The sequence below is a fragment of the Amorphus sp. MBR-141 genome, assembly GCF_053628695.1.
The window spans coordinates 1-46,821 of record NZ_JBRJGW010000028.1 but is presented as its reverse complement, the minus strand read 5'-3'; the positions used below and the strand labels follow the sequence as shown (position 1 = coordinate 46,821).

Below are 46,821 nucleotides of genomic sequence, written 5' to 3'. Positions count from 1 at the left end.
GCGGGCTGGGCGAGCGCGGCGAAGCTGCCGGCCACCGTCGGCGCCTGGACGAACACGAAGCTCTGGCCGAGGCTCGGGGTGAAGGTGTTGGTGGCCGCCCCCGCGATGCCGCGCAGCACCGGCGCCAGCGTGCCGCCGGCGGTGAACACCGAGCCGGCCCCCTGCACCAGGATGCGGTCGAAGTTGCCGGCGCCGTTGCCGGTGCCCGGCCCGTCGACCTCGATGGCCGTGGTGGCGGTCGACGTCAGCGTCACGTCGCCGGTGACGGTGAGCGTGCCGGGCGAATTGCCCGGCGCGAGCAGGCCGGCGACGGTGATGTTGGACACCACCGCCCCGGTGCCGGCGAGCGTGCCGCCCTGGTTGACGGCCAGGGTGGGCGTCACCAGCGAGCCGTCGACCGACAGCGTGCCGTCGTCGACGGCGGAGCTTTGCTGGAAGCTGGCGTCGCTGAGGACGGAGAGCGTGCCGGAACCGACCTTGTCGAGGCCGCCCTGGCTGGTGAAGTCGACGATCCAGGTGGTGTCGGAGCCGCCCGCGCCGACCGTGTAGGTGCCCGTCCCGGTCATGCCGACGGGCCCGACGGCGAGCGCCCGGTCGAGGCGCACCAGGCCCCAGCCGTAGACCGCATCGACGCCCGGCGCGCCCAGGTCCTGGGCCGTCAGGAACAGGATCTCGACGATCTCCGACGGGCTGAACGTCGGATAGGCCTCGATCAGAACCGCGATCGCCCCCGCAACGTTCGGCGCCGCCATCGACGTGCCGCTCATGTACTTGTAGCTGTTCTCAGGCACCGTCGAGTAGATGCCCCGGTCGCCAGGCAGGCCCGTCTCCGGAAAGTAGGGGGCCGGCTGGTCGCCGCCCGGCGCCGAGACGCACCATTCCCGGGCGACGCCGCACATCTGGGAATAGCTGGCGAGCTGGTTGTAGGCGTCGAGCGCGACCACCACGACGATGCGGCCGCGGGCGATGCCGTCGGACGCCTCCGCAGCCGCGAGCGCGGCTGCCGAGGTGAAACTGAGATCGAGACCGCTGCCGTGGTCGTCGTAGACGAGCGCCCCGACGGAATTGGTGGCGCTCTGGTTGGCCGGCTGAACGAACGGATAGAGACCGCCGCCGCTCGGGTTTTCCGAGTAGATCGGGCTTTCGAGGCGGGAATTTCCGGCGGCCATGACGATGATCTGGCCGGCGTCGAGGTTCCTGCGCATCGCCTGCGCCTCGGTCAGGTACGTCGACTGCGTCTCCGCGCTGCCCAGGTCCCAGGTGGTCGAGCCGTCGGCGGTATTGGGGCCGAAGCTCCCGTTGATCACCCGGACGTCCCGGAACTGGGAGAGATAGTTGAAAGCCTTCACCCAGGCGTAGTCGCTTCCCCCGATCGGGCTGCAGTCCTCATAGGGACCGCAACGCTCCAGGTCGAACGCCGATACAATGCCCTCGTCACCGACGACGTTGCCGCCCTGGGTGATCGCCTTGACCGCCAGAATGGTCGCGCCGGGTGCCACGCCCTGCATGCCGAAGCCGTTCTGACCGGCGCCGATGATGCCCGACACGTGGCTGCCGTGTTCGCCCTGGTCCAGCGAATCGGTGGGCGACTGGGTGAAGGCGTTGTCGATCTCCTCTTCCGTGGAGATCGGACACGTGGACGGGTCGCGGTTCTGGCAGACGACGGCGTTGTCCAACCAGTAGAGGAAGCTGGTGGAGCGCGGGTCGATCCGCCCTGCGAACTCGGGATGCACCGATCCGTCCGGGCGCATGTCGATGCCGGTGTCGATGACGCCGACGACCACGCCCTTGCCCGTCAGGCCCTTCGCGAGTGCGGCGTCGACGTGCATCGCCTCGAGGCTGTAGTTGCGCTGGTACTCCGTCAGCGACGCCAGCGGGATGGCCGCATTGCCCCCGGGATAGGGCGTCGGGTTCGCCTGCGGCAGGCCGCCGCTTCCGGCGGCTGCCGCCGGTTCGATGCCGGACAGCGAGGAGGCCGGATAGGCGGCCGCAAGGGACCGGCCGGCGGAGACCGCCCGGCCGATCGCCGCCGCGAGGTCCGGCCGCAGACCGACGGCTTCCGCGGCGACCGCGTCCGCCCGATCGGGCGTCAGCCGAACGTTCTCGACGACGCTGGCGATCAGCGAGCGGTCGCCGAAGTCGGCAGCCTGGGAGAGGGCATTGCGGAGGGGGCTGGCTGCAGGTTCCGGCACGGGTGGTGATGACTGGGCGAGCGCCGCCGGGGTCCCCGAAAGCAGTCCAGCCGCCAGCCAAACGGCCGCAACCCCGTGCGCAAGAACGCCGCTCCGCATCGCCACCCACCCTGCATCGGACACCAGCCGATCACCACACGGCAATCGGCCAAGTCTCTGTTATCGGATCCGAAATTGCGTCAGAGCGACGCCTGGTGCGAATACGTGAGTCCACCCGCCGGCGACAATGTCCTTTGACACGATTCGGTCGGTCGCAGACGAAGAAGGAAGGCACCGTCTCCCAAATGCAACAGTCGGCGGCACGACACCCGGGCAGGCGGATCTGTGCTCTAGGCCAGCGGACCTGACGGAACCCGCTCGCTTCGTCGAGCGTGGTCGGCCGCGCCCGTCCCTCGATGTTGCCCGGCTTCGGCACGGGGCCGCGCGGCTCCGACAGGATCGATGGGAGCCCCCTGGAGACGTCAGCCCCGAAGCTTGGCGTGCCGCTTCACGAGCTCCTCGCTGAGCTCGAGCACGGCGCGTGACATCGGGCGATCGGACCGTCGCACGAGCCCGCGCGATACCGTGTAGTCCTCGACCGGTCCGCCGGAGAGCACGCCGCTGGTCACATCCTCCTCGAGGGCGGACCGGGAGGCGACGAAGCAACCGACCCGCGCCAGGATCAGATCGCGGATCACCTGCCAGGCGTTGGTCTCCAGCACGATGTTGGGGGTCAGTCCGGCCAGGCCCATTCGCCGCTCGAGTTCGATACGGACCCCGTGAGGCCGGCGCGAGATCATCAGGGGCAGCCGCACCACCTCCTTGAGGCTGAAGGGCGTTCCAGCCGGACACGTCTCCGGAGGGGTGAACAGCCACATGGGCTCCTCGAACAGCCGGTGAATGACGAGATCGGGGTGCGGCGGCGGGGTCGTCACGATCGACAGGTCCAGGCCGTGCCCCAGAACCGCCTTGAGGAGGGAATCGCTCGACGCTTCCTCCAGCACGACCGAAACGCTCGAATACTTCGCAAGGAAATCGATCAGCGGGCTGAGCACCGTGGACCGCGCGAGCGACGGTGGACAGCCGAGCCGGACGGTGCCCGTGGGCGTTTCCGCGCGCGACAGCAGCTCCAGCTTGGTTTCCTCGATGGTGCGGAGCAGGAAGCGCGCGCGTTCCAACAGGAGCAGGCCGGCCTCCGTCAACTCCACCCCACGGCCGTGGCGCAGGAGCAGCGCCGACCCGATCTCGTGTTCCAGATTGCGGATCTGCCGGCTGAGCGCCGGCTGGGCGACGCCAAGCCTGACCGCCGCCGCGGTGAAGCTGCCGGTCTCCGCGATCTCGGCGAAATATTCGAGCTGGGCGATCTTCAGCGGACCCGTCCTTCTGCCGTCACCGTTGGTCGCCCCGACAAGGTATATCAGAACAGCATCGATTGGATGCTCAAATCATATTTGTCGCATGGCTCATTGCGGCATGACACTCGTGTGACCTGGAGGGCCCCGTCGCGCGAGCGCATCGGGCCGATGGGGGACCGAGGCCAGAGGGGAATGCGTGCGGCAGGCAAGCCGCACCGGAGCAACGGCCAAGCGTCCAAGTGCGGAAGCCAAACTGGGAGAGTTCCATGAAGCGATTGGCAATCTTGGCCGCCCTGTGCGCGGCGTGCGTCGGCGGCGCACCACTGGCCGCGTCGGCACAGGAAACGACGCTGAAGGCCGCCTATTTCATTCCGGCGGGCGACTCGCTCTTCCGCAAGGCCTTCGAGGACTTCGTCGCGGCGGTGAACGAAAAGGGCGCGGGCCTCGTCAAGATCGACGGCATCGTCGGTCCCGAGGCGCTTCCGCCGGCGCAGCTGGGCAGCGCCATGCGCAGCGGCATTGTCGACATCATCGGCGTTCCGCCGAGCTATCTGTCCAGCCTCGTTCCGGGCATCGAGGGGCTCAGCCAGCCGTCCATCGACCTTGCCGAGATGCGCACCAACGGCACGTGGGACGCGCTCACGAAGGCCCTCGCCGAGCGCGCCAATGCCTATCCGCTGGCACACTTCGGCGACGTCTCCTTCCACATCTTCTCCAACAAGCCGATCGAGTCCGTCGACGACCTGAAGGGCATGCGCGTTCGCACCACCAACACCTACCGCGCGTTCCTCGAGGCGGCCGGAGCGATCCCGGTCTCAACGTCCCGCGGCGAGATCTACACCTCCCTCGAGCGCGGGGTGGTCGACGCCTACATCAACATCCCCTCCGAAGTGAAGCCGAACGGCTGGCAGGAGGTCACCAAGTACCGGATCGATCCGGGCTTCTATGCCTCCACCGTGCTGATCGCCATCAACCTCGACACCTGGAACAAGCTCTCCGACGCGCAGAAGGCGTTCATGGAGGACATGGGCGCCTACACGGAGTCCGAGATCGCCCAGTCCCTGGTCGACGGCGATGCGGCGGCGGCCGACGACCTCGCCAGCGAAGGCATGGAGGTGATCACCCTCGACGAGGCGGAGGGCGACAAGCTGCGCACCCTCGCCTACGAGGCGTCGTGGGACAACATCGTGGAGCAGGCGCCGGAGTTCGGCGCCGAGCTGCGCGAGCTGATCTACAAGCCGTAGCGCGCGCCGGACCGGCGGCCAGTCCCGCCGGTCCCCCACCCCCTCCCCAACCTCGCGAAGGATGCGCGGATGTCCCGTGGCTATCACCGTCTCCTCGACGTGCTCGAATACATCCCGGGCCTGCTGATCGGCATCATCGCGCTGGCGATCGGCCTCGACGTCCTTCTGAGGAACCTGGGCTTCGTCGGCCTGAAGGGGATGATCGAGCTGATCGAGTACGCGCTGTTCGCGCTGACCTTCATCGGCATCACGCCGGCGCTGCGGCGCGGCGCCCACGTGTCCGTCGACATCCTCCTGATGAAGCTGCGCGGACCATCCCGCCGCATCCTGCTGCTCGTGACCCGCACGCTGAGCGTGCTCATCGCCGCAATGGTCTGCCTCGCCGCCTGGGTCGCGCTGCGCGACGCGATGTCGTCCGGGGCGATGATCTACAAGAACTTCATCTTCCCGGAGTGGGTCCTGTTTGCCGTGATCCTGGGGGGAATGCTGCTCTTCACCATCGAATGCCTGCGCCAGCTTGCCCGGCGGGACGCTGAAGACGCGGACGACGCTCCCCACGAAACCATCTCGGTTTGAGGCCCGCCCGATGAGCTGGGAAGCCGCCTTTCTCCTTCTGATGGCCGCCGTGATGGTCCCCATGTTTCTGGGGGTCCCCGTCGCGCTCGCCTTCTTCGGCGCGAACGTCATCGGGGCGCTCATCTTCTTCGGCGGAGAGGCTGGCCTCGCCCAGCTCGCCCGGAATTCCTACGAAGGGCTGATCAACTTCTCGCTGTCACCGATTCCGATGTTCGTCCTGATGGGCGAGATCATGTTCCAGACGGGCGTTGCGTTTCGGGCCATCGACGCGATCGACCGGCTGATCTTCCGGGTGCCGGGCCGCCTGTCGCTCGTCGCCGTGTCCTGCGGCACGGTGTTCGCGGCCCTGTCGGGATCGTCGATGGCCAACACTGCGCTGCTCGGCGGCACGCTGATCCCCGAAATGAGCCGGCGCGGCTATCATCCGGGGATGTCGCTCGGCCCGATCCTCGGGTCCGGCGGGCTGGCCATGCTGATCCCGCCGTCGTCGATGGCGGTGCTGCTGGGCAGCATGTCCGGCATCTCGATCACCGGCATCCTGCTCGGCGGCATCCTGCCGGCACTGATCATCGCCGGCCTCTACGTGACCTACATCATCGTGCGCTGCAGCCTCAATCCGGCGCTCGCACCGGTCTACGACGCGCCGCCGATGACCGCCTGGGAGCGCGTCCGGCCGTTCCTGGTCTACGTGCTGCCGCTGATGTCGCTCTTCGTACTGGTGGTGGGCAGCATCCTGACCGGGTTCGCGACGCCGACGGAATCCGCGGCACTCGGCGCGATCGGCGCCGTCATCGCCGCGGCCTGCTACCGCTGCCTCAGCTGGAAGGCGCTCAACAAGGCGCTCGTCCAGACCGGAAAGATCACCGTCACGATCTTCTTCATCATCGCCGCCTCGCTGACCTTCTCGCAGATCCTCGCCTTTTCCGGCGCCACCGGCGGCATGCTCTCGCTGCTGAACTCCTTCGAGCTCACCCCGCTCGTGGTGGTGCTTGGCATGCTGATCGTCGTCCTGATCCTCGGCTGCCTGATGGATCCGCTCTCGATCATCCTGATCACCCTGCCCTTCTTCATCCCCCTTGTCCGCCAGGTGGGTGTCGAACCGGTCTGGTTCGGCGTCCTGATGCTGGTCGCACTCGAGGTCGGGCAGACGACGCCTCCCTTTGGCCTGCTCCTGTTCACCATGAAGAGTGTCGCGCCGCCGAGCACGACGATGCGCCAGATCTACATGGCGGCGGCGCCCTTCACCCTCATGCAGATGATCGCGATCGCGCTGATCGTGGCGTTTCCGCTGCTGGGAACGTGGCTGCCGAACCTCTCCCGATGACCGATCCCGAGACCTCCTTTTCAGCGGTGGAGCCATCTGCCGCCGCCCCTGCGGAGAGCAACATGCGCGTGCCGAACGACATCGAGCGCCCCTTGCCGACCGATGCCGACAGCCACTGGGGAAGCGACGCGATCGCGGCCCTGCTGCGCGACCTCGGCCTGAAGTACGTGGCGTTCAATCCGGGGGCGAGCTTCCGCGGCCTGCACGACAGCCTCGTCAACTTCAACGGAAACCGCGACCCGCAGATGCTGCTTTGTCTGCACGAGGAGACCGCGGTGGCGCTCGCCCAGGGATACGCGAAGGTCACCGGCGAACCGATGGTCGCCATCCTGCACTCCAATGTCGGCCTGCTGCATGGCTCGATGGGCATCTTCAACGCCTGGGTCGACCGGATGCCGATGCTGGTGCTCGGCGCGACCGGACCGGTCGATGCGGCGAAGCGGCGACCCTGGATCGACTGGATCCACACCGCCCAGGACCAGGGCGCCATGGTCCGCCCGTTCGTGAAATGGGACGATCAGCCGGCATCCGTACCGGCGACGCTGGAGGCCGTCCTGCGCGCCAACCTCCTCGCCCGGACGGCGCCCCACGGACCGACCTATGTCTGCATGGACGCCACGGTCCAGGAAGAGGCGCTTTCCGCCCTTCCCGCCATGCCGGACGTGAAGCGGTTCATGCCGCCGGCCCCGGCGCGCCCCGGCCGGGAGGCCGTGGCAGCGGCCGCCCACCTCCTGAAGTCCGCCCGTGCGCCCGTGATCCTCGCCGGCCGCGTCACGCGCTCCGGCGGCGGATGGCGGCGCCGGGTCGCGCTTGCCGAGACGCTTGGCGCCCGTGTGATCAGCGATCTGAAGACCGCGACGAGCTTTCCGACCGACCACCCGCTCCACGCCGGCGCGCCCGGCTATTTCCTCGATCCCGATGCCCGGGCGGCCGTGCGCGACGCCGACGTGATCCTGAGCCTGGACTGGATCGATCTGGCAGGCACGCTGAAGACGGTGTTCGGCAGCGACGGACCTTTGGGCGCACGCATCGTCCAGGCATCCATCGACCACACGCTCCATGGCGGCTGGAGCAAGGACCACCAGGCACTGCCGCCCGTCGATGTCCATCTGGCGAGCGATGCCGATGCCGCCGTTGCCGATCTCTGCGACTCACTTGGCATCGTCACGCCGGCCGAGACGGCGATCGAAGATCTCCCGACGGCGCCGATCCAGACCGACGTCGATCCGGCCGAACGCATGGATGTGCCGGGCCTCGCCGCCGCATTGGGGCGCGGCCTGGAAGGAGAGACGGTAACATTCGCCAAGCTGCCGCTTGGATGGGACGGCGCGCTCTGGCATTTCCGCCACCCGCTCGACTATCTCGGCGGCGACGGAGGCGGCGGTCTCGGGTCGGGCCCCGGCATCGCCGTGGGGGCCGCACTCGCGCTCAGAGGCTCGGGACGCCTGCCTGTGGCGGTCCTCGGCGACGGCGATTTCCTGATGGCCTCCTCCGCCCTTTGGACCGCCGCGCACTACGAGATTCCCCTCCTCGTCGTGGTCTGCAACAACGCCGCCTTCTACAACGACGAGGTGCATCAGGAGCGCATGGCGCGCGAACGCGGGCGCCCCGTCGAGAACAAGTGGATCGGTCAGCGGATCGCAAATCCCGAGGTCGACATCACCGGCCTCTCACGGTCTTACGGGGCCGATGCGATCGGGCCGGTCTTTACCGGCGATGACCTTGCCGATGCGGTCGCGCAAGGGATTCGCGTCGTCCGGCAGGGGCGCGTCTGCGTCATCGAGGCCCGCGTTCTTCCGGGCTACTCGAAGGCGATGGCGACCAGCCTCAACCGTAAGCCCTCCTGAGCGACGCGCCCCGCGTCACCGCTCCAACACGATCTTGCGAGGCAACCGCCAATGCCCACCGCCGACCGACCGGACGATCTGCTCGCCGACCTCGCCCGCGCGTCCCGCATCCTGGAGATGGAGGGCCACGGCGACATGACGCTCGGCCACCTCTCCCTGCGCGATCCGCACGGCCGCGGCCTCTGGCTGAAGCGCAACGCCGCCGGTCTCGGCGAAATACAGGGTCCCGACGATTTCATCCTGATCGACTTTGCCGGCAATCAGCTTGCGGGTGACGGGGGGCGCCATTCCGAATGGGTCATCCACAGCGAGCTTCTGCGGGCGAGACCGGACGTGCAGGTCGCCGCCCACACCCATCCGTTCCATGCCTGCGTCTTTTCGGCCTCGCCGGATCCGCTCCTGCCGTTCACCCTCGACGCGGACTACTTCGCCGAACTGCCCCGGCACGAAGGCACGGCAGCGCTCATCAACACCCCGGAGCTCGGTGCCGACCTCGCGGCGGCCCTCGGCCCCACCGCCTTCGCGATCATGATGGCCAACCATGGGGTGACCTTCTGCGGCACGTCGATCCCGCACGCCACGATGATCGGCGTGTTCCTGGAACGGGCCTGCCGGGCGCACGTGGTCGGCAGCGGATCGGGCATGACCTGCGCGTTCCCCGACGCGGCCGAACGCGCGCTCCGGCACCGCCAGATCATGCAGCCGACCCACATCGCGCATTCCTGGAACTACTACGTCCGCAAGCTCCAGGATCGGAGGGCAGACGCCGGGATGCCATAGAGGCCGGCTCTCATCCGAGAGCGAGGAAGGCGGCCCCGCGGGCGACGTCGACCCGGGGTCCGGCCCAGGCATCCGGCGAAGCCGAAGTGGCGCGGCCGGCGGCCTGAACGACCGGAGCTGGCACAACCGCCTCCCCGCCTCCGCGGTCCTTCACGTGCTCTGCGGCCCGATGTGGCGCGTTCCTGACCCTCATTCGAACGCCGGCAGAAGCCTCTGGCGGGAGCGCTCGATGTGCTCCCGCATCGCTTCCTGCGCCGCGTCGCCGTTCCGATTGGCGAACGCCTCCAGCAGCTTTTCGTGCTCGTCGAGGGCTTCTTCGGTGACGCTGCTGTGAAACATCAGACGGAAGATGTGAAAGTGGGTGTGCTGCCCGGCGAGGGTGTGCCGGATCAGCTCGTTGCCCGCGAACTCCATGATCTTGTCGTGGAACACCGCGTCGTCGCGGGCGAAGGCCGAATAGCGCATGCGATCGTCGCCGAAGCGCCGCCGCGACATGACCCCCGCCACCCCCTGCAGGAACGTCAGCTTCTCGTCGTCCATCCGCAGCGCGGCGCTGCGGGCGGCGTCGGTCTCCAGCAGCAGGCGGAGCTCGTAGAGCTCGTCGAAGTGACGCCGGGAGATCTGCGGGGCCGCGCTGTAGCCGACGAGGTGCGTCTTGACGACAAGCCCCTCCCGCTCCAGGCGGCTGAGCGCTTCGCGGATCGGGGTCTGCGATACGTTGAGCTCGCGGGCGAGGGCGTCGACGGTGATGCGCGCGCCGGGAGCAATCCTCAGTCCGAGGAGCTGCCCGTACAGAACCTCGTAGACCTCGTGCGCCAGCGCCTGCGGGCGGCTGATTCCGCTGGCGCCCTCCAGCTCCGGGGATTTCCGGTCGTGCGGTGTCGGCGTCGACATGCGGGCCCTCTTGACTTGCCTCGGTGATAGCCGGAGGCTGTGGTCAGTACAATCAAATATCCTATCGGATTTTATATCAGCCTTGCTCATCCCTGGGAACGATGCCGCATCGGGCATGGAGACGGAGCGCTCCCGGGGGCGTCGGCCGACCGCAACCGCTTCGACCCGGATCCCGAGCTGCCCTGACCCGCCTCGGGTGCACCAGCTCCAATGCATGAGGGCTGCATTCATGACACTCTTTGCCGTCGCGCGACTGCCGCGCGAGATCCTGTTCGGCAGCGGCCAGAGGTCCGTGATAGGGCGTGTGGCCGCTCGATATGGCTCCCGGGCTCTCGTCTGCACGGACCAGCGCTTTGCGGCGACGGCGACGTTCGCCGAGATCCTCGCGAGCCTGGAAAGCGCCTCGCTGACGGTCGACGTCTTCGATGACGTCGAGCCCGACGTCCCCTACGACGCGGTTGGGCCGTTCGTCGATCGCGTGCGGTCCTTCGGTGCCGATCTCGTCATCGGAATCGGCGGCGGCAGCTGTCTCGACATGGCCAAGTGCGCGGCGCTTCTGCTCCGCCACGGCGGGACGCTTCGCGACTACTACGGCGAGTTCAAGGTTCCGGGCCCGACGCTGCCCGTCATTGCGCTGCCGACGACTGCGGGCACGGGCTCGGAGGTCACTCCCGTCGCCGTCGTCTCCGACTCCAGCCGCACGCTGAAGGTCGGCATCTCCAGCCCTCATTTGGTGCCGGTCGTCGCCATCTGCGATCCCGATCTGACCTCCACGTGCCCGCCGTCGCTCACCGCGATCGCCGGCGCCGACGCGCTCACCCACGCGATCGAAGCCTTCACCGCCGTCCGGCGTACGCCCCATGCGGATCTCGCCCAGGACCACGTCTTCGTCGGCAAGAACGATCTGAGCGACCACTTCGCGCTGCAGGCCATCGGCCTGCTTGGGGGTCACCTTGGCAGGGCATGCGCGGACGGCGGCGACGCGGTGGCCCGAGCGAGCGTCATGATGGGCGCGCTGCTGGCGGGCTGCGCCTTCGGGACCGCAGGGACCGCGGCGGCCCATGCCATCCAGTATCCGGTCGGGGCGCTGACCGGGACGCCCCACGGCCTCGGGGTCGCAACCCTGCTCCCCTACGTCATGACCTACAACCGCCCGGCCGCCACGGCCGAGTTCGCGGCCATCGCAGACGCCCTCGGCGTCGGCACGGCCGGCTGGGCGCCGGAGGCGAAGGCCGACGCGGCCATCGCCGAGGTCGCCCGCCTGTTTGCCGGCATCGGGATTGCGCCGACGCTGGAAGCTCTCGGGCTTGAGCGCGACCGGCTGGACTGGACGGCGGAGCAGGCCATCGGGATCGACCGCCTGATCAAGAACAACCCCCGCCCCCTGGATGCAAGCGCCATGAAGCGGCTCGTCCGCGCGGCATACGAGGGCGACCTCGCCGCAGCGGCCTGATCCCCGGAGGCCGTCCGGATCGGACCGGACCCGCGGACGCCGTGCCGGCCGTCGATCACATGGGCGCCGCAAGCGACAGCTGGGCTGCCGCCGACGGCAGGCCGGCACCTGCTCCGGGTCTTCCGCGCTGACGAGCCGGCCCGTCAGGCTGGCGCGAAGCCGGCCGGGTCGATCGCGGCAAACTCCTCGATGAACAGTTGCGCACTGGGGGGAAGCGTCCGGTCGCGATGGGTCACGAGATAATAGGGCTCGCTGCGGGTCTTCAGCGTGATGGGCAGGATCGTGATCATCCCGAAGGCGGCGAAGAACTCCGCCGCGTCGGTCGACAGCAGGGCGATGGTCGACCGGTTTCGCTGGATGACCGACATGACGGCGAAGGCGGAGGTCGTCTCGACGACGTTCATGGGAAACTGGATGCCGGCGTCGTCGAATTCGCGTTCGAGGTATCGGCGCATCGGCATGTTCGCGGCGCAGACGATCCACGGGCAGTCCGAGAAATCGGCCAGTTCGAGATCGTTCGCCCCCGCCAGCGGATGCGCCACGTTCGCGATCACCGCCAGTTCCTCCTGCCTCACGTTCACCGCGTTGTAGGCATCGCGCCGGTGGCTGATGCTCGTGCGGCAGATCGCGGCGTCGAGGCGCCCGTCGTCGAGCATGTGCAGAAGGCCCTCGCTGGTGCCTTCGATGATCTGGACCGAGAGCGCCGGCTGCTTGACCAGAAGCCGCGACAGGACCTCCGTCGTCAACGGCACGGCCCCCATGATGGTGCCGACGGCGAGCCGGCCGCCATAGCCGTTCAGGATGCCGTTCATCTCCTCCCGGAGATGCGCGAGGTCGGTGTAGATCAGCCGGGCATAGCGGATGACGCAATGCCCGACCTCGTTGGGCTCGAGCCCGCGGTTGGTGCGGACGAACAGCGTTTCCCCCAGCGCCGCTTCGATCTCCTGCAGGGCCTTCGTCGCGCCAGGCTGGCTCAGCGCAACCTGCTCGGCCGCCTTCAGGATGGAGCCATGGTCATCGATCGCGACGAGCAGCCGGAAATGTTTCACCCGCAGCCGCGAGACCATTGAGTTCAGCGATGGGAGCATTGCTATAACCAGCCTTTATAGTGCTATCGGGAAGGTTCATTAGCCATCGCCGGCGCCGGCAGCTTAGTCTGCAGGACGATCAGCCGAAGCGTAAGAAGAATCTCATTTGCTGTCGACGCCTGCGGCATATTCTGCAACGACGCTAGCAAATAAGGCTATATCAAAAGAGAAGGCTCAGAAAAGGGCCGCCTTTGAGGAAACGTTTCCGAAGCTGAGGGGTCGCCGGAATGCGGACGGGAGTATTTCGTCTATTGGAGCACCTTCTGGTGCTCGGAATGTCCGTGATGAGCCTGATGGTTCTGTTGAACGTCGTCCTGCGTTACGGCTTCAATTCGGGCATCCCGTTCTCGGTGGAAGTCTCCCGGCTGATCTTCGTGTGGGTGGTCTTCATCGGCAGCGTCATCGCGCTCAAGGATGGCGCCCATCTCGGCGTCAGCTGGTTCATCGAGGCCTTCCCGAAGCCGGTGCGCCTGGTCTGCCTCTGGGTCAGCCACGCGCTGATGCTCTGGTGCTGCTGGCTCCTGTGGCAGGGCAGCTGGATCCAGACGGTCGTCAATCTGAACAACTACGCGCCGATCTCCGGCATTTCGGTCGGCACGATGTACGCCGCCGGACTGTTCGCGTCGGTGTTCTTCGCGCTCATCCTCCTGCGCAATCTCTGGCGCTCGCTTCGGCCGGAGCGCCTTGAGGCCGCGCCATCCGACGGCGCATCGCCCCGAGGGGGCGCCGAGCGATGACGGCACTGGTTTTCCTCGGCTCGCTGCTCGGGGCGATCGGCATCGGCATGCCGATCGCGTTCGCACTCATGGTGTGCGCCGTCGCCATGATGCTGCAGATGGGCAACCTCAACGCCCAGATCCTCGCCCAGAAGCTGGTCGACGGTGCCGACAGCTATCCGCTGATGGCGATTCCGTTCTTCCTGCTCGCCGGCGAACTGATGAACGTGGGCGGCCTCTCCCGGCGCATCGTGAACGCGGCGATGAGCCTGTTCGGTCACTTCCGCGGCGGGCTCGGCTACGTGGTGATCGGCACCGGCGTCCTGCTTGCGAGCCTGTCCGGCTCGGCGATCGCCGACACCGCGACGCTGGCCGTCATGCTGCTGCCGCTGATGCGCGAGGCGGGCTACAACGTCGGCCGATCCTGCGGCCTGATGGCCGCCACGGGGATCATCGCGCCGATCATTCCGCCGTCGGTCGGCTTCATTCTCCTCGGCGTCACGGCCAACCTGTCGATCACCCGCCTGTTCATGGCCGGCATCGTCCCCGGGCTTCTGATGGCCGCCGCGCTGATCGCCGCCTGGTGGTGGGTGTCCGGCCGCGACGGAACCCAGCCCATGCCGCGCCGCTCGGGGCGCGAGGTCTGGCAGTCCGTCCGGGCGGCCTCGTGGGCGCTGGTGATGCCCGTGATCATCGTCGGCGGCCTCAAGTTCGGCGTCTTCACGCCGACCGAAGCCGGCATCATCGCCGCCGCCTATGCGCTGCTGATCAGCCTGGTCGTCTACCGCGAGATGGACCTCGGCGATCTCTACGCGGCGATCCTCAATGCGGCGAAGACGACCTCCGTCATCATGCTCCTCGTCGCCGCGTCGATGGTGTCGGCGTGGCTGATCACCATCGCCAACATTCCGGGTCAGGTCGTGGGCCTGCTGCGGCCGTTCGCAGACACGCCGACGCTGCTGATGCTGCTGATCGTCTGCGTCGTGCTGGTGATCGGCATGGTGCTCGATTTCACCCCCGCCATTCTCATCCTGATCCCCGTGCTGATGCCCGTCGTGAAGACCGCCGGGATCGACCCCGTCTACTTCGGTGTCGTCTTCATCATGGCGTCGGCGATCGGGATGATCACGCCTCCCGTCGGCGTGGTGCTCAATGCGGTCTGCGGGGTCGGCAAGGTCCCGATGGAGGTGGCCGTAAGGGGGCTGGTTCCCTTCCTCATCGCGGAGGTCGCGATCCTGCTCCTGCTCATCGTCTTCCCGGCCATCGTCACCGTTCCCACCGGAATTCTGACGGGACGCCACTGACCACAATCAAAAAAAGGGAGAAATGCAATGAAACGCCTGAGGATCACCACGCTCGCAGCCGGCCTGGCCTTCGCCGCCACCACGATGGCCGCCCAGGCCGAAGTTCGGCTCGGCTACGTCCCGATCGAATCCCACCTGGTCGGCCAGGCGGTCCAGCGCTTCGCCGAGCTCGTCGGCGAGAAGAGCGACGGCCGGCTCAAGATCGACACCTATTCGAGCGGCACGCTTGGCAACGAGCCGCAGCTGCAGTCGTCCCTGCAGGGCGGCTTCGTGCAGCTGATGGTCGGCCCGACCTCGAACCTGGTCGGGGCCGTGCCGGCGTTCGGCATCTTCGACCTGCCCTTCTTCTACGCCGACTTCGACGCCGTCGACGCGGTGATGGACGGCCCGGTCGGCGACGAGCTGTTCAAGCGCCTCGAAGACATCGGCATCGTCGGCCTCGCCTACTGGGACAACGGCTTCCGCCACATGACCAACGCCGTCCGGCCGATCGAGACGGTGGAGGACATCAAGGGCCTCAAGATCCGCGTCATCCCGAATCCGCTGTTCATCGAGACGTTCCAGGCCGTCGGCGCGAACCCGGTGCCGCTGCCCTATCCGGAACTCTACAACGCGCTGGAAAGCGGCGCCGTGGAGGCGCAGGAGACCCCTGTCGGGCTGACCTATTCCGACAAGTTCTACGAAGTGACGAAGTACCTGACCCTGACGGGGCACGTGTACAGCCCCTACGTGCTGCTCGCGAGCAAGTCCTGGTTCGACAGCCTTTCCGACGCCGACAAGGCGATCGTCATGGAGGCGGCCCAGGAAACCGAGGCCTATCAGCGCGGCCTGTCCCGGGATGCCGCGGACAACATCGCCCACACGCTCCTCGTCGACGAGGGCATGGAAGTCACCTCGCTCTCCGACGAAGAGCAGGCGAAACTCCGCTCCGCCGTCGAGCCGGTGATCGAGAAGTTCTCCAACAACATCGGCCCCGACCTCATCGCCCAGGCCCGCGAGGACATGGCGAAGGCCAAGTCCCAGTAAGGTCGGCTTCGACCTGGCCGGGGGCGGGCGCCGCCCGTTCCCGGCACATCTCCCACTCCCCTGACATCCGGCCCGAAGCCGGCGCCGATCGGGCGCGACCACGCCCCGGTCACGGTGAATCGCGCCGGCACCACCCTCTCCCGTCACGGCTCCGACAGTCGATCGTCCGCCCGGACCGTGCGCCAGCCAAGGAAGAATGACCGATGCGCTTGATCCAGTTCGAAGCCGACGACCGGGCGCGCGCCGTCGGTCTGGTCGACGGCGACGCGATCCGCCGCGTCCAGGGCGTTGCCACGATGCGCGAGCTTGCCCTGAACGCCATCGCCAATGGCCGGTCGCTTGCCGCCGAAGTGGAGGCCGCCGGAACCGGCGCCTCGTTCGACTACGATACCCTCCTCGACGAGCAGCGCGTGCTGCCGCCCCTCGATCACGAGGATCCGGCCCACTGCCTGATCGCCGGAACGGGCCTCACCCACCTGGGCAGCGCCGCGGCCCGCGATCAGATGAACCAGAAGGTCAAGGAGGACGGAGAGGCGGCCCTCACCGACTCCATGCGGATGTTCAAGTGGGGCGTCGAGGGCGGCCGCCCGTCCGACGGCAAGCCCGGGGTTCAGCCGGAGTGGTTCTACAAGGGCGACGGCTCGATCGTGGTGCGTCCGGGCGCGCCCTATCCCGTCCCCGCCTTCGCCGACGACGAGGGCGAGGAGCCGGAAGTGGTCGGCCTCTACGTCATCGCCCCTGACGGCCATCCGCACCGGCTGGGCTTCGCCATCGGCAACGAGGCGACCGACCACGTCATGGAGAAGAAGAACTACCTCTATTTGCCCCATGCCAAGCTGCGCCACTGCTCGTACGGACCCGAGCTGCGGGTCGGCGAGCTGCCGCGTCACATCGAGGGCGAGGTCCGGATCCGGCGCGGCGGCGCGGTCATCTGGGAGAAAAGCTTCCCGACCGGCGAGGACAACATGTGTCACTCGCTTGCCAACCTCGAGTTTCATCATTTCAAGTACGAACAGCACCTGCGGCCGGGCGACGTGCACGTCCAGTTCATGGGCACGTCGGTGGCCTCCTTCGGCGATGGCATCCGGACCGAGGATGGAGACGTGTTCGAGATTGCGATCCCCGGCTTTGGCCGGCCGCTGGTGAACGGCACGCAGCGGACCCCCGTGCGCATCGACTTCTCGGCGGTCAAGGGTCTCTGAGCCGGCGTGGACGGGCGGGGCCGCCTCCGCCGCTGACGGCGCCTGAGGCTTGAATGGCCGGGCGGGCGCTCCATGGCCCCGCACCCGCCCGGCAGGTTCGCAGAACAGCGGGAGAGCTGACATGGCATTGATCACCTACCTGACCCGCATCCAGTTCGAGGCGGGAGCGATCCTGATCCTCGCCTCCGAGCTGGAGATGCTCGGCGTGACGGCGCCGCTCGTCGTCACCGACCCGGGCATCGTCAACGCCGGGCTGGTCGCCCGGGTGATTTCCGCAGCCGGCCTGCCCGCGGATACCCCCGTCTTCGACGGGACGCCCGAAAACCCGACCGAGGCGGCGGCCCACGCCGCGGTTGCGCTGTTCCGCGAGCGGAAATGCGACGGTGTGATCGGGCTCGGCGGAGGCTCGCCCATCGATCTCGCGAAGGCGGTGTCCCTGCTCGCCAGCCACCCGGGGCCGCTGGAGCAGTATGCGGTGATCCTCGGCGGCCTCGGCCGCATCACGGCGGACAAGCCGCCGGTGATCGCCATTCCGACCACGGCGGGCACCGGCAGCGAGGTCGGCCGCGCCGCGCTGATCACGCTCGAGGACGGGCGCAAGCTCGGCTTCATCTCGCCGTTCATGATCCCCGACGTCGCGCTTTGCGACCCCGAACTGACGCTCGGCCTGCCGCCGTACCTGACCGCCGCGACGGGGCTGGACGCCATAACCCACTGTATCGAGACCTATCTCAGCCCGCGCTTCAATCCGCCCGCCGAGGCGATCGCGCTGGACGGGCTTCGCCGGGCGGGACGGGCGCTGCGGCGCGCGGTGGCCGACGGCGGCGACCTGGAGGCGCGCAGCGAGATGATGATGGCTGCCCTCGAGGGCGGCATGACGTTCCAGAAGGGGCTGGGCGCGGTTCACTCGATCTCCCACCCGATGGGCGGCCTCAAGGGGACCCGCCTCCATCACGGCACCATCAACGCCGTACTGCTTCCGCCGGTGCTGCGCTTCAACGAATCCGCGGCGGGCGGCAAGTATCCGGCGCTTGTCGAGGCCTTCGGGCTGGCTCCCGGCGCGGACCTGGCCAGCGCGATCGAGGCGCTCAACGCCGACCTCGGGCTGCCGAAGACCCTGTCGGAGATGGGCGTGCCCGAGGCGTCCCTGCCCGCGGTCGCCGCGGCGGCGGTGAAGGACCATTCCACCCCGTCCAATCCCCGGCCGGTCGACGCGGACGATTTCCGGGCGATCATGGCCGCCGTCTGGGCCTGATCTTCCCCCCTTCCGCATGTCGCGGCCCGCCCCGCCGCAGGCGGGATCGCACTGTCCGCCGGACCGGGGCCTTCCTTCGACGGGCGCCTGACCCGCGCCGATCCGTGGATCGGCACCGGCGGCGCCCCACACAGCGACCGAGAAAGGACCACGAGATGGGCTTGCATGAGAACCTGATCGGCGGGGCGTGGGTTGGCGGCGAGGCCGTGCCCAACGTCAATCCGTCGAACACCGACGACGTGGTGGGCGACTACGCCCGCGGGACGGCGGCCGACGCCGACGCGGCCGTCGCCGCCGCCAGGGCCGCCTTCCCCGCCTGGTCACGCTCCGGCCTGATGGAGCGCCACGCGGTGCTGCGCAAGGCCGCCGACGAGATCTTCGCCCGCCGGCAGGAGCTCGGCCGGCTGCTGGCGCGCGAGGAGGGCAAGACGCTCGCCGAGGGCATCGGCGAGGCCGGCCGCGCCGGCCAGGTGTTCGAGTTCTTCGCCGGCGAGGCATTGCGGCTCACCGGCGAGAGCGTGCCGTCGGTGCGCCCCGGCGTCGGCGTCGAGGTGACCCGCGAGCCGGTCGGCGTCGTCGGCCTGATCACGCCCTGGAACTTCCCCATCGCCATCCCCGCCTGGAAGCTCGCGCCGGCGCTCTGCCACGGCAACACCGTCGTCCTCAAGCCGGCCGAGCTGACCCCCGGCTGCGCCTGGGAGCTGGCCGACATCCTGACCCGCGCCGGCCTGCCCGACGGCGTCCTCAACCTGGTCATGGGCCGGGGCTCGGTGGTCGGCCAGGCGATGCTCGATCACCCGGACGTCGACGCCATCTCGTTCACCGGCTCGGTCGCCACCGGCAAGCGCGTCGCCGCCGCCTGCGCGGCGCACATGCGCAAGGTGCAGCTGGAGATGGGCGGCAAGAACCCGATGGTGGTGCTCGACGACGCCGACCTCGACACCGCCGTGGACGCCTGCGTCAACGGCGCCTTCTTCTCCACCGGCCAGCGCTGCACCGCCTCGTCGCGGCTGATCGTGACGCAAGGCATCCACGACCGCTTCGTCGACGCCGTGGTGGCGCGCCTGAAGACGCTCTCCGTCGACGACGCCCTGAAGGACGGCACCCACATCGGCCCGGTGGTCGACCAGAGCCAGCTCGAGCAGGACGAGCGCTACCTCGTCATCGGCCGCGACGAGGACGGGGCGACCCTCGCCTTCGGCGGCGAGCGCCTCAACCGCGAGACGCCCGGCTTCTACCTGCAGCCGGCGCTGTTCACCGAGGCGACCAACGCCATGCGCACCTCCCGCGAGGAGATCTTCGGGCCGGTGGCGAGCGTCATCCGGGTGCGGGACTACGAGGAGGCGCTCGCCGTCGCCAACGACACCCCGTTCGGGCTGTCGGCGGGCATCTGCACGACCAGCCTGAAGCACGCCACCCACTTCAAGCGGGCCTCCGAGGCCGGCATGGTGATGGTCAACCTGCCCACCGCCGGCGTCGACTTCCACGTCCCCTTCGGCGGCCGCAAGGGATCCAGCTACGGCCCCCGCGAACAGGGCCGATACGCCCAGGAATTCTACACCACCGTCAAGACAGCCTACACGCTGGCGTGAGGCGAACCGCATGGACCGGACCGGCTATGCCGGCCCGGGGCATCCGCGAAGGGGCGGTCTTTCTTCCCGGCCATCCCGATCTCGCCATCGGCAAGCCGCCAACCGGCGGCGCGCGCAGGATTGCGGTGCCGCGACCGCCGGACTGACGGCTGCGCCGGCGCCCGCCCGCCGGCCCGGCCGCCGGTCGCGAGCGGCCGGACCGGCGGTCAGTGCGAGATCATCCAGGGCCGCCGCCCGACCAGGCTCTTGGAGCCGTCCGGCCGCACGATCGCCCCCGGCTTCTTCGTCTTCGACGCGCCCGCGCAGCAGCCGCAGCCCGGCCCGTGCTGGCTGGAGCGCTTCGGCGCGTGGGCCGAGCGTTCGTTGACGGCATGGGCGTTGCGTTTCGCCCCGTCCATCACGGCGAGGCGTGGCGCGGCGAGCATCACCCGCGGCGCCGGCCGGGCGCAGTCGGGGCAGGCGCACGGGTCGGCGTAGGCGCGCATCGGCTGCATCGCCGTGAACGCCCCGTGCTCGTCGCAGAGATAGTCGTAGATCGGCATGTCGTAGCCTCCTTCATTTCGAGGCGGAGAACCGGCGCCCGACCGTCCCGGTGCAAGCCAACCAGCGCGCGACCGCGCGCCGGCCGGTCAGGCCGCCCACCCGGAGCCGGTGAGCGAAGCGAACGCGGCGTGAGGGGAAACAGACCGCCCCGCTTACAGATCCGGGGCGAGCGGAATGTCGATCGATCCGTCGAGGTGCACGGTCGGGCCATCCTTGCCGGGCATCATGTCGAACGCGAAGATGTCGGTCGGCAGCCACAGCGTGGCGCAGGCGTTCGGAATGTCGACGACGCCCGAGATGTGCCCCTGGACAGGTGCCGTGCCGAGGATCGCGTAGGCCTGCGCGCCGGAATAGCCGAACTTCTTCAGGTACTCGATGGCGTTGAGGCACGCCTGGCGGTAGGCGATGTGCACGTCGAGATAATGCTGCTTGCCGGCCTCATCGACGGAGATGCCCTCGAAGATCAGGTAGTCGTCGTATTTCGGCACGATCGGCGAGGGCCGGAAGATCGGGTTCTTGATCCCGTATTTCGCCATGCCGCCCTTGATGAGGTCGACCTTGATGTGCAGCCAGCCGGCCATCTCGATGGCGCCGCAGAAGGTGATCTCGCCGTCGCCCTGGCTGAAGTGCAGGTCGCCCATCGAAAGCCCCGCCCCGTCCACGTAGACCGGGAAGTAGATCTTCGAGCCGCGCGACAGGTCCTTGATGTCGCAGTTGCCGCCGTGCTCGCGCGGGGGAACCGTCCGCGCCGCCTCGGCGGCGGCGGCGTCGCGTGCCTCGCCCTTCATCTGCCCCATGTGCGCCGACTGGGTGTTCGGCAGGGTCGCGAGCTCCGGCACCCGGTGCGGATCGGTGTCCACCAGCGCCTTCTCGCGGGTGTTCCACATGTCCAGCATCTTGCGGTCGGGCAGGCAGCCGATCAGGCCGGGATGGATCAGGCCGGCGTAGCGCACGCCCGGCACGTGCCGCGACTTGGTGAACATGCCCTCGAAGTCCCAGATCGACTTCTGGGCCTCGGGGAAGTGGTCGGTCAGGAAGCCGCCGCCGTTCTTCTTGGAGAAGAAGCCGTTGAAGCCCCACAGCATCTCTTCCTTGGCGCCGATGTCGAGGATGTCGACGACCAGAAGATCGCCCGGCTCCGCCCCCTTCACGCCGATCGGGCCGGAGAGATAGTGGACCTGCTGCAGCTCCACGTCGCGCACGTCGGCGGCGTCGTCGTCGTTGTTGATCTGCCCGCCGGTCCAGTCGTAGGTCTCGACGAGAAAGTCGTCGCCCGGCTCCACCCAGTCCGCCATCGGGATGTCCGGGTGCCAGCGGTTGTGCACCTTCTCGTTGGTGTGCGGGCTGTCCTTCAGGTCGACTTTGATCAGCGTGTTGGCCATTTGGGGTCCCCTTTTTCCCGGGTGGTGAGGCTCTTGAACGCGCCGGCCGGTCGGGCCGCGGCGCATACCATACGTTGTGACGGGCAGGTTCAGACAGACAGGAACTTCGACACCTTCGCCTCGTCGATGGTGGCGCGCGGGCTCTCGTGGACGATCTTGCCGTTCTCGATCACCAGCACGCGGTCGGCGACGTCGAGGGCAAACGAGAGCACCTGCTCGGAGACGACGATGGACAGGCCGCGCTCGTCGCGGATGCGCTTCAGGGTGCGGCCCATGTCGCGGATGATCGACGGCTGGATGCCCTCGGTCGGCTCGTCGAGGAGGAGCACCTTCGGCTTGGCCGCCAGCGCGCGGGCGACGGCGAGCTGCTGCTGCTGGCCGCCCGACAGGTTGCCGCCGCGCCGGCCCTTCATTTCCAGCAGCACCGGGAACAGCTCGTAGATGTTGTCGGGTACAGCACTCTCGCCGGTGACGGTGAGGCCGGTCTGGATGTTCTCCTGCACCGTCATGGTGGAGAAGATCATCCGGCCCTGGGGCACGTAGGCGATGCCGCTGGCGACGCGCCGGTAGCTCTTCATGCCGGTGATGTCGACGTCGCCGACGTTGACGGTGCCCGACTTGGTCGGGATCACCCCCATCATCGCCTTCATCAGCGTCGTCTTGCCCATGCCGTTGCGGCCCATGATGGCGACGATCTCGCCCGGCGCCACGGCGAGGTCGACGCCGTGCAGAACCTCGCTCTCGCCGTAGGCGACGTGCAGCGACTGGATGTTGAGCATGCGCGCTCTCCTCCTGGAGCATTTTCGGTCGGATCTTGGATCCGGCCGAAAAGGACGTGCTCCCACTCTTCAATCTGGGGCCGACGGCCGCCGCGCGGGCGGGTCCGTGCGGCCGGCCGGCGTCAGTGTCCGAGATAGACCTCGATCACCCGCGGATCGGACTGGACCTTGTCCATCGATCCCTCCGCGAGGATCTGGCCCTGGTGCAGGACGGTGACCTTGTGGGCGATGTCGGCGACGAACCCCATGTCGTGCTCGATGACGATCACCGCGTGGTCCTGGATGATGCGGTGGAGCAGGTCGGCGGTCTTCTTCCGCTCCGCCACCGACATGCCGGCCACCGGCTCGTCGAGCATCAGCAGCTCCGGCTTCTGGATCAACAGCATGCCGATCTCCAGCCACTGCTTCTGGCCGTGGGACAGGTGCGCCGACTTCTCGCCCAGGTGATCCTCCAGGAAGATCATCTCGGCCACCTCGTGGATCCGCGCGATGACCTCCGCGTCGCGCTTGAAGAACAGCGCGCCGAACACGTTGTGGCCCTTCGGATAGGAGAGCTCGAGGTTCTCGAAGACGCTCAGGTCCTCGTAGATCGACGGGGTCTGGAACTTCCGCCCGACGCCGGCGTGGACGATCTGGTCCTCCCGCATCTGGGTCAGCTCGTGGCCCTTGAACTTGACCGAGCCGCTGGTGGCGCGGGTCTTGCCGCAGATCAGGTCGAGCACGGTGGTCTTGCCGGCGCCGTTCGGCCCGATGATCACCCGGATCTCGTTCGGGTCGACGTAGAAGCTGACGTCGTTCACCGCCTTGAAGCCGTCGAAGGAGACGGTCAGCCCCTCGACGGCGAGGAGGAAGTCGGTGCCGTGGGCGGTCGTCGGAGTGGTCATGGGTGCCCTCCCCTCACTCGGCCGGGGTTTCGGAGGCCGCGACGGACCGGCCGACGGGCGTCCCGGAGGGCCGGCGCAGCAGCCGCTTCACGTGCGGCTCGACGTAGTCGGCGTAGAGACCGGCGAGGCCCTGCGGGAAGGCGAGCACCACGCCGATGAACAGCGCCCCCATGGCGAACAGCCAGAGTTCGGGGAAGCTCTCGGAGAAGGTCGTCTTCGCCCAGTTGACCAGCAGCGCCCCGTAGACGGCGCCGAAGATCGAGGTGCGGCCGCCGACGGCACAGAAGATCACCATCTCGATGGACGGCACGATGCCCACCAGCGTCGGCGACATGAAGCCCACCTGCAGGGTGAACATCGCCCCGCCGATGGCGGCGAAGGCCGAGCCCAGGCAGAACACGAAGATCTTGAAGTTCGCCACGTCGTAGCCGGAGAACCGCACCCGGTCCTCGCGGTCGCGGATGGCGATCATCAGGCGGCCGAGCTTGGAGCGGCGGACGAACTGGGCGATGAACAGGCAGCCGAACAGCAGCACCGCGTTGACGAAGTAGAGCACCAGCTTGGCGTCGTCGCTGCGGATGTCCCAGCCGTGCAGGGTGCGCAGGTCGGTGATGCCGTTGACGCCGCCGGTGAAGCCCTGCTGGCCGATGATCAGGATGGTCAGGATGGCGGCGATCGCCTGGGTGATGATGGCGAAGTAGACGCCGCCCACCCGCCGCCGGAACATCGCCAGCCCGATGATGAAGGCGAGGATGGTCGGCACCGCCACCACCGCGAAGAGGGTGAAGGGAAACGAGTGGAACGGCTCCCACCACCAGGGCAGCTGGGTCACCTGGTTCCAGTCCATGAAGTCCGGGATGCCCGGAGTGGACTGGATCGCCGTGTTCTCCGGCGACGAGGCCTCCAGCTTGAGGAACATCGCCATGCAGTAGCCGCCGAGGCCGAAGAACACGCCCTGGCCCAGCGACAGGATCCCGCCGGCGCCCCAGCACAGCACCAGGCCGAGCGCCACGAAGGCGTAGGTCAGATACTTGCCGAAGAGGTTCAGCCGGAACGCGTCGAAGCCGAGCGGGAAGACCACGAAGAGCAGCACGGCGAGGACGGCGAAGCCGGCGATCTCGGCGCGGGTGAAGGTGCGGTTGCCGAAGGTGGTCATGGTGCGGTCCTCAGCTGCGGATCTTGAGGCTGAAGAGGCCCTGCGGCCGCAGCATCAGGATGCCGACGACGGTCAGGAGGGTGAGAACCTTGGCCATCGAGCCGGAGAGGAAGAACTCCATGATCGACTGGGCCTGGCTGATGGAGAACGCCGAGGCGATGGTGCCGAACAGGCTGGCCGCGCCGCCGAACACGACGACCAGGAAGGTGTCGACGATGTAGAGCTGGCCGGACGACGGCCCGGTCGAGCCGATCATCGTGAAGGCGGCCCCCGCCACGCCGGCGATGCCGCAGCCGATGCCGAACGTCATGCGGTCGACGCGCTCGGTGTTGATGCCGACGGCCCCCGCCATGGTGCGGTTGAACATCACCGCGCGCACCTGCTTGCCCCAGCCGCTCTTCAGCATCAGCAGCGCCACCGCGACCGCGATCACGAACGTCAGCACCATCACGAAGATGCCGTTGATCGGCAGCTCGATCATGTCGGTGAGCGGCAGCGCGCCCATCATCCAGTCGGGGATCTGCACGCCGACCTCGCGCGCGCCGAAGACGGTGCGATAGGTCTGCTGGAGGATCAGGCTCAGGCCCCAGGTCGCCAGCAGCGTGTCGAGCGGCCGCCGGTAGAGGTGCCGGATCATCGCCCATTCCACCAGCATCCCCAGCGCCCCCGCCGCGAAGAAGGCCAGGATCATCGCGATGAAGAAGTAGATTCCGAACAGCCCGGGCAGGTAGGCGGAAAAGAAATTCGAACAGAGATAGGTCACGTAGGCGCCGAGGATCATGAACTCCCCGTGCGCCATGTTGATCACGCCCATCTGGCCGAAGATGATCGCCAGGCCCAGCGCCATCAGGACGAGAACGGAAAAGAGAATGAGGCCCGCGAACCCTTGCATGGCAAAGATCGCGACGAGCTCGCTGGAACTGTAGCCGTCGAACATGACCGGTGATCCTGATGGCGGAGCGACCGGTCCGCGCCGGCGAGCCGCGCGGACCTGCGAGGTACCCTGCCCCGCGGCGGACGGCTCCGGTGGTCTGGAGCGCGCCCTTGGCCGCGAGGGGAGCGGCTTACTGGTAGCCCTCCGGGAACGGATCCGGCTCGACCAGCTCCGAGGTCTCGAACACCACGTCGTACTGGCCGTCCGCGCGGGCGTGACCGACCCGGGTCTTCGACCAGAGATGATGGTTCTCGTGGATGCGCACGTAGCCTTCCGGCGCCTTGGTGAACTCCAGCCCCGGCGACGCCTCGCGCACCTTGTCGATGTCGAAGGATCCGGCCTTCTCCACCGCCATCTTCCACAGCCAGGGGCCCAGATAGGCGGCCTGGGTGACGTCGCCGATGACGATGTCCTGGCCCCACATGTCCTTGAAGGCCTTGACGAACTCCTGGTTGTTCTCGTTGTCGAGGCTCTGGAAGTACTTCATGCAGGCATAGGCGCCGACGATGTTCTCGCCACCGATGCCGAGGATCTCGTCCTCGGTCACCGAGATAGTCAGGAGGAGCGGATCCTCCTTGGTCATGTCGATGCCGGCCGCCTTCAGCTGCTTGTAGAAGGCGACGTTCGAGCCACCGACGACGATCGCGTAGATCACGTCCGGCTTCTTCAGGCGGATCTTGTTGATGACCGAGTTGAACTGGGTGTGGCCGAGCGGATAGTACTCCTCGCCCACCACCTTCAGGCCGAGCTTGTCCTCGATGTGCTTGCGCGCGATCTTGTTGGACGTGCGCGGCCAGATGTAGTCGGAGCCGAGCAGGTAGAAGCTCTCGGCGCCGCGCTCCTTCACCACCCAGTCGATGCCGGCGATGATCTGCTGGGTCGCCTCCTGGCCGGTGTAGATGACGTTCGGCGACTCCTCCAGGCCTTCGTAGAAGGTCGGGTAGTAGAGCATGCCGTTGTACTGCTCGAAGACCGGAAGCACCGCCTTGCGGGACGCCGACGTCCAGCAGCCCATCACCGACGCGACCTTGTCGTTGACGAGGAGCTTCTTGGCCTTCTCCGCGAAGGTCGGCCAGTCGGAGCCGCCGTCTTCCTGGATGAAGTCGATTTTCCGCCCCAGCACGCCGCCCTGGGCGTTGATCTGCGCGATGGCGAGCTTCTCGGCCTGGACCGAGCCGGTCTCCGAAATCGCCATCGTGCCGGTGACGGAGTGGAGGATGCCGACCGTCACCGTGTCGTCGGTGACGGCGAGGCCGGTCGTGTTCACCTTGGCCGTCGGATAGTCCTGAGCGCGCAGCCCCTTCGGCATGAACAGGGCGGCCGACAGGGCCGCCCCGCCCAGGAGAACATTTCGCCGGCTTACGGCCGGATTCAGTCCTGACGTCTTCTTCCCGTCGGTCATGACGCTCCTCTTCGCGGTGCTGGTGCAAAACTTGCTTGAGACCGGTTGGCGTCCGGCCGTTGATCGGAGCATCACCGCTATGGTTGCAGCGCAGCAATGGGTGGATCTACCCATGGTGCTACGCAAAAGTGGACGCCATGCTGGCTCTTGGACTGACGGGACGGCCGCCAAGGGGAGCGGCTGACCGGGTGTCGGGCGCCCACCGCCCGCCGCACTGGCGGGAAAGGAGCGCGTCTTCGCCGCAGCGCAGCATGCCGGGAGACGATCATTGAATGCGCCTGACCGCACGATGAGCCGGCCGCGCCCCATCACGCGGCAACGCCGCACCTACAACCAGTGGGTCGCCAACGAGACGCTGGAGGACTTCGCGCTGCGCTTCACCGCGCGCCGGGCCCGGCGCTGGTCAGTGGGTCGGGTCGCCAACACCGCGATCGGCTCGATCTCGTTCCTGGCGCTGGAGGCGATCGGCGGCGCGATCACGCTCTCCTACGGCTTCGACAACGCCGTGGTGGCGATCATGCTCGTCGGCGCGGTGCTGTTCCTCACCGGCCTGCCGATCGCCTACTACGCCGCCAAGGCGGGGGTGGACATCGACCTGCTGACGCGCGGCGCCGGCTTCGGCTACATCGGCTCGACGGTGACGTCGCTGATCTACGCCTCGTTCACCTTCATCTTCTTCGCGCTGGAGGCGGCGATCCTGTCGCTGGCGCTGGAGCTCTGCTTCGGGGTGCCGCTGGGGATCGGCTATCTCCTCAACGCCCTGGTGGTGATCCCGCTGGTGACCCACGGCTTCACCAAGATCTCGATCTTCCAGAAATGGACCCAGGCGCCGTGGATCATCCTCCACATCCTGCCGTTCGTCCTCGTCGCCATGTCGGGCGACCTGGGGATCGCCGACTGGATGTCGTTCGAGCCGCGCAACGGCCACGCCTCCCAGGGCGCCAGCCTGTTGATGGTGGGGGCCGCCTCCGGCGTGGTGTTCTCGCTGATCGCGCAGATCGGCGAGCAGGTCGACTTCCTGCGCTTCCTGCCCGAGCCGAAGACGCGGGCCGAGAGGCGCAAATGGTGGTTCGCCCTGGTCGCCGCCGGGCCCGGATGGTCGGTGCTGGGCGTCGCCAAGATGCTCGCCGGCTCCTATCTCGCCGTGCTCGCCGTCCACGCCGGCGTGTCGCTGCACAACGCCGTCGAGCCGACGCAGATGTATCTGGTCGCGTTCCGCACGATGATCCCCGACCTGACGGTGGCGCTGGCGCTCACCGGCGCCTTCGTCGTGATCTCCCAGCTGAAGATCAACGTGACCAACGCCTATGCCGGGTCGATCGCCTGGTCGAACTTCTTCTCCCGGCTCACCCACGCCCATCCGGGCCGCGTCGTCTGGCTGCTGTTCAACGTTCTGATCGCGCTGATGCTGATGGAGCTCGGGGTCTTCGCGGCGCTCGAATCGACGCTCGCCATCTATTCGACGGTCGCGGTCGCCTGGGTCGGCGCCATCGTCGCCGACCTGGTCGTCAACAAGCCGCTCGGCCTGAGCCCGCCCGGCATCGAGTTCCGCCGCGGCTATCTCTACGACGTCAATCCCGTCGGGGTCGGCGCGATGATCGGCTCCGCGGCGCTGGGCTTCACCGCATCGAGCGGCATCTTCGGAGAGACCCTCGCCGCCTTCGCCACGCCGCTGACGCTCGCCGCCGCGTTCCTGCTGGCGCCGCTGATCGCCGCCGCCACCCTCGGCCGCTACTACATCGCCCGCCAGCCGGAGCCCCTCGACGAGAACGAGAAGACCTGCGGCGTCTGCGGCAACACGCTGGAGCGCGAGGACGTCATCCACTGCCCGTTCTATGCGAACTGGATCTGCTCGCTGTGCTGCTCGCTCGATGCGCGCTGCGCCGACATGTGCAAGCCGACCGGCAGCCTGCCGGAGCAGGTCAAGGACCTCATCGACTGGATCTTTCCCGGCCGGATCGGCCGCACCTTGAAGACCCGCTACGCCGCCTTCGTCGTGCTGATGGCGTTCGCCATGCTGGTCATCGGCCTGCCGCTCCGGCTGATCTATCAGGTGAGCGTCGATCCCGACGGCTCGTTGGTCCAGTCGCTCTGGCTGTCGTTCGCCACGCTCACCTTCGTGTCGGGCATCGCCATCTGGCTGTTCGTGCTGGCCCAGGAGAGCCAGCGCACGGCGATGCGCGAGAGCGAGCAGCAGGCGCAGCTCTTGATGCGCGAGATCCGCGCCCACAAGCGCACCGATGCGGAGCTCCAGCGCGCGCGCCGGGAGGCCGACGCCGCCAACGTCGCCAAGAGCCGCTACGTGGTCGGCATCAGCCACGAGCTGCGCACGCCGCTGAACGCCATCCTCGGCTATGCCCAGCTGCTGGAGACCGACCCCGACCTGCCGCCGCGCCGGCACGAGGCCGTCTCCATCATCCGGCGCAGCGGCGAGCACCTGTCGGGCCTGATCGAGGGGTTGCTCGACATCTCCAAGATCGAGGCGGGCCGGCTGGAGATCTACTCCGAGACGATCCACCTGCCGGAATTCCTGAGCCAGCTGGTGGCCGTGTTCCGGATGCAGGCCGACGAAAAGGGACTGGCCTTCTCCTATTCCGCCATCGACCGCCTGCCGGACTGGGTGCGCAGCGACGAGCGCCGGCTGCGCCAGATCCTGATGAACCTGCTCACCAACGCCATCCGCTACACGCCGTCCGGCGAGGTGCGCTTCGAGGTCCAGTACCGCAGCGAGGTCGCGCGCTTCACCATCATCGACACCGGCCCGGGCATCCCCGCCGACCAGATCCCCCGCATCTTCCTGCCCTTCGAGCGGCTGACCCGTCCGCACGGGCCGGTCATTCCCGGCACCGGTCTGGGGCTCACCATCACCAAGCTCCTGACCGAGATCCAGGGCGGCGAGCTGACGGTGGACTCGACGCCCGGCGTCGGCAGCCGCTTCGAGATCCGGCTGATGCTGCCGCGCGTCTACCGGACCACCACCCTGCCCACCAACCACCGCCGCGTCGTCAACGGCTACATGGGCCCGCCGCGCACCATCCTCGCCGTCGAGGACGAGCCGGACCACCGCGCCCTGCTCCATGATGCGCTGCGCCCGATCGGCTTCGCCCTGCATTTCGCCGAAAGCGCCGAGGCCGCCATCGAGCTCTTGGCGCGGATCAAGCCGGACCTGTTCCTGCTCGACGTGTCGCTGCCGGGGATGAGCGGCTGGCAGTTCGCCGAGTATCTGCGCGCCAACGGCGAGGAGACGACGCCGATCCTGATGGTCTCCGCCCATGCCGCCGACCAGCGCTCGCGCGGCAGCCAGGGGGCGCTGCACGACGACTTCATCGCCAAGCCCATCAACATCGACGAGCTGCTGATCAAGCTCGAGCGGCACCTCAAGATCACCTACACGCTGGCCGACGGCGTCAACCGGACCGAGGCGCTCGAAGCGCCGCGCATCCCCCAGGACCGGCTGGAGGAGCTGCGCCGCTTCGCCCAGATCGGCTACCCCCGCGGCCTGCGCCAGACGCTGGCGGCCATCGAAAGCGAGGACCCGGGCCTGACCGGCACCGTCGCCCGCCTGCGCGGCATCGTCGCCACCTTCGACCTGCCGCACCTCGACCAGGTGCTCTCGGACATGGAGGCGAACCGTGACGCTTAGCGGCGGACAGAACATCGTGCTCGTCGTCGACGACGCGCCCGAGACGCTGTCGATGCTGATCGACACGCTCGAGGAGGCCGGACTGACGGTGCTGGTGGCGCGCGACGGGATCACCGCCATCGCGCTGGCCAAGCGCGTGCAGCCGAACGTCATCCTGATGGATGCCGTGATGCCCGAGCTCGACGGCTTCGAAACCTGCCGGCGCCTCAAGTCGGGACCCGACCCGAGCCCCGCGCCGATCATCTTCATGACCGGCCTCAGCGATCCGTCGCACATCGTCTCCGGGCTGCGCGCCGGCGGCGTCGACTACATCACCAAGCCCGTCAACACCGACGAGCTGATCGCCCGGGTCACCGTGCACGTCGCCAACGCCCGCCTCGTCGACGACGCCCGCCGCGCCCTCGACGCCGTCGGCCACCCGATCATGGCGGTGGCGCCGGACGGGCGCATCGCCTGGGCCTCCGATCACGCGCTGCAGTTTGCCGGCAAACTTCCCGGCCTGATCGCCGGGCGCCAGCGCATCGCCGACGCATCGCTGCTTGCCTGGCTGGCCGACACCGTCGACCGGCCGGTGACCTCGGTGGTCCCCTGGAGCTCCGGCAGCGGCCGCGACACGCTGACCGTCACCTATGTCGGGCGCGCCACCTCCGGCGACATCCTGGTGCGCCTGTCGCCGGACACGGTGTCGCTGGAAGAGCGGCTGAAGGAGAAGTTCGGCCTGACCGTGCGCGAGGCGGAGGTGCTGCACTGGATCATGCAGGGCAAGTCGAACCGCGACATCGCCGAGATTCTCACCCTCAACCCCGGCACGGTGAACAAGCACCTGGAGAAGATCCTGAACAAGCTCGGCGTGGAGAACCGCACCGCCGCCGCCGTCCTCGCCATGAAGGCCGCCGGCGGCGACGCGCGCTAGAGCATGTCCCGTTCAGATCGAAGCGATCTGAACGAAAAGAAATTGCTCAAGCTATTGAATCTGGAGCCATTTCTCATCGATCAGGTGGAACCACCTGATCGGAAAAGGCTCTCGCTCAGCCGATCGCCTCCTGCAGCACCAGCAGCACCAGGAAGCCCAGAAAGAACAGCGCGGTGATCCACGGCGTGTCCTCGGCCTGCTCGTGGGCTTCCACCAGCAGTTCCTCGGTGACCAGATACAGCAGCGCGATCAGCCCGAACGCGAACAGGCCGGTCTTCACCGGCGCCGACGCGTAGGCGACCGGCGCCGACAGCAGCACGCCCAGCGGCAGCAGCAGCGCGACCCCCGCGGTGAGGGCGACCACCCGGACGCGCGAGGCGATCCGTTCGCCGAGGCCGATCGCCGTGCTGACGCCGAGGAACAGCACCTCCAGCGTCAGCGCGATGGTCAGCAGGATGCCCACCGCCGCGCCGGCCGAAAAGGCGATGCCGAGCACCAGCCCGTCGATCAGCAGGTCGATGCCGACGGCGGCGAGCAGCCCGACCGGGCCGGCCGCCACCGTCTCCAGCCGGCCGAGCAGCAGCATCACGGCGATGCCGGCGAGCCCGCCGGCGACCGTCGGCATGATGCCGCCCTGCTCCAGGATGTCGGGGAGGATTTCCCCCGCGGCGGCCGCGAACACCACGCCCGCGGCGAAATGCTGGACCGCGCTGGTAATCCTCGGTCCGGGCGGTCGGAGGACCGCCAGCAGCGCCCCCAGCAGCCCGGCGGCGAGCGGGATCAGCGTGTAGCCGAGTGCCGCAGACAGCGTCGTGGTCATGGCCGCCCCCCGGATGCCGTCGATCCGTCAGGACTTTAGAGCCTTTTCCCGTCAGGTGGAATCACCTGGTCGCTTGGATACGGCTCCAGAAGGAATGCCTTCCCGGCCGGCCGGAACCGGCGGCGCGGGGGAACCGCCGCTGGCGCCGGTTGGGCGACCCCTCAGGGCCCGATCGGCGGCTCGAAGATCCGGTAGGTGTTGCGGCCGGCACCCTTCGCCTCGTAGAGCGCGGCGTCCGCCCGGGCGAACAGCTCGCGCGGCGTGCACGCCCACGCGGCGGCGATGCCGACGGAGGCGGAGAACCCGAAGTCGATCCCGTCGCGGCACACCGGCTCGGCCATCACCGCGACGATGCGGGCCGCGATGCCTTCCGCGAAGCGCATCTCGCTGCCCGGCGGCACCAGCACGGCAAACTCGTCGCCGCCGATGCGCGCCACCATCCCGGCGCCGTCGCAGGCCCTGGACAGCCGCGCCGCCGCCTCGCGCAGCACCTCGTCGCCGGCGGAATGGCCGAACGTGTCGTTGATCAGCTTAAAGCCGTCCAGATCGATCAGCACCAGCGCCCCCGGTCGGGCGACCGACCCGACGTCCTGGCAGAGCGCGGCGAGCCCCGCTTCGAAGCGGGTCCGGTTGGAGATGCCGGTCATCGCATCGAACTCGGCGAGGAACTGCGCCTTCTCCAGCAGCAGCTTCTCTTCGGTGATGTCCTGCTTCAGGCCGAACAGGCGGGTCGGGGTGTCGCCGTCGTGGTCCACCGTGGCGGTGATGCGCATCCAGCGGCGGGTTCCGGCCGCGGTGACGATCTCGGTGTCGAGGGTGAAGCCCGCCCCCGTATCGATGGCGCGCCTCCGGGTGCCCTGCAGCGTCGCCAGCGACGCGCGGGAATAGAACGCCAGCGCATCGCGCCGCTGCAGCGCGTGGCTGCGCGGCAGCCCGAAGATGTCATAGGTGGTGCCGGACCAGACGAGCCGCTCGTCGGGCAGCGTGCATTCCCAGGTGCCGATCCCGGCGGCCTCCACCGCCCGTTCGAACAGCTCCGGCGCCGGCTGTCGTGCCGCGCCGTCGTCCGTCGCGATTGGAACGGCGGCCGAGCGGGCGGCAGCATCCCTCCACGCGCGCCGCAGGAACAATTTTCCCAGCTGGCCGGCAAACCCCCGCAACCGGGTGTCGGTGCCGATCCCGGCATGCGTCCCTGCCGACGCAAGCGCGCCGCGCCGAACAAACCGCTGGCGGGATCCTTTCGGGTCGTACGTCATCCGGGTTATGCGCTGGATTCCTCGGTTGCTTCGGCAAGATCGCCGCGTGTGGACAATCTTCGCCGCTGAAGTCGAACGTCTTGCAACACCACCATGAGATGGTCACCGCACGGCGATCGGCAATTCACCTTTTCATCATCGAGCGATCATCCGGCCTTCATCATCCGGCGGCACGATGGTCTGGCCGGGCCCTGGCCACAACTTGACGACGGTCTTCGTGCGGCATCTGCATCTACAGGCCTCGGAGAGCGCTTCCGCGTCGCCCGATCTGATCCTCCCATCCGCGGGCTGTGCCGGGGCGCTCCCGCCCTGTGTCCGGCGCCGGCCCGCACCGACCTCCGGCGGGTGTCGCCTTTAGGCCAGCATGCAGCTGGAATCGTTACGAACGACTAACCTTGCTGGCGGTCGCGGGTTGAATGCCACCCCGCAACCGTGGAAGAAAGCTCCGGAGGCGGGGGGCACGTATCGACAGCATGGCGCGAGATGGTCGGCCGAAATTGCGAGCCACACTCTTGAGCGGCCGTCCCGGACGCCGCCCTTTGGCTGCCCTCCTGGTGGCAAGCCTCTGGATTCCGGCGTTTCCCGCGCCGGCGACGGCGTTCGAGCTGTTCGGCCACACCTTCTTCGGCGGCAAGAAGACCGACCCCGACGAGATCATCGGCGAGCCGCAGCCCTACACCGTCACCTTCGAGGTGGCCGGCGACAATTCCGACATCGAGAAGACGCTCAAGAACGCCTCGCGCCTCTGGCAGGATCGCGAGAAGCCGGCGTCCGGCGCGGCCGGCCTGCTGGCCAAGGCGCGCGGCGATTACCGGGGCATCGTCTATTCGCTCTACAGCGAAGCGCGCTACGGCGGCACGGTGTCGATCACCGTCGATGGCCGTCAGGCCGCGGACCTGCCGCCGGACACCCCGCTCTCCGGCGACGCCGACGTCCGCGTCACCATCGATCCGGGACCGCTGTTCCTGTTCGATGAAACGCTGATCGCCAACCGCGCGCCGCCCGCCACCAACCGCAGGGACGTGGTTGCCTCGCCGGAATCCGCCGGCTTCGCCTCCGGCCAGCCGGCCCGGTCGGGCACCATCATCCGGGCCGAGCAGCTCGAGATCGCCGCCTGGCGCCAGCAGGGCCACGCCAAGGCGAAGGCCGGGCCGCGCCGGGTCGTCGCCGAGCACCCGAGCAAGACCGTGGATGCCGAGCTGGAGATCCAGCCGGGCCGCAAGGCCTACTTCGGCCAGACGAGCGTGCGTGGCACGGAGAAGATGAAGCCCGGCTTCGTCAGCTACATGGCCGGCATTAAGCCGGGCACGGAGTTCGATCCGGACGACGTCAAGCGGGCCAACGACCGCCTGGCCCGCCTCGGCGTGTTCCGGGCGCTGACGATCGAGGAAGCCCCCGAGATCGGCCCGGACGGCGATCTGCCGATGACCATCGTCGTCCAGGAACGCAAGCTCCACCGGATCGGCATCGGCGGCACCTATTCGACCATCGACGGCATCGGGCTGGAAACCTACTGGCTGCACCGCAACCTGTTCGGCCGCGCCGAGCAGCTGCGCATCGAAGGCCGGGTCGCCAACTTCGAGAACAACGCCGACCCCGAGGACTTCACCTATCGCGCCGGCGCGACCTTCACCAAGCCCGGCGTCGGCACCCCGGACACGAATTTCACCGCCTCCGGCTACTTCGAGCGCGAGGTGCTCGACCCCTACACCAAGACCGGCGTCAACGGGCAGGCGGGGTTCACCCGGCTGTTCGGCAAGGAGCTCACCGCCAAGGCCTATCTGGCAGGCAGCCACGCCCGGTTCGAGGACGACGTCTACGGCACCCGCGACTTCACCACCGGCGGGTTCCTGGGCGCCCTCACCTTCGACAACCGCAACGACCCGGTGAACGCCACGCGCGGCGTCTACGTCGACGTGACGGCGCTCCCCTTCTACGAGTTCAACTACGAGAACACCGCCGCCCGCTTCACCGGCGAGGCGCGCTCCTACCTGCCGATCGGCCCGGACGACCGGCTGGTGATCGCCGGGCGCGCCAAGATCGGCACCGTGGTTGGCCCGTCCATCGACGAGCTCCCGCCGGACATCCTGTTCTTCGCCGGCGGCGGCGGCTCCGTGCGCGGCTATCCCTACCGCTCGATCGGCGTCGAGGTCGGCGACAACGTGGTGGGCGGCAAGTCGCTGGTCGAGGGATCGATCGAACTCCGCGGCCGCTTCACCGAAACCATCGGCGCCGTGGCGTTTCTCGATGCCGGCCTGGTCGGGGCGGACTCGACGCCCGATTTCGATCAGGACGTGAAGATGGGCGCCGGCGTGGGCCTGCGCTATTTCACCAGCCTGGGGCCCATTCGCCTCGACGTCGCCGTGCCGCTCGAAAAGAGCGCCGACGATCCCAGCGTCGCCTTCTACGTCGGCATAGGACAAGCGTTTTGATCCGCCTCATCCTCGCCCTCGGTCTGGTCCTCTTCTCGCTGCCGGCGCTCGCCCAGAGCGACGAGGCGACCGATCGGTCGATGCTGACCCGCATCGTCGAAAACCAGCTGTCGGCGCCGAACCGGCAGATCCGGCTGTCGGGCATCCAGGGGGCGCTGTCCTCGAACGCCACCATCGGCCGGATCACCGTCGCCGACGACGAAGGCATCTGGCTGACCATCACCAACGCGTCGATCGTCTGGAACCGGACCGCGCTCCTGCGCGGGCGCCTGTCCATCGACAAGCTGACGGCCGAGCGGATCGACATGCCGCGCGGCCCGAACCCGGACAAGAGCCTTCCCTCCCCCGAGGCCAGCCCGTTCCAGGTGCCGGAACTTCCGATCGCCGTCATCCTGCGCGAGCTCAACGTTCCCGAAGTCAGCTTCGGCCAGCCCGTGTTCGGCCTTGCGGCGGAGCTTTCGGTCGAGGGCAGCCTGCGGCTTCAGTCCGGCGAACTCGAAACCGATCTCGCCATCACGCGTCGCGACGGCCCGGGCGGCAAGCTGGCGCTGAAGGCGAGCTTCTCCAACGCAACGCGCGCGCTGGCGCTGGATCTCTCGCTGTCCGAGCCGGCCGACGGCGTCGTCGCCAACCTTCTGAACATGGAAGGCCGCCCGCCGATCGACCTGGCGATCAAGGGCGAGGGCCCCGTCGAGAACCTCGACGTCGCCATGAGCCTCGATGCCGACGGCAAGCGCCTGGTGACGGGCGCCGTCCGGCTGCGCGAGCGCACCGAAGGCCTCGGCTTCGAGGCCCGCCTGGAAGGCTCGATCGCCGAGCTCGTCGCGCCCGCCCATCGCGAGCTGTTCGGCAGCAACAGCCTCGTCACCCTCGCCGGCGTGTCGCGCGACGACGGGTCGCTCGCCATCGAGAAGTTCGACGTCGACAGCGAGAAGCTGACGCTCGCCGCCTCGGGCGAGACCACCCCGGACGGCTTCCTGCGCCGGCTTTCGGTCGACGGGCAGCTCGCCGATACGACCGACAACCGCGTCGTCCTGCCCGGCGCGCCCGGATCGTCGGTGGGCGACGGACGGATCCAGATCTCCTTCGGGGAAGCCGGTCGGGAAGACTGGAACGGCCGGATCGAGGTGAACGGCCTCGCCACCGGTACCTTCTCCGCCGAAAAGGTCTCCGTCATCATGGGCGGCCTCGCCCAGAACCTGAGCAACGCCGAGGCCCGGCGCATCACCTTCGGCATCGACGGCGACGTCACGGGCATCACCTCCGAGCGGCCCGAGGTCGCCACCGCGCTGGGCGAGACGATCTCCCTCGACGTCAACGGAACGTGGGCCGCAGGCAGCCCGATCACGCTGACCCGCGCCCAGCTGACCGGCAACGGGCTTTCGGCCAGCATGGCCGGCGACATCGCCGACACCGCCTTCAACGGCACCATCCAGCTCGTCGCGTCCAGCCTCGCCCCGTTCTCCCAGCTGGCCGACCGCGATCTGGAGGGTCAGCTCGACATGGCCGCCCGGGGCGAGATCCGCCCGATCTCCGGCGGCTTCGACCTCACGCTCGACGGCAGCGCCCGCGGTCTGCACGTCGGCATCGACGCCGTCGACAATCTGTTTTCCCAGGAAACGACCATCACCGGCGGCGTGGCCCGGGACGAAACCGGCTTCCGCGCCAGCCAGCTGCGCCTCGGCAACGACGACGTCGAGCTGAAGGCCGACGGCAACTTCTCCACCGGCGCCGCGGACTTCCGCTTCGACCTGATGCTGGCCGACCTCGCCCTGATCACCCAGCAGGCCTCGGGCCGCCTGACCGCCTCGGGCACCGCCAAGGGCAGCGACGGCGTGATCGCGCTCGCCTTCAAGGCCGCCATGCCGAAGGGGCAGCTGCAGAACCGCAGCCTGACCGACGGCGCGCTCGCCTTCGACGGCACGCTGCGCGAGGACACCCTCACCGGCAAGGTCGACGGCGGCGCCTTCCTCGACGGACACCGCGTCTCGCTCGCCACCGACATCGCCGTCGCCGACGGCGAGAAGCGCCTGACCGGCCTCGACTTCACCGCCGGCGGCACCAACCTCACCGGCAATCTGACCCAGGGCAAGGACGGCCTGTTCGAAGGCACCCTGGCGCTCGATGCGCCCAACATTTCGCTGGCGGCCGCGCTGGCGCTGATGGACGCCACCGGGTCGGCCAAGGCCGACATCAAGCTCTCCCATGCCAACGGCGAGCAGCACGCCGACGTGAGCGCCCAGGTGCGCGACCTCGTGCTCGACAGCGTGCGGGTCGGCGCCGCCGACGTGCAGGCCACCATCGACGACCTGTTCGGCGTGCCGGCCGTGGACGGCACCGTCAGCGGACAGAACATCGTCGCGGCCGGCTACGACGTGACGACGCTGCAGGCCAACGCCACCAGGCAGGGCGAGGCGACCGACTTCACCGCCAACGCCGCCCTCGCCATCGGCACCACCATCGACACGGCCGGCAGCCTGGCGCCGGAGGCCGGCGGCTTCCGCCTGTCGCTGAGCCGCGCCGATCTCGTCCAGGGCGACCTCGCCGCCCGCCTGAAGTCGCCCGCCTCGGTGCTGATCGCCGGCCAGAACGTCACCATCGACGGCCTCGCGCTGGCGGTCGGCGGCGGCGAGGTCTCGGCGAACGGGACCATCGCCGACACCCTGAACCTCGACGTGCGCATCGCCGCCCTGCCGCTCGCCATCGCCAACGCGATCAAGCCGGACCTGGCGCTCGGCGGCACCCTCGACGGCACCGCCGCCGTGACCGGCACCCGCGACAACCCGAACATCCGCTTCGACGTCACCGGCCGCGCCCTCCGGGCCGCCGCCCTCGGCCAGGCCGGTATCTCCTCGCTCGACGTGGTCGCCAGGGGCACCTCGACCACCAACCGGCTGCAGATCGACGCCACCGTCACCAGCCCGGACGGCTTCCGGGCCACCGCCAACGGCGCCGTCCCCCTCGGCGACGGATCGCTCGACCTCGACGTCGCCCTCGACCGATTCCCGCTGGCGAGCCTCAACGCCGTCGCCCCCGGCCAGGACCTGTCTGGCATCGTCTCCGGGCGCGCCAGGGTCACCGGCCCGCTGGCCAACCCGGCGGCGACGTTCTCCGTCGACGGCAACGGCCTCAGCGCCGCCCCCCTCGTCCAGTTCGGCGCCGCGCCGCTGACCCTCGCGGCCCAGGGCGAATACCGCAACCAGGTCCTCAGCCTCTCCAGCTCCCAGGTTGCCGGCCCGCAGGGTCTCGCCATCTCCGCCTCCGGCCGCGTGCCGCTCTCCGGCAACGGCCTCGACGTGGCGATCCGCGGCACCGTGCCGCTGGCGCTCGCCAACCGTCCGCTGGCCGAGCGCGGCACCCAGGTCGCCGGCACGCTGACCTTCGACGCGGCGGTCCGCGGGCCGCTCGCCAACCCGGTCGTCACCGGCGCGTTCGAGACCGCCAACACCCAGGTGATCGATCCGGACACCAATCTCCGCCTCACCGGGATCACGCTCGCCGGCACCATCGACCGCGACCGCGTCACCCTGCGCACCGGCCGCGCCCAGGTGGTCGGCGGCGGCACCGTCGACGTCTCCGGCACCGTCGGCATCTCGCCGGCCGCCGGCTTCCCGGCCGACCTCCGCATCGTCCTCGACCAGGCCCGCTACGCCGACGGCGAGCTCGTGGTGGCCACCGTCAGCGGCCAGCTCGCCGTCACCGGCCAGCTCACCCGCGACCCGCTGATCTCCGGCGACATCCGGATCGAGCGGGCCGAGATCACCGTGCCGGAGAGCTTCGGCGGCGGCGCCCCGGTCATCGACGTGATCCACGTCGACCCGCCGGCGGCCGTCGTCACCACCCTGAAACGCGCCCGGATGATCGGCGGCACCCCGGTGCCGACGGCGCGCCCGAGCGTCGTCCAGGTGAACATCGAGGTGAGCGCCCCCAACCAGATCTTCGTGCGCGGCCGCGGCCTCGACACCGAGCTCGGCGGATCGGTGCAGCTCACCGGCCCGGTCACCAACATCCAGCCGATCGGCGGCTTCCGCCTGATCCGCGGCAACCTGCAGATCGTCGGCCAGCGCATCACCTTCGACGAGGGCACGGTGACGCTGATCGGCGACCTCGACCCGTTCGTCGACTTCACCGCCACCTCCCAGGGCTCCGACATTACGGTCACGGTTCACGTGACCGGGCGGGTGTCCGATCTCCGCATCAACTTCTCCTCCCAGCCGGATCTGCCCGAGGACGAGGTGCTCGCTCAGCTCATCTTCAAGCGCAGCCTCAGCGAGCTGTCCGCCTTCCAGATCGCCCAGCTGGCGGCGGCGGCGGCCGAGCTCGCCGGCGGCGCCAACACCTCGCTCCTCAACAACCTCCGCCAGGCGACCGGCCTCGACCAGCTCGACGTGGTGACCGACAGCGAGGGCAACGCCGCCGTCCAGGCCGGCCGCTACATCGAGGACAACATCTATCTGGGCGTGGAGGCCGGCGCCCAGGGCACCACCCGCGGCACGGTGAACATCGACATCACCGAGAACCTGACGGCCCGCGGAGCGGTCGGCTCGAACGGCGATTCCAGCCTCGGCCTGTTCTTCGAGCGCGACTACTAGCGCGGCACTCCGCCCGCCGGCCGCCCCGCCGGCGGAGACCTGCCGCAGAAATGGGCGGCCGGACCTGGAACGGTTCTGCGAAGGCCCTCAAGCGCATGGATTATCAGGCCCGACCGGGGCCCGGCGCGCCCCGCCGCGACTGCCGAAAACTTGGTCTTCGGCGTTGCCGCCGCGCGTGCTATATTGCACCGCAATAACAATCCGATAACGAAGTTTGTCGTCCCGGAGCGGTTGGAGGCGCCGCTCCCGAGAGCATCGGATTCCGTCTCATGATCGCCCGCACCCTGCTGCCGCTCGCGCGCCTTGCCGCCCGTGCAGTCCTTGCCGGCAGTGCCGTCCTGGCCGCCGCCGGCCCGGCGCCCGCCCAGAGCACCCGGCCGCTCAACGTCACCGTCACCAGCAGCGCCGAGCGCACCTACGATGTCAGCGTCGGCACCCGTTCGCCCATGTGGTGGGTGCCGTCGATCGGCACGACCGTCGACTTCGAGGTCGCCGCCATCCAGTCCCCGTCGGCCGGGCGGGCGCGGGCGTCCGGCGACCCGTCGGGCACCATCTGGGGCACGGTGGAGATGCCGAAGGGCGCGGGCGTCCTCAAATGGGATGCCACCGCCATCCGCCTGCAGGTCGACCCGTCGTCCCGGGAAAGCTCGGTGAGCTTCTCCGGCCGCAAGACCTGGACGCTCGGCAAGCTCGTCTCCGCCAGCGTCGAGGACAGCTACACGCTGACCAGCGCCGAGGACGCGGTCCTGCCGGACTGGGCCGCCCTCACCGCCGTGCGGCTCGACTTCAAGCCCACCAACACGGCCTTCGTCGCCCAGAACAACCGCGACCCCGGCGACGGCGACTGGCACACCAGCCTCCGGGCCGAGCAGCAGATCGCCGACGGGTTCAGCATCGCCGCGTCGCTCGACGACGTGACCTCCTCGGCGGCGGGCAAGTCGATCTTCGCGAGCTTCTCCCGGCGCTGGTAGCGGCCCGGGCCGCCGGCACGGCGGGCGCCGGCGCCGCCGCTCTGGCGCCCTGCCCCTCGGCCAGCGTGTCGAGGATCGGACAGTCCGGCCGCCCGTCGCCGTGGCAGCGCTCGACCAGCCCGCCGAGCGTCGCCCGCAGCCCTTCCAGATCGGCAATCTTGCGGTCGATGCGCGCCAGGTGGTCGCGCGCCATCGCCTTCACGTCGGCGCTCGCCCGGCTGCGGTCCTCGTAGAGCGACAGCAGGTGCCGGCACTCCTCCACCGTGAACCCCAGCGAGCGCGCCCGCGCCAGGAACACCAGCTTGTGCACGTCGCTCTCGGCAAAATCCCGGTAGCCGTTCTCCGAGCGCGCCGGGCGCACCAGCGCGATGTCCTCGTAATAGCGGATCGTCTTGGCCGGCAGTCCGCTCGCCGCCGCCGCTTCGCCGATGTTCATGGCACGTCCCCGCATCACAGCCGCCCGAATGGACGGCATCCGCAAATATAGTCCCACCGGCCTTGACCTTCCAGTTGCTGGAAGGCCCATCTGAAGGGTCTCGCTTCGAAAACCACCCGCCGAAGGGCTCGACCGATGACCGCTCACGCCACCCTCGACACCGATGCTGCCATCGTGCGCGACCCCGTCTGCGGCATGACGGTCGATCCCGCGGCCGGCAAGCCGACGGCGGAGCACGAGGGACACACGTTCCATTTCTGCTCCGAAGGCTGCCGGACCAAGTTCCAGGCCGATCCGCACGCCTTCCTCACCGCCACCGACCCGATCTGCGGCATGGATGTCGACCGGTCGTCGGCGAAGCACATGGCCAAACACGCCGGCGAGCGGTTCTATTTCTGCTCGGAGCGGTGCCACGCGAAATTCACCGCCGACCCGCAGGCCTGGCTGGGCGACCGCCCGGAGCCGGAACCGATGCCGGCCGGGACCCAGTACACCTGCCCCATGCATCCGGAGGTCGTCCGCGACGCCCCCGGCGACTGCCCCCTCTGCGGCATGGCGCTGGAGCCGATGACGCCGTCGGCCGACGCCGGCCCCAATCCCGAGCTCGTCGACTTCCGGCGCCGCTTCTGGATCGGCGCGCCGCTCGCCGCCGCCGTCTTCCTGCTGGAGATGGGCGGCCATGTCGGCATCCCCTTCGCCGCCTGGATCGGCCCGCACGTCTACGTGTGGGTACAGTTCCTGCTCGCCACCCCGGTGGTGATCCTCTCCTGGCCGTTCTTCCGGCGCGGCTGGAACTCCATCGTCAACCGCGCGCCCAACATGTGGACGCTGATCATGCTGGGGACCGGGGCGGCCTATCTCTTCAGCCTCGTCGGCCTGCTGGCGCCCGGCCTGTTCCCGCCGGCGCTGCTCGGCCCCCACGGCCTGCCGCCGGTCTACTTCGAGGCGGCCGCGGTGATCCTGGTCCTCGTCCTCGTCGGGCAGATCATGGAGCTCACCGCCCGCGAGCGCACCGGCGACGCCATCCGCGCCCTGATGGATCTCGCGCCCAAGACCGCCCGCCGCCTCACCGACGACGGCGAGGCCGACGTCCCCGTCGACGAGGTGAAATCCGGCGACCGCCTGCGCGTGCGGCCCGGCGAGGCCGTCCCCGTCGACGGCGTCGTGCTGGAGGGTCACTCGTCGGTCGACGAGAGCATGATCACCGGCGAGCCGGTTCCGGTGGAAAAGACCGAGGGCGAGCCGGTCACCGGCGGCACCCTCAACAAGACCGGCAGCTTCATCATGCGGGCCGAGGCCGTCGGCGCCGAGACCACCCTGTCGCGCATCGTCGAGATGGTGGCCAAGGCCCAGCGCAGCCGCGCCCCCATCCAGGGCCTGGCCGACAAGGTCGCCGGCTACTTCGTGCCCGCGGTGGTGGCGGTCGCGGTGCTCGCCTTCCTGGCCTGGATCGTCTTGGGCCCGGCGCCGGCCATCGGCTACGCCGTCGTCGCCGCCGTCAGCGTGCTCATCATCGCCTGCCCCTGCGCGCTCGGGCTCGCCACCCCGATGTCGATCATGGTCGCCACCGGCCGCGGCGCCCAGGCGGGCGTGCTCATCCGCGACGCCGAGGCGCTGGAGCGCTTCGCCAGGGTCGACGTGCTGGTGGTGGACAAGACCGGCACGCTGACCGAGGGCAAGCCGACGCTCACCGACGCCGTCCCCGTCGCGGGCACCGACCGCGACTTCCTGCTGTCGGCCGCCGCCGCCCTGGAGCGCGGCTCGGAGCATCCGCTCGCCGAGGCCATCGTCGACGGCGCCGCCGACGTGGCGCGCCGCGACGCCACCGGCTTCGAGGCCGTCACCGGCAAGGGCGTGCGCGGCAGCGTCGACGGCCATCGCATCGCGCTGGGCAACCGCGCCATGATGGAGGAGGAAGGCGTCGCGCTCGGCGACCTGGAGGAGAAGGCGGCCGCCCTGCAGGGCGACGGCAAGACCGCCATGTACGTCTCGGTGGATGGCAAGCCTGCCGGCCTGATCGGCGTCGCCGACCGCATCAAGGAGACGACGCCCGCCGCCATCAAGGCGCTGCACGAGGCGGGGCTGCGCATCATCATGGCCACCGGCGACAGCGCCCGCACCGCCGAGGCCGTCGCCCGCACGCTCGGCATCGACGACGTGCGCGCCGAGGTCAGCCCGGAAGGCAAGGGCGCCCTCATCGAGGAACTGCGCGCCCAGGGCCTGTCGGTCGCCATGGCCGGCGACGGCGTCAACGACGCGCCGGCGCTGGCCGCCGCCGACGTCGGGATCGCCATGGGCACCGGCGCCGACGTGGCGGTGGAGAGCGCCGGCATCACCCTGGTGAAGGGCGATCTCGGCGGCATCGTCCGGGCCCGCCGTCTGGCCCAGGCGACCATGGCCAACATCCGCCAGAACCTGTTCTTCGCGTTCGCCTACAACGCCGCCGGCGTGCCGATCGCCGCCGGCATCCTGTTCCCGCTGTTCGGCCTGCTGCTGTCGCCGATGGTGGCGGCACTCGCCATGAGCCTGTCGTCGGTCTCCGTCATCGGCAACGCGCTGCGCCTGCGCGGGGTCCGGCTGTGAGGCGCGCCCATCTCGCGCTGGCGGGCGTCGCCGTCGTCGTCGCAGTCGCGGCCGCGGGCACCTGGATCGCGATGCGGCCCTCGGCGCCGCCGGCGGGCGCCGTCGACCTCGCCCGCGGCGAGCGGATCTACGCGGAGGCGTGCGCCTCCTGCCACGGTGCCGACCTGGCCGGCCAGGCCAACTGGCGGCAGCCCGGCCCGAACGGCCGATATCCGGCGCCGCCGCACGACGAGACCGGCCACACCTGGCACCACAGCGACGCCCTGCTGTTCCGTCTGGTGAAGGAGGGCACGGCGGCGGTCGTCGGCGACGGCTACCAGAGCGACATGCCCGGCTTCGGCGACACCTATTCCGACGCCGAGATCCGCGACGTCCTGGCCTACATCAAGAGCCAGTGGCCGGAGGAACAGCGCGCCGTCCAGGCGGAAATCACCGCCCGGGATCAGGCCTCGCAGTAGATCGCCCGCGCCTCGCCTCCGCCGGCCGCGGCGCGCGGCCGGGGAAAGCACGGAACCATGGCCGGCCAGGGACATTAGCCTTCCGAACCGAATGGAGACTTCCGCCGCCGGAGGGGAACATGTCCTACGCACGCTTCCTGGCGATGATCTTCACGTCGACCGTCGTCATGTTCGGATTGATGTATCTGAACACCTACGCGATCGGCCACGTCTTCTTCAGCGAGACACGCGCCTACGCCGCCCTCTACATGGGCGCGACGATGGCCGTCATCATGCTCGCCTTCATGCTGGGCATGTACTCGAACCGAACGGCCAATATCGCGATCGTGGTCGGTGCGGCGATCGTGTTCGCCGGCGCCCTCTTCCTGGTCCGCAGCCAGGCCACCGTCGGCGACGTCTCCTACATGCGCGCCATGATCCCCCATCACTCCATCGCGATCCTCACCAGCGAACGCGCCAACATCGAAGACCCGAGGGTCCGCAAGCTGGCGGACGAGATCATCGAGGCCCAGCGCAGGGAGATCGCCGAGATGAAGGCGCTCATCTCCGACCTGGAGGGTGGCCCCGCGGCGACCGCGGAGATCGACGGCAAGTAGCCGGGAGCGCCGAGACGAGACAGCCGAGGAAGAGACCGATGACGTCAGCCACGACCCCAGACGAGAAGACCGCGACCCTCTACCGGATGGTCATGGAGGACCATGTCTGTCCGTTCGGGCTGAAGTCGAAGGCGCTCCTGGAGCGGAACGGCTTCGAGGTCGACGACCAGTGGCTGACGACCCGCCCGGAGACGGACGCCTTCCAGCGCGAGCACGACGTCGACACCACCCCGCAGACCTTCATCCACGGGGAGCGGATCGGCGGCTACGACGATCTGCGCGAGTATTTCGGCGAGTACGTGCCGGATGCGGACGAGACCAGCTACCGGCCGGTGATCGCCATCTTCGCCGTGGCGTTCCTGATGGGACTGGCCGTCAGCTGGGCCGCCTTCGGCACCATCTTCACGGTCCGCGCGCTGGAGTGGTTCATCGCCATCTCCATGTGCCTGCTCGGCATCCAGAAGCTCCAGGACGTCGAGAGCTTCTCCACGATGTTCCTGAACTACGACCTGCTCGCCCGCCGCTGGGTGCGCTACGGCACCATCTACCCCTACGCCGAAACCGCCGCCGGCATCCTGATGATCGCGGGCGCGCTGATCTGGATCGCCGCCCCGATCGCCTTCGTGATCGGCACCATCGGCGCCGTTTCCGTCTTCAAGGCGGTCTACATCGACGGGCGCGAGCTCAAGTGCGCGTGCGTCGGCGGTGGCAGCAACGTGCCGCTCGGCTTCATCTCGCTGACCGAAAACCTGATGATGGTCCTGATGGCGATCTGGATGCCGCTGCGGATGGCGTTCTTCTAAGAGCGCGTTTGAGAAGGGGGTTGGTTCATTGCCATCGGCGCAGGAGGGTAGCTGAGGCGGCAATGGTGATGAGGGTTTCGGCAACGTCGGTGATCTGCTCGTAATCGCGGACAAGCCGGCGGTTCTTGAAGATCCAGGCGAAGGTGCGTTCGACCACCCATCGGCGCGGCAGCACCTCGAAACCCTTGGCCCCGGCGCCCCTGCGGATGATGTCGAGGGTGACGTGGGTCTTGTCGGCAGCCCATTCCACCAGACGCCCGGCATAGCCGCCATCGGCAAAGACGCGGGCGACGAACGGGTAGCGCCGGCGCGATGCCATGAGCGGCAGCTTGCCGCCGTCACGGTCCTGGATATCGGCGGCGTGGACGCGTACCGCGAGCAGGCGTCCGTCGGTGTCGGTCAGGATGTGCC

The 46,821-nt window shown here is 68.8% G+C and carries 35 protein-coding genes and 1 pseudogene; 21 read left to right on the top strand and 15 right to left on the bottom strand.

Annotated elements, in window-relative coordinates; genetic code table 11:
* Both ACSSVZ_RS24875 and ACSSVZ_RS24870 read right to left on the bottom strand, forming a co-directional pair.
* On the bottom strand, positions 1–2,192 hold a 2,192-nt coding region (locus tag ACSSVZ_RS24875), incomplete at its 3' end, for a S8 family serine peptidase (protein ID WP_453973482.1).
* 461 nt (positions 2,193–2,653) lie between these two features.
* Entirely contained in the window at positions 2,654–3,535 is an 882-nt protein-coding gene (locus ACSSVZ_RS24870) for a LysR family transcriptional regulator (protein ID WP_453973484.1), read from the bottom strand.
* 257 nt (positions 3,536–3,792) lie between these two features.
* Between ACSSVZ_RS24870 and dctP the strand changes: the two genes are divergently transcribed.
* The 5 genes from dctP (at position 3,793) to ACSSVZ_RS24845 (ending at position 9,297) form a co-directional block, all read left to right on the top strand.
* Positions 3,793–4,770 carry a TRAP transporter substrate-binding protein DctP gene (gene dctP / locus ACSSVZ_RS24865; protein WP_453973481.1) on the top strand — a complete coding sequence of 326 codons (978 nt, stop codon included), beginning with the start codon at positions 3,793–3,795 and terminating at the stop codon, positions 4,768–4,770.
* A gap of 69 nt (positions 4,771–4,839) precedes the next feature.
* Positions 4,840–5,346, top strand: a complete 507-nt coding sequence (locus tag ACSSVZ_RS24860; RefSeq protein ID WP_453973479.1) for a TRAP transporter small permease — start codon at positions 4,840–4,842, stop codon at positions 5,344–5,346.
* A gap of 10 nt (positions 5,347–5,356) precedes the next feature.
* On the top strand, positions 5,357–6,670 hold the full coding sequence (locus tag ACSSVZ_RS24855) for a TRAP transporter large permease (RefSeq protein ID WP_453973478.1): 1,314 nt from the start codon (positions 5,357–5,359) through the stop codon (positions 6,668–6,670).
* A 62-nt stretch (positions 6,671–6,732) separates the two neighbouring features.
* Positions 6,733–8,517, top strand: a complete 1,785-nt coding sequence (locus ACSSVZ_RS24850; RefSeq protein ID WP_453973477.1) for a thiamine pyrophosphate-binding protein — start codon at positions 6,733–6,735, stop codon at positions 8,515–8,517.
* Positions 8,518–8,568: 51 nt separating this feature from the next.
* Positions 8,569–9,297: a class II aldolase/adducin family protein gene (locus ACSSVZ_RS24845; RefSeq protein ID WP_453973476.1), complete on the top strand. Its 729-nt coding sequence runs from the start codon at positions 8,569–8,571 to the stop codon at positions 9,295–9,297.
* Positions 9,298–9,486: 189 nt separating this feature from the next.
* On the opposite strand, the gene ACSSVZ_RS24840 is transcribed toward ACSSVZ_RS24845, so the two are convergent.
* Entirely contained in the window at positions 9,487–10,191 is a 705-nt protein-coding gene (locus ACSSVZ_RS24840; protein ID WP_453973474.1) for a GntR family transcriptional regulator, read from the bottom strand.
* A gap of 229 nt (positions 10,192–10,420) precedes the next feature.
* Here ACSSVZ_RS24840 and ACSSVZ_RS24835 point away from each other — a divergent pair, with 229 nt between their 5' ends.
* Positions 10,421–11,644, top strand: coding sequence for an iron-containing alcohol dehydrogenase (locus ACSSVZ_RS24835; protein WP_453973473.1), 1,224 nt, complete (start codon positions 10,421–10,423; stop codon positions 11,642–11,644).
* 143 nt (positions 11,645–11,787) lie between these two features.
* On the opposite strand, the gene ACSSVZ_RS24830 is transcribed toward ACSSVZ_RS24835, so the two are convergent.
* Positions 11,788–12,732, bottom strand: a complete 945-nt coding sequence (locus ACSSVZ_RS24830; RefSeq protein WP_453973472.1) for a LysR family transcriptional regulator — start codon at positions 12,730–12,732, stop codon at positions 11,788–11,790.
* 284 nt (positions 12,733–13,016) lie between these two features.
* Between ACSSVZ_RS24830 and ACSSVZ_RS24825 the strand changes: the two genes are divergently transcribed.
* The 6 genes from ACSSVZ_RS24825 (at position 13,017) to ACSSVZ_RS24800 (ending at position 19,827) form a co-directional block, all read left to right on the top strand.
* Positions 13,017–13,469, top strand: a complete 453-nt coding sequence (locus ACSSVZ_RS24825; protein ID WP_453973471.1) for a TRAP transporter small permease subunit — start codon at positions 13,017–13,019, stop codon at positions 13,467–13,469.
* Positions 13,466–14,752 (top strand): TRAP transporter large permease, encoded by a 1,287-nt coding sequence (locus tag ACSSVZ_RS24820; RefSeq protein WP_453973470.1) that lies wholly within the window; start codon positions 13,466–13,468, stop codon positions 14,750–14,752. The genes ACSSVZ_RS24825 and ACSSVZ_RS24820 overlap by 4 nt, the downstream gene beginning before the upstream one ends.
* 27 nt (positions 14,753–14,779) lie before the next feature.
* The gene (locus ACSSVZ_RS24815; RefSeq protein WP_453973468.1) at positions 14,780–15,778 is read left to right on the top strand and encodes a TRAP transporter substrate-binding protein; all 999 of its coding nucleotides are present in this window, start codon (positions 14,780–14,782) and stop codon (positions 15,776–15,778) included.
* Between the two features lie 203 nt (positions 15,779–15,981).
* Positions 15,982–16,980, top strand: coding sequence for an AraD1 family protein (gene araD1, locus ACSSVZ_RS24810; RefSeq protein WP_453973466.1), 999 nt, complete (start codon positions 15,982–15,984; stop codon positions 16,978–16,980).
* 121 nt (positions 16,981–17,101) lie between these two features.
* Positions 17,102–18,235, top strand: a complete 1,134-nt coding sequence (locus tag ACSSVZ_RS24805) for an iron-containing alcohol dehydrogenase (protein WP_453973464.1) — start codon at positions 17,102–17,104, stop codon at positions 18,233–18,235.
* Positions 18,236–18,390: 155 nt separating this feature from the next.
* Positions 18,391–19,827, top strand: a complete 1,437-nt coding sequence (locus ACSSVZ_RS24800; RefSeq protein WP_453973463.1) for an aldehyde dehydrogenase family protein — start codon at positions 18,391–18,393, stop codon at positions 19,825–19,827.
* Positions 19,828–20,033: 206 nt separating this feature from the next.
* Here ACSSVZ_RS24800 and ACSSVZ_RS24795 read toward each other — a convergent pair whose 3' ends face one another.
* The 7 genes from ACSSVZ_RS24795 to urtA all read right to left on the bottom strand — a co-directional run bounded on the left by ACSSVZ_RS24795 (position 20,034) and on the right by urtA (position 26,907).
* Positions 20,034–20,369: an FmdB family zinc ribbon protein gene (locus ACSSVZ_RS24795; protein WP_453973462.1), complete on the bottom strand. Its 336-nt coding sequence runs from the start codon at positions 20,367–20,369 to the stop codon at positions 20,034–20,036.
* 153 nt (positions 20,370–20,522) lie between these two features.
* On the bottom strand, positions 20,523–21,752 hold the full coding sequence (fmdA, locus tag ACSSVZ_RS24790) for a formamidase (RefSeq protein WP_453973461.1): 1,230 nt from the start codon (positions 21,750–21,752) through the stop codon (positions 20,523–20,525).
* Between the two features lie 89 nt (positions 21,753–21,841).
* Positions 21,842–22,531, bottom strand: a complete 690-nt coding sequence (urtE, locus tag ACSSVZ_RS24785; RefSeq protein WP_453973459.1) for an urea ABC transporter ATP-binding subunit UrtE — start codon at positions 22,529–22,531, stop codon at positions 21,842–21,844.
* A 122-nt stretch (positions 22,532–22,653) separates the two neighbouring features.
* Positions 22,654–23,415 carry an urea ABC transporter ATP-binding protein UrtD gene (gene urtD / locus ACSSVZ_RS24780; RefSeq protein WP_453973458.1) on the bottom strand — a complete coding sequence of 254 codons (762 nt, stop codon included), beginning with the start codon at positions 23,413–23,415 and terminating at the stop codon, positions 22,654–22,656.
* A gap of 13 nt (positions 23,416–23,428) precedes the next feature.
* On the bottom strand, positions 23,429–24,571 hold the full coding sequence (urtC, locus tag ACSSVZ_RS24775) for an urea ABC transporter permease subunit UrtC (protein WP_453973457.1): 1,143 nt from the start codon (positions 24,569–24,571) through the stop codon (positions 23,429–23,431).
* A 10-nt stretch (positions 24,572–24,581) separates the two neighbouring features.
* Positions 24,582–25,508, bottom strand: a complete 927-nt coding sequence (gene urtB / locus ACSSVZ_RS24770; protein ID WP_453973456.1) for an urea ABC transporter permease subunit UrtB — start codon at positions 25,506–25,508, stop codon at positions 24,582–24,584.
* Between the two features lie 127 nt (positions 25,509–25,635).
* The gene (urtA, locus tag ACSSVZ_RS24765; RefSeq protein ID WP_453973455.1) at positions 25,636–26,907 is read right to left on the bottom strand and encodes an urea ABC transporter substrate-binding protein; all 1,272 of its coding nucleotides are present in this window, start codon (positions 26,905–26,907) and stop codon (positions 25,636–25,638) included.
* Positions 26,908–27,196: 289 nt separating this feature from the next.
* Between urtA and ACSSVZ_RS24760 the strand changes: the two genes are divergently transcribed.
* Together ACSSVZ_RS24760 and ACSSVZ_RS24755 are read left to right on the top strand one after the other, a co-directional pair.
* Positions 27,197–30,550: an ATP-binding protein gene (locus ACSSVZ_RS24760; protein ID WP_453973483.1), complete on the top strand. Its 3,354-nt coding sequence runs from the start codon at positions 27,197–27,199 to the stop codon at positions 30,548–30,550.
* On the top strand, positions 30,540–31,463 hold the full coding sequence (locus ACSSVZ_RS24755) for a response regulator (protein ID WP_453973454.1): 924 nt from the start codon (positions 30,540–30,542) through the stop codon (positions 31,461–31,463). The genes ACSSVZ_RS24760 and ACSSVZ_RS24755 overlap by 11 nt, the downstream gene beginning before the upstream one ends.
* A gap of 115 nt (positions 31,464–31,578) precedes the next feature.
* Here the strand turns inward: ACSSVZ_RS24755 and ACSSVZ_RS24750 are convergent, their stop codons facing one another.
* Positions 31,579–32,283 carry a transporter gene (locus ACSSVZ_RS24750; protein WP_453973453.1) on the bottom strand — a complete coding sequence of 235 codons (705 nt, stop codon included), beginning with the start codon at positions 32,281–32,283 and terminating at the stop codon, positions 31,579–31,581.
* Between the two features lie 161 nt (positions 32,284–32,444).
* Complete coding sequence (locus ACSSVZ_RS24745) at positions 32,445–33,413, bottom strand: diguanylate cyclase domain-containing protein (RefSeq protein WP_453973452.1); 969 nt, start codon at positions 33,411–33,413, stop codon at positions 32,445–32,447.
* A gap of 599 nt (positions 33,414–34,012) precedes the next feature.
* On the opposite strand from ACSSVZ_RS24745, the gene ACSSVZ_RS24740 reads away from it, so the two are divergent.
* The 3 genes from ACSSVZ_RS24740 to ACSSVZ_RS24730 all read left to right on the top strand — a co-directional run bounded on the left by ACSSVZ_RS24740 (position 34,013) and on the right by ACSSVZ_RS24730 (position 41,534).
* The gene (locus ACSSVZ_RS24740) at positions 34,013–35,971 is read left to right on the top strand and encodes an autotransporter assembly complex protein TamA (protein WP_453973451.1); all 1,959 of its coding nucleotides are present in this window, start codon (positions 34,013–34,015) and stop codon (positions 35,969–35,971) included.
* Entirely contained in the window at positions 35,968–40,563 is a 4,596-nt protein-coding gene (locus ACSSVZ_RS24735; protein ID WP_453973450.1) for a translocation/assembly module TamB domain-containing protein, read from the top strand. Before ACSSVZ_RS24740 ends, ACSSVZ_RS24735 begins: the two co-directional genes overlap by 4 nt.
* Positions 40,564–40,832: 269 nt before the next feature.
* Complete coding sequence (locus ACSSVZ_RS24730; protein WP_453973448.1) at positions 40,833–41,534, top strand: hypothetical protein; 702 nt, start codon at positions 40,833–40,835, stop codon at positions 41,532–41,534.
* A 52-nt stretch (positions 41,535–41,586) separates the two neighbouring features.
* On the opposite strand, the pseudogene cueR reads toward ACSSVZ_RS24730, so the two are convergent.
* Positions 41,587–41,970, bottom strand: a pseudogene (cueR, locus tag ACSSVZ_RS24725) (Cu(I)-responsive transcriptional regulator); the annotation flags it as partial.
* Positions 41,971–42,105: 135 nt separating this feature from the next.
* Between cueR and ACSSVZ_RS24720 the strand changes: the two are divergent.
* The 4 genes from ACSSVZ_RS24720 to ACSSVZ_RS24705 all read left to right on the top strand — a co-directional run bounded on the left by ACSSVZ_RS24720 (position 42,106) and on the right by ACSSVZ_RS24705 (position 46,410).
* Complete coding sequence (locus ACSSVZ_RS24720) at positions 42,106–44,553, top strand: heavy metal translocating P-type ATPase (RefSeq protein WP_453973447.1); 2,448 nt, start codon at positions 42,106–42,108, stop codon at positions 44,551–44,553.
* A complete protein-coding gene (locus ACSSVZ_RS24715) occupies positions 44,550–45,011 on the top strand; it encodes a c-type cytochrome (RefSeq protein WP_453973446.1) in 462 nt (153 codons plus the stop codon). The genes ACSSVZ_RS24720 and ACSSVZ_RS24715 overlap by 4 nt, the downstream gene beginning before the upstream one ends.
* Before the next feature lie 119 nt (positions 45,012–45,130).
* The gene (locus ACSSVZ_RS24710; protein WP_453973445.1) at positions 45,131–45,607 is read left to right on the top strand and encodes a DUF305 domain-containing protein; all 477 of its coding nucleotides are present in this window, start codon (positions 45,131–45,133) and stop codon (positions 45,605–45,607) included.
* A 38-nt stretch (positions 45,608–45,645) separates the two neighbouring features.
* Entirely contained in the window at positions 45,646–46,410 is a 765-nt protein-coding gene (locus ACSSVZ_RS24705) for a MauE/DoxX family redox-associated membrane protein (protein WP_453973444.1), read from the top strand.
* Between the two features lie 25 nt (positions 46,411–46,435).
* Here the strand turns inward: ACSSVZ_RS24705 and ACSSVZ_RS24700 are convergent.
* On the bottom strand, positions 46,436–46,821 hold a 386-nt coding region (locus ACSSVZ_RS24700), incomplete at its 5' end, for a transposase (protein WP_453973443.1).

Coding starts and splice junctions, on each gene's coding strand:
- dctP (WP_453973481.1), top strand. CDS start 3,793: ATGAAGCGATTGGCAATCTTGGCCGCCCTGTGCGCGGCGTGCGTCGGC.
- ACSSVZ_RS24860 (WP_453973479.1), top strand. CDS start 4,840: ATGTCCCGTGGCTATCACCGTCTCCTCGACGTGCTCGAATACATCCCG.
- ACSSVZ_RS24855 (WP_453973478.1), top strand. CDS start 5,357: ATGAGCTGGGAAGCCGCCTTTCTCCTTCTGATGGCCGCCGTGATGGTC.
- ACSSVZ_RS24850 (WP_453973477.1), top strand. CDS start 6,733: ATGCGCGTGCCGAACGACATCGAGCGCCCCTTGCCGACCGATGCCGAC.
- ACSSVZ_RS24845 (WP_453973476.1), top strand. CDS start 8,569: ATGCCCACCGCCGACCGACCGGACGATCTGCTCGCCGACCTCGCCCGC.
- ACSSVZ_RS24840 (WP_453973474.1), bottom strand. CDS start 10,191: ATGTCGACGCCGACACCGCACGACCGGAAATCCCCGGAGCTGGAGGGC.
- ACSSVZ_RS24835 (WP_453973473.1), top strand. CDS start 10,421: ATGACACTCTTTGCCGTCGCGCGACTGCCGCGCGAGATCCTGTTCGGC.
- ACSSVZ_RS24830 (WP_453973472.1), bottom strand. CDS start 12,732: ATGCTCCCATCGCTGAACTCAATGGTCTCGCGGCTGCGGGTGAAACAT.
- ACSSVZ_RS24825 (WP_453973471.1), top strand. CDS start 13,017: ATGAGCCTGATGGTTCTGTTGAACGTCGTCCTGCGTTACGGCTTCAAT.
- ACSSVZ_RS24820 (WP_453973470.1), top strand. CDS start 13,466: ATGACGGCACTGGTTTTCCTCGGCTCGCTGCTCGGGGCGATCGGCATC.
- ACSSVZ_RS24815 (WP_453973468.1), top strand. CDS start 14,780: ATGAAACGCCTGAGGATCACCACGCTCGCAGCCGGCCTGGCCTTCGCC.
- araD1 (WP_453973466.1), top strand. CDS start 15,982: ATGCGCTTGATCCAGTTCGAAGCCGACGACCGGGCGCGCGCCGTCGGT.
- ACSSVZ_RS24805 (WP_453973464.1), top strand. CDS start 17,102: ATGGCATTGATCACCTACCTGACCCGCATCCAGTTCGAGGCGGGAGCG.
- ACSSVZ_RS24800 (WP_453973463.1), top strand. CDS start 18,391: ATGGGCTTGCATGAGAACCTGATCGGCGGGGCGTGGGTTGGCGGCGAG.
- ACSSVZ_RS24795 (WP_453973462.1), bottom strand. CDS start 20,369: ATGCCGATCTACGACTATCTCTGCGACGAGCACGGGGCGTTCACGGCG.
- fmdA (WP_453973461.1), bottom strand. CDS start 21,752: ATGGCCAACACGCTGATCAAAGTCGACCTGAAGGACAGCCCGCACACC.
- urtE (WP_453973459.1), bottom strand. CDS start 22,531: ATGCTCAACATCCAGTCGCTGCACGTCGCCTACGGCGAGAGCGAGGTT.
- urtD (WP_453973458.1), bottom strand. CDS start 23,415: ATGACCACTCCGACGACCGCCCACGGCACCGACTTCCTCCTCGCCGTC.
- urtC (WP_453973457.1), bottom strand. CDS start 24,571: ATGACCACCTTCGGCAACCGCACCTTCACCCGCGCCGAGATCGCCGGC.
- urtB (WP_453973456.1), bottom strand. CDS start 25,508: ATGTTCGACGGCTACAGTTCCAGCGAGCTCGTCGCGATCTTTGCCATG.
- urtA (WP_453973455.1), bottom strand. CDS start 26,907: ATGACCGACGGGAAGAAGACGTCAGGACTGAATCCGGCCGTAAGCCGG.
- ACSSVZ_RS24760 (WP_453973483.1), top strand. CDS start 27,197: ATGAGCCGGCCGCGCCCCATCACGCGGCAACGCCGCACCTACAACCAG.
- ACSSVZ_RS24750 (WP_453973453.1), bottom strand. CDS start 32,283: ATGACCACGACGCTGTCTGCGGCACTCGGCTACACGCTGATCCCGCTC.
- ACSSVZ_RS24740 (WP_453973451.1), top strand. CDS start 34,013: ATGGCGCGAGATGGTCGGCCGAAATTGCGAGCCACACTCTTGAGCGGC.
- ACSSVZ_RS24730 (WP_453973448.1), top strand. CDS start 40,833: ATGATCGCCCGCACCCTGCTGCCGCTCGCGCGCCTTGCCGCCCGTGCA.
- ACSSVZ_RS24720 (WP_453973447.1), top strand. CDS start 42,106: ATGACCGCTCACGCCACCCTCGACACCGATGCTGCCATCGTGCGCGAC.
- ACSSVZ_RS24710 (WP_453973445.1), top strand. CDS start 45,131: ATGTCCTACGCACGCTTCCTGGCGATGATCTTCACGTCGACCGTCGTC.
- ACSSVZ_RS24705 (WP_453973444.1), top strand. CDS start 45,646: ATGACGTCAGCCACGACCCCAGACGAGAAGACCGCGACCCTCTACCGG.